The organism is Vibrio satsumensis (genome assembly GCF_050337435.1).
Lineage (GTDB): Bacteria > Pseudomonadota > Gammaproteobacteria > Enterobacterales > Vibrionaceae > Vibrio > Vibrio satsumensis.
Genome location: NZ_JAKJSX010000009.1, coordinates 230685 through 275957, shown reverse-complemented (window position 1 = coordinate 275957; position 45273 = coordinate 230685). Strand labels below are relative to the sequence as shown.

At 42.7% G+C, this 45273-nt stretch carries 38 protein-coding genes and 1 pseudogene (1 of these 39 cut by a window edge); 14 read left to right on the top strand and 25 right to left on the bottom strand.

What is annotated here, in order from left to right; genetic code table 11:
- From L4C44_RS13665 to L4C44_RS13650, 4 genes are all read left to right on the top strand, one after another.
- Positions 1-268 (top strand): IS3 family transposase (locus L4C44_RS13665; RefSeq protein WP_372271563.1); only part of this gene is annotated, 268 nt, incomplete at its 5' end.
- Positions 269-664: 396 nt separating this feature from the next.
- Complete coding sequence (locus L4C44_RS13660; protein ID WP_428805242.1) at positions 665-1471, top strand: winged helix-turn-helix domain-containing protein; 807 nt, start codon at positions 665-667, stop codon at positions 1469-1471.
- The gene (locus L4C44_RS13655; RefSeq protein ID WP_146489948.1) at positions 1468-1929 is read left to right on the top strand and encodes a hypothetical protein; all 462 of its coding nucleotides are present in this window, start codon (positions 1468-1470) and stop codon (positions 1927-1929) included. The genes L4C44_RS13660 and L4C44_RS13655 overlap by 4 nt, the downstream gene beginning before the upstream one ends.
- 549 nt (positions 1930-2478) lie before the next feature.
- On the top strand, positions 2479-3957 hold the full coding sequence (locus tag L4C44_RS13650) for an aerolysin family beta-barrel pore-forming toxin (protein ID WP_428805241.1): 1479 nt from the start codon (positions 2479-2481) through the stop codon (positions 3955-3957).
- A 115-nt stretch (positions 3958-4072) separates the two neighbouring features.
- Here L4C44_RS13650 and L4C44_RS13645 read toward each other — a convergent pair whose 3' ends face one another.
- On the bottom strand, positions 4073-4708 hold the full coding sequence (locus tag L4C44_RS13645) for a LysE family translocator (protein ID WP_048659471.1): 636 nt from the start codon (positions 4706-4708) through the stop codon (positions 4073-4075).
- Positions 4709-5013: 305 nt separating this feature from the next.
- Between L4C44_RS13645 and L4C44_RS13640 the strand changes: the two genes are divergently transcribed.
- Positions 5014-6492 carry a carboxypeptidase M32 gene (locus tag L4C44_RS13640; protein ID WP_428805240.1) on the top strand — a complete coding sequence of 493 codons (1479 nt, stop codon included), beginning with the start codon at positions 5014-5016 and terminating at the stop codon, positions 6490-6492.
- A 65-nt stretch (positions 6493-6557) separates the two neighbouring features.
- On the opposite strand, the gene L4C44_RS13635 is transcribed toward L4C44_RS13640, so the two are convergent.
- From L4C44_RS13635 to L4C44_RS13620, 4 genes are all read right to left on the bottom strand, one after another.
- The gene (locus tag L4C44_RS13635) at positions 6558-9695 is read right to left on the bottom strand and encodes an HD domain-containing phosphohydrolase (protein ID WP_428805239.1); all 3138 of its coding nucleotides are present in this window, start codon (positions 9693-9695) and stop codon (positions 6558-6560) included.
- A gap of 322 nt (positions 9696-10017) precedes the next feature.
- Entirely contained in the window at positions 10018-11022 is a 1005-nt protein-coding gene (locus L4C44_RS13630) for a metal-dependent hydrolase (protein WP_428805238.1), read from the bottom strand.
- 184 nt (positions 11023-11206) lie between these two features.
- Entirely contained in the window at positions 11207-11599 is a 393-nt protein-coding gene (locus L4C44_RS13625) for a hypothetical protein (protein WP_428805237.1), read from the bottom strand.
- Positions 11600-11793: 194 nt separating this feature from the next.
- A complete protein-coding gene (locus L4C44_RS13620; RefSeq protein ID WP_428805236.1) occupies positions 11794-12603 on the bottom strand; it encodes a sulfite exporter TauE/SafE family protein in 810 nt (269 codons plus the stop codon).
- 318 nt (positions 12604-12921) lie between these two features.
- Between L4C44_RS13620 and L4C44_RS13615 the strand changes: the two genes are divergently transcribed.
- Positions 12922-13899, top strand: a complete 978-nt coding sequence (locus L4C44_RS13615) for a DUF1852 domain-containing protein (RefSeq protein WP_428805235.1) — start codon at positions 12922-12924, stop codon at positions 13897-13899.
- A 69-nt stretch (positions 13900-13968) separates the two neighbouring features.
- Positions 13969-14997 carry a methionine synthase gene (locus L4C44_RS13610; RefSeq protein ID WP_428805234.1) on the top strand — a complete coding sequence of 343 codons (1029 nt, stop codon included), beginning with the start codon at positions 13969-13971 and terminating at the stop codon, positions 14995-14997.
- A gap of 132 nt (positions 14998-15129) precedes the next feature.
- On the opposite strand, the gene L4C44_RS13605 is transcribed toward L4C44_RS13610, so the two are convergent.
- Positions 15130-15567, bottom strand: a complete 438-nt coding sequence (locus L4C44_RS13605) for a MarR family winged helix-turn-helix transcriptional regulator (protein ID WP_048659476.1) — start codon at positions 15565-15567, stop codon at positions 15130-15132.
- A gap of 84 nt (positions 15568-15651) precedes the next feature.
- Here L4C44_RS13605 and L4C44_RS13600 point away from each other — a divergent pair, with 84 nt between their 5' ends.
- Entirely contained in the window at positions 15652-16098 is a 447-nt protein-coding gene (locus L4C44_RS13600; protein ID WP_428805233.1) for a hypothetical protein, read from the top strand.
- A 44-nt stretch (positions 16099-16142) separates the two neighbouring features.
- Here the strand turns inward: L4C44_RS13600 and L4C44_RS13595 are convergent, their stop codons facing one another.
- From L4C44_RS13595 to L4C44_RS13545, 11 genes and pseudogenes are all read right to left on the bottom strand, one after another.
- Complete coding sequence (locus tag L4C44_RS13595; protein ID WP_428805232.1) at positions 16143-16625, bottom strand: tetratricopeptide repeat protein; 483 nt, start codon at positions 16623-16625, stop codon at positions 16143-16145.
- A gap of 27 nt (positions 16626-16652) precedes the next feature.
- Positions 16653-17204 carry a class IV adenylate cyclase gene (gene cyaB / locus L4C44_RS13590; RefSeq protein ID WP_048659479.1) on the bottom strand — a complete coding sequence of 184 codons (552 nt, stop codon included), beginning with the start codon at positions 17202-17204 and terminating at the stop codon, positions 16653-16655.
- A gap of 116 nt (positions 17205-17320) precedes the next feature.
- Positions 17321-17620: a hypothetical protein gene (locus tag L4C44_RS13585; protein WP_230682266.1), complete on the bottom strand. Its 300-nt coding sequence runs from the start codon at positions 17618-17620 to the stop codon at positions 17321-17323.
- A gap of 109 nt (positions 17621-17729) precedes the next feature.
- On the bottom strand, positions 17730-18206 hold the full coding sequence (locus L4C44_RS13580; protein WP_053085782.1) for a DUF2059 domain-containing protein: 477 nt from the start codon (positions 18204-18206) through the stop codon (positions 17730-17732).
- Positions 18207-18786: 580 nt separating this feature from the next.
- Entirely contained in the window at positions 18787-19242 is a 456-nt protein-coding gene (locus L4C44_RS13575; RefSeq protein ID WP_428805231.1) for a hypothetical protein, read from the bottom strand.
- Between the two features lie 469 nt (positions 19243-19711).
- Positions 19712-20185 carry a response regulator gene (locus tag L4C44_RS13570; RefSeq protein ID WP_010438444.1) on the bottom strand — a complete coding sequence of 158 codons (474 nt, stop codon included), beginning with the start codon at positions 20183-20185 and terminating at the stop codon, positions 19712-19714.
- A complete protein-coding gene (locus tag L4C44_RS13565; RefSeq protein ID WP_428805230.1) occupies positions 20172-21527 on the bottom strand; it encodes an ATP-binding protein in 1356 nt (451 codons plus the stop codon). Before L4C44_RS13565 ends, L4C44_RS13570 begins: the two co-directional genes overlap by 14 nt.
- Positions 21528-21533: 6 nt before the next feature.
- Positions 21534-22952, bottom strand: coding sequence for an SLC13 family permease (locus L4C44_RS13560; protein WP_428805229.1), 1419 nt, complete (start codon positions 22950-22952; stop codon positions 21534-21536).
- Between the two features lie 238 nt (positions 22953-23190).
- A pseudogene (locus tag L4C44_RS13555) lies at positions 23191-23404 on the bottom strand (hypothetical protein); the annotation flags it as partial.
- 101 nt (positions 23405-23505) lie between these two features.
- Positions 23506-24189: a hypothetical protein gene (locus L4C44_RS13550; RefSeq protein ID WP_285954414.1), complete on the bottom strand. Its 684-nt coding sequence runs from the start codon at positions 24187-24189 to the stop codon at positions 23506-23508.
- A gap of 101 nt (positions 24190-24290) precedes the next feature.
- A complete protein-coding gene (locus tag L4C44_RS13545) occupies positions 24291-24935 on the bottom strand; it encodes a hypothetical protein (RefSeq protein WP_285954413.1) in 645 nt (214 codons plus the stop codon).
- 613 nt (positions 24936-25548) lie between these two features.
- Here L4C44_RS13545 and L4C44_RS13540 point away from each other — a divergent pair.
- Entirely contained in the window at positions 25549-27372 is a 1824-nt protein-coding gene (locus L4C44_RS13540; RefSeq protein ID WP_428805228.1) for a M4 family metallopeptidase, read from the top strand.
- A 123-nt stretch (positions 27373-27495) separates the two neighbouring features.
- Here the strand turns inward: L4C44_RS13540 and L4C44_RS13535 are convergent, their stop codons facing one another.
- Positions 27496-28395 carry a LysR family transcriptional regulator gene (locus tag L4C44_RS13535; protein ID WP_428805227.1) on the bottom strand — a complete coding sequence of 300 codons (900 nt, stop codon included), beginning with the start codon at positions 28393-28395 and terminating at the stop codon, positions 27496-27498.
- Positions 28396-28706: 311 nt separating this feature from the next.
- On the opposite strand from L4C44_RS13535, the gene L4C44_RS13530 reads away from it, so the two are divergent.
- Entirely contained in the window at positions 28707-29249 is a 543-nt protein-coding gene (locus L4C44_RS13530; RefSeq protein WP_428805226.1) for a DUF3332 family protein, read from the top strand.
- Positions 29250-29445: 196 nt separating this feature from the next.
- On the opposite strand, the gene L4C44_RS13525 is transcribed toward L4C44_RS13530, so the two are convergent.
- Positions 29446-30915 (bottom strand): MltF family protein, encoded by a 1470-nt coding sequence (locus L4C44_RS13525; protein WP_428805225.1) that lies wholly within the window; start codon positions 30913-30915, stop codon positions 29446-29448.
- Between the two features lie 598 nt (positions 30916-31513).
- Between L4C44_RS13525 and L4C44_RS13520 the strand changes: the two genes are divergently transcribed.
- Positions 31514-32722, top strand: a complete 1209-nt coding sequence (locus tag L4C44_RS13520; protein WP_428805224.1) for a DUF3103 domain-containing protein — start codon at positions 31514-31516, stop codon at positions 32720-32722.
- A gap of 94 nt (positions 32723-32816) precedes the next feature.
- On the opposite strand, the gene L4C44_RS13515 is transcribed toward L4C44_RS13520, so the two are convergent.
- Both L4C44_RS13515 and L4C44_RS13510 read right to left on the bottom strand, forming a co-directional pair.
- On the bottom strand, positions 32817-33134 hold the full coding sequence (locus L4C44_RS13515) for a Dabb family protein (protein ID WP_428805223.1): 318 nt from the start codon (positions 33132-33134) through the stop codon (positions 32817-32819).
- Positions 33135-33339: 205 nt separating this feature from the next.
- Positions 33340-33579, bottom strand: coding sequence for a VPA0252 family protein (locus tag L4C44_RS13510; protein ID WP_146489914.1), 240 nt, complete (start codon positions 33577-33579; stop codon positions 33340-33342).
- A gap of 282 nt (positions 33580-33861) precedes the next feature.
- On the opposite strand from L4C44_RS13510, the gene L4C44_RS13505 reads away from it, so the two are divergent.
- Entirely contained in the window at positions 33862-34740 is an 879-nt protein-coding gene (locus tag L4C44_RS13505) for a LysR family transcriptional regulator (protein ID WP_327783744.1), read from the top strand.
- Between the two features lie 97 nt (positions 34741-34837).
- Here L4C44_RS13505 and tnaA read toward each other — a convergent pair whose 3' ends face one another.
- The 3 genes from tnaA to L4C44_RS13490 form a co-directional block, all read right to left on the bottom strand.
- Positions 34838-36310, bottom strand: coding sequence for a tryptophanase (gene tnaA, locus L4C44_RS13500; RefSeq protein WP_146489912.1), 1473 nt, complete (start codon positions 36308-36310; stop codon positions 34838-34840).
- A 752-nt stretch (positions 36311-37062) separates the two neighbouring features.
- Entirely contained in the window at positions 37063-38736 is a 1674-nt protein-coding gene (locus L4C44_RS13495) for a GTPase family protein (protein WP_428805222.1), read from the bottom strand.
- Positions 38723-39835 carry a YcjF family protein gene (locus tag L4C44_RS13490; RefSeq protein WP_428805221.1) on the bottom strand — a complete coding sequence of 371 codons (1113 nt, stop codon included), beginning with the start codon at positions 39833-39835 and terminating at the stop codon, positions 38723-38725. Before L4C44_RS13490 ends, L4C44_RS13495 begins: the two co-directional genes overlap by 14 nt.
- A gap of 239 nt (positions 39836-40074) precedes the next feature.
- Here L4C44_RS13490 and L4C44_RS13485 point away from each other — a divergent pair, with 239 nt between their 5' ends.
- Positions 40075-40569 carry a peptide-methionine (S)-S-oxide reductase gene (locus tag L4C44_RS13485; RefSeq protein ID WP_428805220.1) on the top strand — a complete coding sequence of 165 codons (495 nt, stop codon included), beginning with the start codon at positions 40075-40077 and terminating at the stop codon, positions 40567-40569.
- Positions 40570-40751: 182 nt separating this feature from the next.
- Complete coding sequence (locus L4C44_RS13480; protein ID WP_061018270.1) at positions 40752-41360, top strand: toxin-antitoxin system YwqK family antitoxin; 609 nt, start codon at positions 40752-40754, stop codon at positions 41358-41360.
- A gap of 266 nt (positions 41361-41626) precedes the next feature.
- Here L4C44_RS13480 and L4C44_RS13475 read toward each other — a convergent pair whose 3' ends face one another.
- On the bottom strand, positions 41627-45273 hold the 3' end of the coding sequence (locus L4C44_RS13475) for a retention module-containing protein (protein ID WP_428805219.1). It continues 14296 nt past the right edge of the window; 3647 of the gene's 17943 nt are visible here — the last part of the coding sequence; the start codon falls outside the window, past its right edge; the stop codon is at positions 41627-41629.

The following is a 45273-nucleotide window of genomic DNA, read 5'->3' as shown; positions in this document are numbered from 1 at the left end:
CCATCGACAGTATCAAAAAAAGGTAGCGGAGAGTGGGTTAACACAAAGCATGTCGAGAAAAGGTAACTGCTTGGATAATGCGGTTGCTGAAAACTTTTTTGCTTTACTCAAAACAGAGATGTATCACAACCAAAGCTTTGAAGATGCAGATGCTCTGATAGAGCAAATTAAAGAATACATCGAGTACTACAATACCAAACGTATAAAAGTGAAACTAAAAGGCCTGACTCCGATAGAATATCGAACTCAGGCCTTGAAAGCCGCTTAACAGAAATGTCCAACTTTACGGGGTCACTTCAATTCAAGTGCGGGCTTTTTTCTATCCATTCAATACTTAAACTGACTAAATTATTACTACCGTATACCCACAAATAAAATAAGATTTTAATTAGAGCACTGTTCTAATTAAATTAGAGACAAAGATTAAGCCAATACTCTCTAATTAAAAGTTCCCTAATAAAATCAAAACTTAATTAGATATTACTTATATTTAACAGATTGTGACTAGATAGCAGAGTTTCTTTCATAAAAAATGAAAAATGCTTTTGTTTGAACCACGCAAAAACACACCAGAATAAAACATGTGACTTTAATTCATATAATAGTCAGTTTATAGTCATCTAAATTGTTGAGAGAATTATAATAAAAATAAAACGTTGGCTATATGATCAGATTTGACCCGATTAAAAACCGTATTTATAACGACGAACGTTCTATTAAAATAGGATATCGTGAAACTCGCGTTTTAGAGTTATTACTTAAAAACTCACCCGAGATTGTGAACAAACAAGATATTATTAGTTTCGCATGGGGAAGCGAGTTCATTGGGGATACGTCACTTGCGAAATGTATCAGTTTGCTTCGCCAAGGATTTGTTAAACTTGGCATCAGAGAAACACCCATCGTCACAGTGCCAAAGGTCGGTTACCGACTTATTGATGAATGCGTCTTTATTGACTCGCAACCACAAAGCGAAGTGACGACTCCCCTCACGCCTGTCAGCGAGCAAGTCCCGCTCGGTCAAAGTAATATTGCGGCCTCTATTGCGAGCAACGATACACCTGAATCCAAATCGACTTCACTTACTTACTCTCAGGTCAGCTTATACAAAAACAGGCTGTGTTATTTCATAACGGGTTGTTTATTGTTGTCCTCGGCATTATTGGCTTTTGCTAAGGTTCACGATAAAAGCCTTGGGGATATCACGCCCTTTAACCGGCTTAATGAACAATGGGTTGGGCAGGTCCAAGTTTTTCAGGAAACGGAGATGTCTTTGCGCCCTGAACTCGAGGCTATTCTCTACAAATACCAATGTGATTGCGTGGCATACATCAGCGATGAGCCCGGCTATTCAGAACTCTCCATACTCAACAAGACGACACGTCAGTCCATCAATATCTTTTACACGGCCACGCAATTAGACCGAGCGAGTGAAGAGATAGAATTATTCCTAAAGAGAGGCCAATTATGATGCCATTTGTAGCTCTGTTTTCCTCGTTAGCGTTATTGATTGGTATATGGAGTATTCCTTCTTCTCCACCCCAAGAAGAGCACCGTTATCAACATAGCGTGGTAGATCTTGTGTTAGATGGAAATGTATTACGAACCGATGGACTCACCAAAATAAGCGATAACGAGGTTCTACACCTAATGTCCGTCCAAGATGACAGCATGCCCGACCCGATTGTTCTACGGTTTAGAGGTGAGGCTGGCCCTTCTCAATCCCTATTCTTTTCAATAGCTGGCACTATCGACTTACTCTCCGTGCAAAAAATAAATAAAGCGATGAATGACAGCTTGTTGTCGCCCTACCTGCTTATCAACAATGACCCTTTAACACTTAAGGTTGATATATTAAGTTCAAATGATCTGTTTGCCATCATTCGGACATGTAATAATGGAAGAACACAACTGTTGGCTAAACGATAATTTGTCGCCGTTTGGCCACCAGTTAAATTCACTTTGTTTTAATTAACATCGTTCTGAATATTACACATAAAAAATGGATGGTTAAATTTATTACTGCATCAATAAACATCTCTTGTATTTTGAGCATTCAATTAATCGAGTGTTTAAAACACTGGATTAAATTTAAACATCCAAATCTGATTTATCGCTTTCCTGTTGATATTTACATCAAATAAAAACGATGTGAATAATATGTCTCCTCTCGTACTTAACCATTCATTTCACTCGCGATAGACCACGTCAAAAACTATTTGACGTTAATGTATCAATCATAACTTCTCATTTTTCTAAAAACGGTTTGAGCCTCATCAAACATTTTCTTTTTAGTTACACTCTCTTTCACCAAAAAACAAATCAAACAATACAAACCGTTGAATTTAAAAGGTAAATTAATTCAACCCTTTTCAGTATCTATCTATTTATCAACATGAAAAAGTGAACTTGTCTTGTTAACTGCATGGCACAAAAAACATTATCAAAATAGAAAAATTACAAATGAGGGAATTGTTAATGATCCGAATAAACAGAAGTCTCTTAGCAACCGCAGTGTTGTCTGTTCTATCTACTGGCGTAAACGCAAAAATTTACCCAGACCAAATAGTCCATGACCAACTTGGTGACGATGTATGTCGCTCTGGCTATCGCCCGTTAGACCGCTTTGAAGCCGAAGAGCAAAAGAGTGCTTTGCTGGCTAGAATGGGCACTTGGCAGATCACAGGCTTAAAAGGAAACTGGGTGATCATGGGCCCGGGATATAATGGCCTTATTAAACAAGATACAACCAACGGCAAAACGTTCTGTTATCCGAACAATGACCAGTCTGAGATTCCAAACTACTCTGCTAAATCAGTTCCAGAAGGTAGCGAGTTAGATGTTCAATATGAGTTGGTCAATAACCGTAACGATTTTGTTCGCCCACTAAGCTATCTAGCTCACAACCTTGGATACGCGTGGGTTGGCGGTAATAACAGTCAGTACGTTGGCGAAGACATGACAATAAAGCGCTCTGGCGACAGTTGGGTGATACAAGGAAACAATGGTGGTTCTTGTAGCGGTTATCGCTGTGGTGAAAAAACTAAAATCACCGTCGACAACTTTGCCTACACCGTTAACGACGATAACTTTTGGCATGGTGATGTTGTTGAATCAGATCGTGAACTGGTTAAGACCGTTTACGCAACAGCAAGAAACAACAGTAATATCGCGCAACAAGTGGTTGTCGACCTTAAAGTAGATGAGTCAACAAACTGGTCAAAAACGAACAGCTACGGGTTCTCACAAAGTGTTCAAACAGAGAATACGTTTAAGTGGCCTCTTGTTGGCGAAACTAAACTAACCGTTAAGTTCGAAGCCAACCAAAGCTTCTCTAAATCCAATGGGGGCTCCACTAGCGAGCAAGTAACACTTCAAGCGCGCCCAATGGTTCCAGCAAACTCAGAGCTTCCGATTCGAGTCGAGCTGTATCGTTCAAGCATCTCCTACCCGTATCGATTCAACGCCGACATTAGCTACGATGTTGAGTTTAACGGCTTCCTACGTTGGGGTGGCAACGCATGGCATACGCATCCAGACAATCGCCCTTACCGAGCTCACACCTTCACTATGGGTCGCGGCAGTGATAAATCTGCAGACATTCGCTACCAATGGGATCACCGATACATTCCAGGTGAAACAAAATGGTGGGATTGGGGCTGGGCTATTAAAGAAGCTGGCTTATCAAGCATGCAATACGCGACTGGCGGAAGCTTACGTCCATTCCACTCTTATGTATCGGGTGACTTCTACGCAGACTCTCAATTTGCAGGTACTATTGAGATTGGCCAAGCGACACCGATTACCAACAATCTACGTAGCAAAAGAAGTACAGATTCCGTTAACGAAACTACCGAACGTATTGGCGATATTGAAGTCACCACCAACTTCAATGCTGATGAGTTGAGTGACTTAGGTTTCGAAGGTGCTGAGATGAACATCAGCGTTATTGAATAACACAATGACTCACCTTTAACACTTAATTTGCCAAAACACTCGGTTCACCCTAAAGACAAAAGCCCACGACACGTCGTGGGCTTTCATATATTCATGTTCAGTAAAAAACAGTGAACTACACAGGCTCTTCCATTAGAAGCTTAACGCCTAGCCCCACTAGTACCATGCCAGTCACGCCTTCCATCCACTTCATAAAACTCGCATTCTTGAGCAAGTTTTTAGCCGAGTTCAATGCACCAGCTAAACCACATTGCCACACCATCGCAATCATAAAGTGGACTGAAGCCATCAACATAGATTGCAATAAAGGCGAGCCTTCAGGGTTTACAAATTGAGGCAGAAAAGCCAAATAGAAAACCGCCGTTTTTGGGTTAAGCACATTAGATAAGAAACCTTCACGCAAAGAACGTTTTGCACTGTAAGCTTGATGAGCTTGCTCGCCAACCTTCAACCCGCCACCATTTTTCATCAAAGCGCGTAAACTGCTTAAACCAAGCCAAATTAGGTAAACCGCACCCACCATTTTTACGGCTTGAAAGAGTTCAGCTGATTGAGCAAGAATCGCAGAGATACCCACCGCAGAGAAAAAAGCGTGCACATAAAGACCGCTACAGATACCAAAGCTGGTCATTACACCGTCAGATAAGCCAGATCGACTGGTATTACGAATTACCAATGCCGTATCTAAACCCGGCGTTAGCGTTAAAATAGTGATGGCAATTAGAAATGCCTCAAAGTTCAAAATATCCATATCATTGTCATTCTTGTTCAGCGATCTATCATCAATACCGTGTATCTGAACAATTCGCAAGCAACAATTGCCATCAGCTATACAACTCACTGATTTTGTGCACAATGGTACAGTTTAATTTGTTAACAAATAGTAAATTACTGGCATATCACTGCCCTACGTTGTTTAGGCTATATCTTCTACTGAGAAGAACAGCCTCAGAAACAAAGTGAAGTGACCAACTTCAAAGTACTTAACATCGAGATGCCCCTTAAACTGATGCAGCCTTATGGGTCATTTAAAGAAACCAAATTAAGAGTAGTCAAATGAGCGCATTCAAAAAACTAGTCGAACACTCTCAAAAATGTTCACGCTTTCAGCACCTAGCCTCTATTTGTGGTTGGGACCAAGCTTCCATGATGCCGGCTGGTGGCAATCAAGCACGTAGTGAAGCGATGGCCGAGCTTTCTGTTCATATTCACGGTCTAATGACTCAGCCACAACTCGGCGATTGGATTGCAGACGCTGAAAACGAAGCATTAAACAACGAGCAACAATCGTCCCTACGTGAAATCAAACGCCAATGGCAACAAGCTAACCTACTTCCAGAAAAACTGGTTGAAGCGAAATCTCTAGCGGGTTCAAAATGTGAACATGCGTGGCGTAGCCAACGTGGAGAAAACGACTGGGTTGGTTTTGAAAAGAACTGGCGTGAAGTGGTTGAGCTATCGCGCGAAGAAGCACAAATCCGCGCAGACGCCGCTAACTTAACCCCTTATGATGCGATGCTGGATATCTACGAACCGGGCACCAGCTCAGCTTCGCTTGATATCTTGTTTGCAGACGTTAAAACCTGGCTACCAAACCTGATTGACGAAGTCATCGAAAAACAGTCGAGCGAGCAATTTAACGCGCCATCTGGTATCTACTCGACAGAGAAACAAAAAGCACTTGGTCTAGAAGTGATGAAGCTTCTACAATTCGATTTTGAACACGGCCGACTAGATGAAAGTGTTCACCCGTTCTGTGGCGGCGTGCCTTCAGACGTGCGTATCACAACTCGCTACGATGAAGCTGAATTCGTTCAAAGCTTAATGGGCATCGTCCATGAAACGGGCCATGCACGTTACGAACAAGGTTTACCTAAACACCTAGCGGGCCAACCAGCAGGTGAGGCTCGCTCTATGGGTATCCATGAATCTCAGTCTCTGTTCTTCGAAATGCAAGTTGGTCGCAGCGATCCATTCATCGGACACTTAGCCAACCTAGCAGGACAACAGTTCTCAGGCTCAGAATTTGAGAAAGATAACTTCCAGAAGATCTACACTCGCGTGAAGAAAGACTTCATCCGTGTTGATGCCGATGAGCTGACCTACCCAGCGCACGTTATCTTACGTTACGAAATTGAACGTGACTTGATCAACGGCAAAATCAAACACACTGATGTCCCAGAACTTTGGAACACTAAGATGCAGTCTTACCTTGGTTTAAGCACTCAAGGCAACTTCACAAATGGCTGTATGCAAGATATCCACTGGACAGACGGCGCATTCGGTTACTTCCCATCTTACACACTAGGTGCGATGTACGCGGCTCAGTTCATGGCTTCAATGAAGAAAACGGTCGATGTGAACGCTGTGATTGAAAGTGGTGACCTATCGCCTATCTTCACTTGGTTAGAGTCGAACATTTGGAGTAAAGGTAGCCTGCTTAACACCGATGATTTGGTGAAAGGAGCAACGGGTGAAACACTCAATGCTGAGCACTTTAAACAGCATTTGATGAACCGTTATTTGAAAGGTTAAGCATAGCGGCCAGTAGACGTTAGAACGATGATCTACTGGCTCGTTTCTGGACAAACCTTTGGGGATTATGAAAGCTTGTCTATATATCCCTCGATATCAACATCATCAATTAGCCCGTCTGGTAAGTAGCGCTTAGCATAACTTAGGTAAGTTCCGCTAGTGAGCAATAATTTAAACACGTCTTTATCAATGTGCCCGCCTAATGCCATTTTAGACATGATGTGGATAGCCTCACTTAGCGATTTGGCTTTCTTATAAGGTCGGTCGGCAGCGGTTAGCGCCTCAAAAATATCGGCTACTGCAAGAATACGCTCAGGAATCGACAACTCTTTCCCAGTCAAGCCTCTCGGATAACCAAAGCCTTCCATCGCCTCATGGTGAGTCGTCGCATAGCGAGGAACGCGCTCAAGCTCGGGCGGGAATGGGATGCTCTCCAACATTTTGATTCCACTTATCATGTGTTCATTAATCTTAAAGCGCTCTTCTGCCGATAATGTGCCACGCTGTACAGCTAAGTTATATAACTCACCATGGTTATAGAGAATATCGGGCACCTTCATATTGATACCAAACTCAGGGTCGATATAAAACGGCTGTTCACGTTCAATCACATGTTCAGGGCGATCGGTCAGTAATTTCTCTACTGCTGGTGTCGCTTTAAACTGATAACGCGCTTCCTCTAATGGAGATAAACCCAATCCACGATCGAAGTATCGCACCCACTCTTTTTCAGCCAGTTCATGCAGACGTGCAATATCTTGATCAGACATGAATTCTGCCCCTACGTTAGCGTTGGCAATAAAATTAAACTCTTCGGTAAGTACTGCAAATTCTTGTTGTAATGCTTGTTCTGGCTGTCCATCAACGCCCAGTTCTTGCAATTTTTTGAGTAAGTATTGGATTTGTATATCTCGCCACAGCACCTCAAAGCGCATACGAACTTCGTGGATTCGGTTATAGTTGGTTTCTAATTTACTGCCTTTATCGACCACAAACTCTGGCGTCGCAATTTTGCCACAATCATGTAGCCAAGCGGCGATACGAAACTCACGTCGTTCTTCATCATTTTCAAAAGCAAACCCTTTAAACAAAGCTTGCTCGGATTTCTCGGCGGCTTCCGACAACATCAGAGCAATCTCTGGTACACGGTTACAATGGCCCGCTGTATAGTGAGATTTTTCATCGATCGCGCGCGCGATAAGTTGAATCACAGACTCAAAAAACTCATTTTGACGCTGCTCAAATTGCTGTAGCGAATGACTACCTCTCATCAGAGATAAACCAAGCTGATGAATTTCTTCAATACGGGAATGAACACGCTGCACTTTTTCGTACTCACGATCTTTAACGAACCTGACCTGTTTTCTTAATGCATTAATTGGCTCCGAAATAGGTTTTGCCATTGCCCACGCAATTGGGATTAAGAGAGTAAGCACAAGGAATGACGCACCAACTGCGTAAACTACCGTTTCATTTACGCCTGCCATTAAGTGGGCTTTAGGAATCACAACAGCAAAATAACGCCCCTCTTTATGTGTCAACTTAGCAACATAGACATATTTCTCGACACCATGGACTGATACCAAGCGCACTGAATTAACAAATGTTGGATCTTTTGCGAATTCAAGAAGTTCCTCGTATGGCACAAAAGTATAAGTTGACTGGGCTGTCCTACCCTTAAACCATTTTTCACGCAGCTCAGTTCTCTGCTCTGGCGTAATAGCGCTGACCGCAAGATTAATTATCTCAACTAAAGCTCTTTGATCTTCATTTATTAAGTAATAAAAGGCGTTCGGAATATTGGGCCCTTTAAGCAAATTAATTACCAAATTTTGGCGGAACGTTTCGCGTATCTTGTTTGTCAAAATTTTTTGAATATCAAGCACAGCAACAATATCGCCATTCAATACACCATCAATCGCGTCGTGCAATGAAGCGTAACTAATGATGGTCATTTGGGGATAAGCTTCTTCCAAATCATCTTGAATGCTCCACCCTTTCAGCAAACCAATCCGAGTTTGCTTTACTTGCTCTAGGGTATTGATGTGTTGGTTTTCCTTCTTCGTCAGAAAAGCAAACTTAGCGTGATATAAAGGTTTACCAACCACACCAATACTAGAAAGATCGTCTTGATCGGCAACAGAGTGAAGAATGTCAATATTTCCGCTATCAAAGTCTTTCACAAGCTCATTCCAGCTACGGCCGTTCACAAACCTAAATTTTAAGCCTGTCATTTCCGATATCATTTTGAATAAGTCTATTGCGAATCCATTCGGACGCCCACCCACGGCAAAGTCGACCGGGCCCCAGTTGTTTTGGTTTGACACTGTTAGTTCCGGAGCTTGATCGACTAACATTCGCTGCTCATCGGTCAAATCCACTGGAGAGACTGATGGTAACCGCCCTTCAACATCCACCACCTTATTCGTTGCAATCAACTGCCCATTTTCTTGATAGATAAAGGCTTCAGCCTCTGGGGCCTTCTTGTTTTTAACAAATCGATTAGTCAATTGCGCTTCTAAAGAGGAAAGGAGGATATCTACACCCACCACAGTTTTTGAACCCGGTACTTTGATTGAAAAAGTTTCACCTGAGACTTTTAGCGTATTAAACAAGTAAGGCGATGTGTTATAAGTTTCATCATATTCAGCATTTTCAAACCAACTACGCTGAGTGGGGATAAAATTACTCGACTCATTCGAGGTATGTCGTGAATTAAAATTCTCATCGTAATAGATACTCACCTTACTACGTTCTCGATTCACTCCGCGGTGAACTATAAGCAACCACTTATCACCGGGTTTCGCCTTCACACGCGAACGAACCTCCTTAGAAGAAAGATTAATCAGCTGGAAGAAATCGTTATTTTCTTTAGCCACAAAAATACTATGGATACTAGACTCTCTCACTAACAATTGAGACAAAGGGACAATGATACTCTCTTCCGGTGTATCCACGCCGATCAGAGATACTAGTTGAGCGCCCCTCCGCGTTATGTTGTCAGCTAAATTTTGAAGACTAGACAAATGGCTCGATACACCAGTTGCAATGGTTTGATATTGAGTAAGGGTGTGTTGCAGCTCTGTTTTTTTCGCAAAATGGTATTGCAAGAGAATAGCAACACTGGCCGTCACGAGAGTGCAAAAGACAAACATCCCCCCTAACACTGTCCTTAACGATATGCGTGTGTATTTTTTCTTCATTTTTATTGGCTCAGCTCAGTGCCTTAATATTTCAACTGACTACAGTATCGTTCAAGAACAACTTTGACGCCAATGATGAGTATTCCCATGCATCAACGAAAATTCGTTCGTAATGAGGCACCTATATCCTGACAACCAAGCAAAATTGCCAACAATGGAATCAAGTCTTTCTGCTTCTATTAATTTGAGTATCGTGAATATTGATATTCAAGAACTAATTTTAGGTCGTATTAAGTCTTAAACGCTCGGTAGCTTAGGAATAAACGAATAATAAAGGCTGAGAAGATTATCTGACTCAGCCTTTTTACTTTTTAGACCTAGATCATTTATCGCCAGTAAGCATATCTAAGAAGATCTGTCTCGACTCAGGTGTGTTGTCTCTATGAGTTTCGTATCTTACATGCGTGTTTGCATCAACTGCTTTTGATAGTTTGATGCTCCAAAGCGCTTTCATTTGGTTAGGTACAATTGAATATCGGACATCGATAATACGTAGATCGTCTGTTGGATCCTGAGTAATATAACCATTCGAGAACCAGCGGAAACGTTCAATGTCTTTGGCTTGTTGAGAGTCAGGGTCAAGCCAAGGCAAATCCCTGCCAACGTTCAGCTTAACGATCGACTCTCCGGGATACGTGCTTACCGATGTACCAACCCGCACTGCGTCTACATGATAATGAGCCTCTGTTTCGTACACTACTTTCCAAACCAAGATATTCGCAAAGCTCGGCTTAGCCTCTAAGCGAATAGGCGTATGTTGGCGTTCTTGTGCTAATTGCCATCCTACCGCTTCTGCTCTATCCCTTTGTATCATCCCCAATGTTGGATAAATCAGTGCCCAAGCAAATGCAGCGCGTGCTAGCCATGGAGTTCGCTTCCATGTCGCCAACACCAACAATATTAAGATAGGAATGGTATAGACAGGGTCGATAATCGAAATGGTATTCCAAGCATAACGTTCATTGGTGAGCGGCCAGAACAGTTGAGTGCCATACGTAGTACAAGAATCGAGTAAAGCATGTGTGCCATAACCTAACGCGCAATAGAGCCAACTCTGTTTAAACGAGAGTCCCCGCCTTTTCGCAATCAAAGGATACAAAACCAGAGCGCAAATCAAGCTGCCAATAGGAATAAACAAAAGTGAGTGGGTAAACTGTCGATGGAACTCCAATGCGAGTAAAGGATCACTCTCCGATCGAATAAATGCATCTAAATCTGGCGCCATTCCAGAGAGCAAACCTAGAACCCCAGCGACCACCAAATATTGTTTTTTACTCGCCGATTGTGACAAAGAAGCGCCTAGCACGCCCTGTGTTAACGGATCCATAAATCACCCACTTTTAGCATTCCCTTGAACTGAACAAGTACATTTAGCTATAGCAGTGAATCCGGTTAAACAACAAGATTTTGTCAACATACTCATAGACATAATCGTATAAATGTAGACAGGCAAACAAAAAAGAGCAGCCTGATGACTGCTCTTTATTCGGACCTCATTGACCCGTATCTAATCAGTGTGATTGTGTCGCCTTACTCAACAACAGATCCCAATCAGATAGCTCAACCTGCCCTTTGCGTATATTCACCTTGTGGTAACCTTTTTCGGTTAAGGATTTCACTTCAATAAAAGAATGACCAAACAAAGACTTTTTAACCACTAGATTCGCCTTAATACCATGCAAATACACGTTTCCATCGTCTAAAGACAAATGGCTTTTCGTGAGCCTTGAGGCAAACATGTAAACCAAAGTCATGAGGGTAATTGAGGTGATGAAAGGAAAAAGCTGCAATTCAGTTTGATAAAAGAAACTGATCATCAGAGATACGATCGTGTAGGTTATCGTCATTGATAGAACAACACTCCATTGTGGCCCATTACTTTTAAATGAGATTTCCCGTGCCATCATAAATTCCTTTGCGTAATTGTTTGACCACATTTGAAATATTTATAAAACGGAATAATTTTATTATGAATGGTGATACATCTTAAGGAGTAAATCACGCTATTGAATGACACAGATCGCAATTAGACATTTACGTGCTGTTTCACACCTAAATGTCTAATTAATCATCCGAATAGATCACGATCCGTCTGAAATTAACGAGCCACCATGCTTGCCGCGATAACAACCAACAGCACTGAGAATATCTTCTTGATGGTTGGAACGGGTAAATGGTTTGTCGCTTTGGCGCCTAACGGGGCCGTAAACCAAGACGTGCACACGATACCCAGAAGTGCTGGTAAATAAACAAAACCCGCAAAGCCATCAGTTAGAGCAAAGTGGCTACTACCCGAACTGATGTAACCAATCGAGCCAAATAGCGCGATAACAATGCCACAAGCCGACGCACATCCGATCGCCTTTTTCATATCGACAGAAAAGAACGTGAGCAATGGAACGAGCAATGCACCGCCACCAATCCCTATCATGGCAGACAAACCACCCGTAATGGTTGTCAGAACAGTTAGCACACCTTTGTTTGGCAGCTTTCGTTCTTTAGGCGCTTCGCTTTTGCTGCTTAAGAACATCTTAATCGCGATAAGAACCACACTCACAGCAAACACAATACGAACGACTTTTTCTGGCAACAGAGCCGCCATAAAGCCGCTAATCAGTGCACCCAGAGCAACACCCAGCATGATCCAAGGCGCAATGTTCCAAGGCACGTTTCCATTCTTGTGGTGAGCAAGTGCAGAAGACGTTGAGGTGAACAGTATCGATGCCAGTGAGGTCGCGATCGCAGCGACAACCACTTGATCAGACGGTAGAACGTCTAAATAAAGTAAAATGCTGCTTAGGACGGGAACAATGATCAGCCCTCCGCCAATACCTAACAAACCGGCGAGAAACCCAACACCACTGCCTAGTAAAGCACAGTAGAAAATCAACAACAGCAATTCACTCATTTCATCCATCTCTTATTCAATTAATTATCTTAAATAACACAGTATTAATGTGGTTATATTTCCATTAAGCTAATTAATATAACTGACACCGACTTGAATATTCAAACATATAGATCATGAAGATTCTTCATGATGAATGTGAAGTAATACCATTATTAATCCCACTCCCATCCACGTATAAAAACTTTAAGCAAATAAATTTATACGACACTTTTAGTGAAGACAGCCTCGATTCTTAATCCGGTCACACGCAAACATAAAGCATTTAAATATTAAAGACCGAGAGAATCAGACAACAAATTGGGATACTAGATCAACATGAATAATGAATTTAACTTTACGATTAAGAGCATTAGCCTCGACGAAAACTACCAGCCTGCAGACAGCACGCGTATCACAACTAACTTTGCTAACTTGGCTCGCGGCGACAGCCGTCAAGCGAACTTACGTAACGCACTACAGATGATAGACAACAGTTTCAATGCCTTAGCACACTGGGACAACCCAAAAGGCGACCGCTACTCTGTAGAGCTTGAAATCATTTCTGTTGATATGGACATTGAAAGCAACGGCGAAGCCTTCCCTTCAATTGAAGTGCTGAAAACAAACATTCTAGACCGTAAAACCAACGAGCGTATTGAAGGCATTATCGGAAATAACTTCTCTTCTTATGTTCGAGATTATGACTTTAGCGTACTTCTGTTGGATCATAATAAAGGCCAAGATAAATTCACTATTCCAGAAGGTTTTGGTGATTTACACGGCAAGTTGTTTAAATATTTCGTTAACTCTCAAGCGTACAAAGAAAACTTTAAGAAACCACCTGTTATTTGCTTGAGTGTTTCAGATAATAAAACCTATTACCGTACTGAAAACCAACACCCAGTATTAGGTTTTGAATACCAACCGAATGAGTCTTCTTTAACTGAGCAATATTTTAAGAAGATGGGCTTACAGGTTCGTTATTTCATGCCGCCAAACAGTGTTGCACCTTTGGCCTTTTATTTCTTTGGTGATCTGCTGAACGATTACTCTAACCTAGAGCTTATCAGCACCATCAGCACCATGGGTACGTTCCAGAAGATCTACCGCCCTGAAATCTACAACGCGAATGCTGTTGCAGGTAACTGCTACCAACCAAACTTGAAAAACTTGGATCACTCACTGACTCAAATCGTTTATGACCGAGAAGAGCGAAGCAAACTAGCTGTTGAACAAGGTAAGTTTGCAGAAGAAAACTTCATTAAGCCATACCAGTCGGTACTAGAAAACTGGTCTGCCAACTACGCGCTGTAATCGCTCTACTTTACGCGCATTAGGAAACGTACGATCCACTTTAGGAATCTAAGGACAGGCAGAATTATTATGAAAACACTATTACCGACTTCAACAGCAGGCAGCTTGCCGAAACCGTCTTGGCTAGCACAACCAGAAACACTTTGGTCTCCATGGAAACTGCAAGGCGCTGAACTCACAGACGGCAAACAAGATGCGCTGCGTGTCTCTCTGCACGAGCAACAGCAAGCAGGCATTGATATTGTAAGTGACGGCGAACAAACACGTCAGCACTTTGTAACGACTTTCATTGAACATCTGAATGGCGTTGATTTTGAAAAGCGTGAAACCGTTAAAATCCGCGACCGTTACGATGCAAGTGTACCTACAGTGGTTGGCCCAGTTTCTCGCCAGAAATCCGTTTTTGTCGAAGATGCTAAGTTCTTACGTCAGCAAACCGACCAACCTATCAAATGGGCTCTACCGGGGCCTATGACCATGATAGATACGCTTTACGATGCGCACTACCAAAGCCGTGAAAAACTGGCGTGGGAATTTGCAAAGATCCTCAACGAAGAAGCGAAAGAACTTGAAGCTGCAGGCGTTGATATCATTCAGTTCGATGAACCTGCATTTAACGTGTTCTTTGATGAAGTGAACGATTGGGGTATCGCTTGTTTGGAAAGAGCCATTGAAGGGCTTAAGTGTGAAACTGCAGTTCATATTTGTTATGGCTATGGCATCAAAGCAAATACGGATTGGAAAAAGACACTAGGTACCGAATGGCGCCAATACGAAGAGGTATTTCCTAAGCTCCAGCAATCCAATATCGACATCATCTCATTAGAGTGTCACAACTCTCATGTACCTCTTGAACTACTTGAACTGGTGCGAGGCAAGAAAGTAATGGTCGGTGCTATTGATGTTGCAACCAATGCAATTGAAACACCGGAAGAAGTGGCCAGCACTCTTAGAGAAACACTTAAGTACGTTGATGCAGACAAGCTCTACCCTTGCACTAACTGCGGCATGGCTCCCCTGCCTCGCGAGATCGCCTCAGCTAAGTTGAATGCACTCAGCGCTGGCGCAGAGATCGTTCGTAAAGAGCTTTCAGCGTAACGCTTCACGAGCGACACAAATATACCTGGAGCCTAAGTATCACATTGATGCTTAGGCTTCTGTATTCTTCTCAACTGCCACTCTCTATTTATCTAATCTCTTATCTATCTCACCTCTTATCGATCTAACCTCTTATCTATCTAAGAAGGTAGCCATCTTCTTCAGAGTAATTAGTGCCTTATCCAGCTCGTCTCTTTCAATGCCTTCAGCGCCACTTTCTGCCCATAATTCCTGTTTTTTATCTAATAGCGAATACGCTTCCTTGCCCTTTTCAGTCATGTTAACCAACTTTGCTTTTTTGTGATTCGGGTTATCAAGCCAAGTTAGCAGGCCATCTTTCACCATGATGTCGGTAACACGCTGTGTCGCTTGTCTGCTTTGCCCCATAATACGAGCAATTTGAGAAACGGTGACCAGATCATCAGACTTTTCGATCGCCCCCATCACCTTCCATCTGGCACTGCTTAGCCCTAACTCTTCAGTTAATTTGTCACCCTCAGCATTCAATAAACCACTGACCTTAAAGATCTCTAGTGCGATCTTTGTGAAAACTTCTCCATTCGTATCCATAACACCCACTTTGACAACATGCTGTCATTAAATTAGACTTAAACCAAATTGACAACATGTTACCAAATTAATGGAGAGAATGATATGAAACCAATAATCCACAGAACAGCGGCATTAACAGCAACACTGTGTGTCGCTACATTTTTTACTAGCACATTGCTTGTGGAGCTGTTTGGCACTTTGGAATCAGTGAAGCTAGTTAAGTCGATGATCGTTTTTCCAGGCTTGTTTATTCTTGTCCCAGCCATTGCTATTACTGGTGCGACCGGTGCAGCTATGGCAAAACAACGTAAAGGGAAAATAGTTGAGCGTAAAAGTAAACGCATGCCAATTATCGCGTTCAACGGGATCGTTATTTTGATTCCAGCCGCGTACTTTTTGAATCGGTGGGCAAGTTTAGGAGAGTTCGACTCTGTGTTTTATGGCGTTCAGATTTTAGAACTGATAGCAGGCGCAACCAACCTAACACTGATGTCTTTGAATATTATGGACGGCAGAAAGTTTCGTCCTAAGAAAGTAAAGCTAAGCTAAGCTCATCGTTTTTAAGCAAGCAGATGAGCTTTATAGTTGGCAGCTTACCAAGTTTTATCTAAATCTTGAGCGTATAAGGAGATCGCTCTTTGGTACTCTTTGATCGCTTCGCTATTAGTCGTAGAAACCAACAACTCAAGCAGCAGAGACGTTGCCTCTTTATGGCGACCCAAATTATACAAGCACATAGCGTAGAAAGGCTGAACTTCAAGGGAATCAGGATACTCAGCCATAGTCTGTTCGAAATAGCTTAAAGCCTCTGCATAAAGGCCTAGGCTTCGATAAGTGCTCGCCAAGCCGAAAAGCACATCAAAGCGTTCTGTAGAAGTAAGTTCGCCCAAAAGAGACAGCAAATAATGCTCGATAGCCTGCTGTTCTTTACCTTGGTTGTCGTAAGACCAAGCTATCTGCAAGTGCGCTTTCGCAGCATACTTTTCATCATCGAGCAGTGTCGCCAACAAATCTCGTGACTCTTGATACTTGGCTTCTTTTCGCAACTCGATGGCTTGTTTGATAATGGTGTCCATAACTCTCCCTGACGCTTAAGCGCTGTGCTATGCGTTCATTTCCTCAAACATCTGTTTATAAGATTGAGTTTGTAGTGCTGATTGAGTCAGCCCAAACCGACTGGCTAATAACTCCAATTCATCTTTATAAACCGATAACTTAGACTCATCATCCGTCATGATAGCGAACTCTGCAAAATCACCGATACCCGTTAGTGAGTCGACAGTAATATGAAATTCGCCCACAAAGTAAATACTGCGAGTTTTTTGCGCTTTAAGAATCACGTCATATCCCAAGTTCTCTAGCATGCTCTTGGCATTCGCCGCATCGGTGATATTTGTCGCTTCGCATCGATCAGGCTCAGGGCCTTTTACAATCCATAACTTGATACCCGACGGCTCCATAGTGCGAATACACAAGCTTTTGTTCTGAGCTTGTAAGCTTCTATCAGGGCTATCGAAATACCAATCACGTTCCTGATTGTCTTGCAGCATCACTTCATGGGGAATTAGGTTCAAAGTTTTTAAGAACTCAGACTTAGAGCTAAGTCGATACTTCAGCTCAACCTCATATTTACCTTTGAAATGATCGTTAGTCATAGATTAGCTCGATGCAAAAAAGGCGATACTAGCACACGAACCGCATCCGAAATACAAACTGGCGCACAACACAAACTAAAGCCGTGGAACTATATTCGACACGCTAACACACGCTTTCATTCTTCTTGGCTCATTGCACCTTTCGTGTATGAAAGTTTGATGAATGAGCCAATTTCAAACGGAAGCAAGCTGCGCTGTAAAGTCACATCACAAGCAACTCCATTTAAACGTACGTGACTGTTCGTGATTTCAAATGAGCTATCGCGAAGCTTCCACCACAACATTAGAATTTTTATTAGTGGAGGAACACAAATTATCAGCCCTATGGTTAGTAGCGATGAACGATCACCGTCTGATATCCAATAGACAAGACCTAGTGCAATAATAAACAGTAACTCTAAAAATAAGTATTTAATAAAATTTAATTAGATACGACTGTCCATGATTTCTCTCGGTAATACAGCATGATGAAGATGTGAACACCTTAGTTGTTCAACGAAAACTAACGTGATAGTAGATCACCAGTTACTTAGCACTATGCTCCTTTATGAAAGGAGTGATTCTTTCAAGTAATTGTTGTTGCTTATCTTGAGCTTCTGTCATGCCAATTTGCGCTCCAAGCTTTGCTAACTCTGGCGATTTTTGTATCAGCTTTTTCCCAATTGGCGTGTCGTAAAACTCTATTATTTGGTTCATTTCCGTAACGGTAAATTGATTAGAATAGAGCTTTGCAATTTCGACACGCATTTTTACTCTATCAATATCATTTTCAAACCAATCTTTATAAAGATCTTTTAGTTGGTCAGTTTCTTGAGAATTAAGCTCAAGCTTACCCGCTATCTGATTAACGATTGGCAACATTGCGTCGAAACCACCTAACATTTGTTTATCAACGTCCATCGCCGTCAACAATTTTTGTGCAGTTTCAAACTCAACGGAAGTATTAGCTTGTGCAAATGTACAAATGAAAACTGACAGGACTAGACTAAACCCTTTAAACATGCTGATTCCTTTTATTTGATAGAATGCTATGGCGTATAACGGTTATTAAGCAGACGGCGTCTGATTTCTCACCCTAAGCTTTCTGCTCCGCTCTTAAGTGACTAATCTTACCTGACTTACTTTATAAATAACAAGAGGTTATATAACTTTCACCTTAATTCACTGGAGGTATACAACATTACGCAAACTTTCGCAGGTTTATTAACAAACAACTCAGTTTCGTTTTGATTGATACATGCTAAAAATCCTGAAAACTGATAGAAATAACAATATTAAAAATCCAAAAATATCATTACTGATATATTTTTAATTAAATAAAATCAGTACATAAAATTCAAACAGCAATGAATTTAATAACGAATATACTCTCATGCGTTTACGATAAACAATAATATTTAATCTCTCAAAAACTTGTCATAACACATGATATTAGAGTGCTGCATATGTATCTTGTTCGGCTAACCCATCAACGTAGACCAACTTTAATTGAGAACGGTAAAAGGCAGAGTTCCCTAACGTAATAACCTTCTGCAAATGCGTATCGAAAGTGCCAAATGTTGGATGTCATGAAAATTGTCCTTTATTCGTCAACGCCAAGATTGTCACCCAGCTTTTCTATAAACCAAGTTCCTTTACACGGGCCATTGGTTAAGTGCCAACGACCATCAAATCGCTTGCCGCTACCAGTTGCTGAAAAGCGATAGTCCCACTGGCGATGTTTCGCATACAAACGTAAGCCGCCGCTTTCTGTCACCCAACCTTCTAATGGTGTTCCGTTGTAGGTAAGCCTTAGCGTGGCTTTACCCTTTCGAATGATTCCGGTGATGGTTGTCCGTTCACACATATTATTGCCAGTGGTGTTAATACGACGACCTAGCCACTCACCGTCAAAATCAGTAGATGGCACAAATTGGGGACTATTAGGAAGTTTAGGGTACGACTCGGAATTACTGGACCCGAACCATTGAAGTTCACGTCCAACGAGGAAGAACACAACAAAGCCGATTGATATCGCTATCACAAATCCCTTTTTCATGAGCCTCTTCCCTAATCAGCTGGCCTTAAGGAAAGAACCGTAACATAATGAAAAGTAATAACTTACTATCAATTAAATTAATTTTGATATATTCCACAAATTGCATTCAAATGTTGAATATAGAGAAAGCGGCATCGTACGAAGTTCTGCTGCATGTTCAGGGAATCGTTCGTGAAGAAAACACAAGGCATCCGCTGGCGTTACCTGGAGGCAGGCTCGGCACTAGTGGGATGTATAAAGATATGCATTAACTTAGTTCTCGTTGGCGTTGGCGTATGAGTTTTAGACTAAAACCAACAACCAGTGAGTTAATAACTGAGTACTAAAACCTGAACGACTAAAAGAGATAGGTAATATATGCACCGAAAGGTTACATCTTTCAAAGACAATATCCTTCAGAAAGCGTCCTTCGGTGCATACAATTTCAAGCGACTTACATTAGTGACTAATGTAACGCTAACATAAGAGACTAGCGTAAGCGTCTCAACACAACCTGCTGGTCGAGCTCATTCTGATAGTCCGTGTAATCAAGCCCTTGATCAAATATGTACTCAGTGACAAGAGTACGAATGCACTCAACTAATGTGCTTGCTTGCCAAGGCTTTTCAAAGTAACGGTCGATGCCTGCTGCATTAATCGCATTGATGGTATCGGTATGAGTGGCCTGCCCCGTAAGAAGAATTTTCTTTGTATTCGGAAAGCGGCTGTCATGGAACACGTCAGTGAGTAACTCCACACCCGTTTTCCCTGGCATCACATGATCAGACACGATGACGGTAATGTGTTCGCCTTCTGCGTCAAGTTCATCAATGAGATCAAGCACTTCTTGCGCTGATTCACAATCTTCAATATTCAGCCAACTCGCCAGCGGCTCTAAATCTTGTACCACTGCGCTCAGTACTTCTCTCTGGTCATCGACACAGATTAAATTAAGCTTCTCCATGTTCACCCTCTACTGGTAACTTGATTCTAAATACAGTTTTAGAAGCATCACTTTTCACAATGATACTTCCGCCATAACCCGCCACAATCCGCTTAACTATTGATAAACCCAAGCCCAATCCAAACGATAAACCACCTTTTTTAGTGGTGAAGTTGGGCTGAAATACCTTTCTACGAGTCGCCTCGTCTATCTCAGGGCCGTTATTCGCGATCGTAACTAATATTCTTTTCTTACTTAATCTGGTTTGAATCTCTATTGCAGCATCGTCTGAATTCGACATTGCATCACAAGCATTCTTTACAATGTTGACCCAAATCTGAACGAGCTCTGTTTTCGAGCCTTTAAAAGGCGGCAAATCTGCGGGGCTCAATCGCACAGATACTCTACGTAACTCACTTTGTAACAACGATAAGGCATGGTTAATGGAGTCGTTAATATCCACCGCTTCTTCGGTGTCAATATCAACTCTGCCAAGTTGTTTAACCGATTTTACGATGCCAACGGTGTGTCTAGATGCCAAACGTAAATCATGTAAATCACAACCCATCTGCCAAAAGCGAATCGCTTCTTCTGGGTTTTTCAGCCAATGTTTTGAAATAACGTCTGTTGCAGATAAAGCGTCAATTGGAATCGCCTTCGCAAGAGAGCGAGCAATGTTTTTGTCTAAACCATATTTTCTTTCAAATTGTCGCCCACGTGTTCGTGCTTCTGACGACGACGTTTTCTGACCATGCATTAACCCAAAATCGAAAAATTGACTGGCTTCTGGATGCACTTCTTCAAGCAGATCCATGATGACCGTTTCAAGTCGGCCAGATTTACTATTTACTACACCAATAGCGTTGTTAAGTTCATGAGCAATCCCTGCAGCTAATTGACCCAAGGTCGTCATTTGCTCAGCAGTATGTAACTTCTCTAGCGCTTTTTGTTTCGCTATAGCTTCTTGTGTTGCACGGCGTTGACGACGCGACAACTCATTGACAATCACAGGTGTAAACTGTGCGGTAAGAGGACCAAATTTACGTTCATCTTCTGCAGGCGTGTCTTTATCGATCCACGCTAACTCAACATCGGTTTTTGCAACAACCGTTGAAGATGCAGTCCAATTACCGGAAAAGAAGCTATGAACGCCTATAAAAGCCCCACTCCCCGCGCTAAATACTCGCACTTGCGGTGTATTCGCATCGGTATAAAAGCCTTCCAGTTCTCCACTAAACACATAATACAAACGAGTATTTAACGCTGATTGTTCAATAATGGTGTTACCGGCACGGCACGTCACCCGACGTTCTGTGTGGTTAAAATAGCGATCGATTAGTGCTTCTAACTTTTGTTGATACACGTATCGCTACCCTATGTGACCAATTGAATGTAGCAGCCACACCATAACAAAGCTCAACAGCACACCAACCACACCCAAAATAATACCGATTCTGGCCATTTGATTACTTTGCACATGACCAGTGGCATGAGCCAACGCATTCGGTGGCGTACTGATTGGCAGCGACATACCCAATGAAGCGGCAAAAGTCACAACCAGAATTAACGTTAACTCACCGCCGAGTGGCGTGAGTGAAGCCATAGACGAACCTAATGCAGCCATAATTGGCATTAACAAGTTAGCCGTTGCGGTATGAGACATAAAGTTTGCCATTACCAAACACAAGAACGCCGCTCCGAACAACACCACATAGGGTGAGTAAGTATCAAACGGAATACTGTGTACCACCAGCCTTGCTAAGCCAGTTTTATCGAGAGCTAAACCAAGCGCAATACCACCTGATACAAGCCACAATACGTCCCAAGAAATTTTCTTCAGGTCTTCTTTATTGATGATCCCGGACAGAGAGAACACAGCAACAGGAATCAGAGCGACGGTATAAGAGTTCATGCCATGGCTTGAGCCCATTAACCAAAGAATGATGGTGAGCGCAAAAGTGACGTACACCGCAATGGCTTTTGGTGTTTTAAGGAATTTACCTTTGATGCTTAGCTCGATTTTCTTTTGGTCAGCTTTGTACATAAAGCCTATTAAAAACCACGCTAACGCCATCATAATAACGACAAACGGCACACCAAATGCCATCCATTCACCGAACGTAATGAGGTTATCGCCAACTAAATATTTAAGTGCGATAGCGTTCGGCGGGGTACCGATTGGGGTACCAATGCCACCGATGTTAGCGGCAACAGGGATACAAAGCGCAAACGCTACACGACCGGGGTCTTTCGGGCCAAACACAGCCAGTACCGGCGTTAAAATAGAGAGCATCATTGCCGTTGTTGCTGTGTTAGACATAAACATCGAAAAGATACCAGTGATCAGCATTAAGCCGAGCATCACAAACTTTGGGTCTTGACCAAATGGCTTCAACAACACGCGAGCTAAGTTTACGTCTAATCGATATTTAGTGGCAGCCATCGCTAAGAAGAAACCACCTAAAAACAGCATGATGATTGGGCTAGCGAATGTCGCCATGATATCGCTGTATTTTAACAGCTCACCAAAATGTTCTTCCCCATGATCAAACCTTAAAAAGATCAGCCCTTTATCCGACAACATCAACAATTGCAGAACGATAATAACAACAGACGTCGCGTAGATCGGGATGGGCTCGAACACCCAGCACAATGCCGCTAATAAAAAGATCGCGATAACGCGTTGTTGAATAATCGTGAGGCCTTCAAATGGAAACGCTGATAGCGGCATTACGAGGATAATGAAAGGAATTAAAATAGGGATAATGTATTTAATATAGGGGCGCATAGCACAAAAACTCTTCCTGAGATAACAACTACTTAGAAATTAGATTTAAAGCTCTAATTTAGATCCGACAACGAATTATCGACCTCTTATCACTATCTCACTATCGGCTAGATCAATGATTACGTAATCGCGATATCCCCTTTTTCGTTTCTGTGCGCTACCTCTACGTTTGTATGTTATTTATTGTTGCAACTAAATTCCGAGAAACAAAAGGCAAACGTTCGCCTTTGCGTGGGAGATCCGTAAACTTCGGCGCTTGCACCGTTGCAGAGTACTCGCCTAAAACTTCAATCTCAGTTTGGTCTATCAGCTCACTCGTTTTAAGCCACACATTGTCGGTTGTTCTGAAATAGTTATTAAGGTGATTCGTTGCTAAGTAGGCTTTAAGCGAGCGAGGTTGTGGAAAAGGCGCTGCTATAAAGTGCCTTTTCCAATAGTTGGTCGCTTGTCATGTTTCCTACGTGAAACGTGACCCTTAACTCTATGCTGAGAGATGGCTTAATTTGGGATGAAAATACAGCCAAAAACTAATCATTGACGCCATAGTCGTTTGTTATGTGTAATTTTTTCCCTTGAGTACCAACCTTACAAGCTCACCGATAGAAGTGATGTACAGGCTTGCACCTCCACTCGTTTCATATTTATCACAGTCATCGTAGCAATCACTATCTTTAACTACCATAGGTTCAAAATATACATCGACTAATCCAGTGTTAATAAATGTATTTTCAGAATTAAAATCAATCGATTCTGACGGCTCATTAGCAAACTCTAAAAAATCACCAATAAACATACTATCGATAATTCGACTAATTTTTAAAAATTGATTGTATGTGATTTCTCCGACAAGAAACTCAGAGAAGAATATGGCAATAATTTTACTCGTATAGTGGTCTTCTGTTTTCTCTATGATATAGATAAGCTTCTCACCAACTTTTACTTTGTAGTCATCCGAGTTGTCAATTGAATCGATCATAGTTCGGCGCTGTTCTACCGGAATATCCGACAACTCAGAAAGAAATGAAATAAGCTTTTTCGTAAACAGAGCATCACGCACGCTACCAATCGCATTGATACCACCTACAATACTAGATAGCACTGGGATGTCTCTTAATACACCATTATCTAAAATTGCATCTATACCAACTTCGCCAAGATTTACCGCTAAATTGGTCAGATCATCTTTTTTAAGAGATTCTTCTAACGACTTTGAAAGCTTCATTTTATCTGTTTCCAATGATTACACATAAACGCCCGCTTAAGCGGATAAAAATTGTTGGTTATAATGTGGAGCGCAGCGAAACCTAACCAACTGTTTTTGTCCGTTTAAAGCGCTTGTTATGAGTAAATTTCTCTTATTGCGTCAATTAACCCGTATACAATTAATGGGTTATCTACTCGTGCTTCTGGGTGGCAATATGCAATGACATACTTCTTTGGTGCTCTTTCATACCACCAAACTCCACGATTAGTCCTCTTCCATTCATATTTATTAAGCCCCGCAGTATCCTTAAATAAGTCACCTGTCCCGCCACATATGGTTATATCAGGATTATATAGAGAAAACTGTTGCTCAATAAAGTTTCGATCTTCATTAGCTACTTTATTAAGAGAAGCTTTATCTGTTGTGTGAGTACCTGGCGATTTTTTTAAGTTCATTGCGCATATTGATTTTAAAGAAGACTGTCTGTCTGCTTCATTAATCTCATCAAACTCTTGCCACGGTATATCACGATTTATATTTCTGATTCCGTTTATCCAGCGGACAACATTATTCCATGTTTGAGATCTCGCACCTTCAGCTAGAAACTCTCTTAAATCCCAACCACCTCCGTCGGAATCATTAACTTCTTTTAATACAATGCATATTTTTGTGTCGGAATTTAAGTAATCCTGTTCAGAAACTAAACCATCTGAAACAAAACCTTTTCTATTTCCTTTCCATTCATCAAAAAGGCTATTTTCTGCATTAGTTATCGACATGCTAATCCTTTACTCATAACAGCTATCAGCCAGAACAAGTCCGTATCTAAATACCAATTTTCTGGCTGGATTCTTATGTAACCTATTTTAAACGACCGACTCCCTTTATAACAATGACTTATCGCTCATGATTTGTGATTGAACAACAAAATGTAGAGTTTTTCTGTCTAACGAGATTAAGTGTTAGAAAAGTGAAAATCTGTGCTTAGTGCTATTGTTAAAACAAGTTTACTATTGACAATAAAGACAATATTCCCACTTCAAAAAACCGTTTATTTACTAATTTGTAGTTAAGGTAAAAACAGATAAATACCGAAATTAACTTCGAGAAATTCATTCTATAAATTAAAACAAAGCGGTTTTTAATAATTCCCGACCCTTCATATGTTTACGATAAATAATAAAATTAGATTTTATAAAAACAATTTGTTCAATAAGTGTTTTTGTAAACTTTGAATTACATACTCTAAAATTTAATCTCTAATAAAAACTTGTCATAAGCCGAAATGCTCTTCCAATCTTGATTCGTAACACATGGCATTAGTGTGTTGCATATAGACTTCCTATAAAGCCGTTGGGAAGAAGGAGTTTATATTAAAATCAGGAACGAAAAATGAACCAACAACGTCAACTAAGCTGGAAAATAGCAGCCATTCTAGGTACGTCTCTCGGCTTTACTGCACACGCTGCAGAAATGGTCAGAATCGATAATGATACACTGCTACAACAAAGCCTCGTCGCGCAGTCGAAGAGTGTTGCCCCACTAGAATTAGGTTTTTCTGAAGCGAAACGGGTGGTATTGCCCAATGGGAAAACGAAAGTCCGTTACCAACAAACTCACTTAGGTTTACCCGTCTTTGATACCTCCGTTGTCGCCACCCTTTCTAAGAACCAGCCCACTCAGGTATTTGGCTCAATGGCACAAGGCATCAGTGGAGACTTATCCAGCATCGCGCCAAAGCTGAATCAGGAACAAGCGATTGAAGCTGCGATATCCTCTCACCGCACGTTTACTGTCGGCAAAAAGTCGATTGAAAATAAAAACGCGAAACTGATGGTGAGATTGGATGAGAACCAAGTCGCCCAAGTGGTGTATCTGGTCGATTTCTTTATCGCATCCTCTATGCCAGAGCGCCCTTTCTACTTTATTGATGCCTCGACTGGCGATGTGCTCCAAAAATGGAATGGACTAAACCACGCTAAAGCATTAGGTACTGGCCCAGGTGGCAACCTTAAAACCACTCGATATGAATATGGCAGTGACTTCCCTAGCTTTCCCATCGACAAAATAGGCACGACGTGTAAGTTAGAAAACGATTCGGTTAAGACAGTCGATTTGAGGAACGGAACGTCTGGCAGCGCAGCCTACAGCTACAACTGTGCCGACGGAACCAACTACACCGATCATAAATACATTAACGGGGCTTACTCGCCTCTTAACGATGCTCACTACTTCGGTAATGTCGTGTTTGATATGTACAAAGAGTGGATGAACACCTCGCCGTTAACTTTCCAGCTGACGATGCGAGTTCATTACAGCACGGATTATGAAAATGCCTTCTGGAATGGTACATCCATGACTTTTGGAGATGGCAAAAATACCTTTTACCCACTGGTCGATATCAACGTGAGTGCTCACGAAGTCAGCCACGGGTTCACAGAGCAAAACTCGGGGCTTGTGTACCGAAATATGTCGGGCGGTATGAATGAAGCCTTCTCAGACATTGCGGGCGAAGCGGCTGAATATTACTTGCGTGGCAATGTAGATTGGATTGTCGGTAGCGACATATTCAAATCGGAAGGCGGTTTGCGTTACTTTGATCAACCATCAAAAGATGGCCGCTCAATTGATCATGCCTCTGAATACTACGATGGTTTGAACGTTCATTTATCTAGTGGTGTTTATAACCGCGCCTTTTACCTTTTAGCGAACAAATCGGGTTGGAATGTACGTAAGGGCTTTGAAATATTCACAGTCGCAAACCAACTGTATTGGACGGCAAACAGTACCTTTGATGCCGGTGCTTGTGGCGTAGCGAAAGCCGCAGCCGACATGGGCTATGTGGTTGCCGATGTTGAAGATGTATTTAACACCGTAGGCGTGAACGCAAGCTGTGGTGTCACACCTCCAACTGGCAATGTGCTAACGAAAGGCACACCGATTGCGAACCTAAGCGGGAATCAATCTTCGGAGAGCTTCTACACGTTCACTGTTGATTCTGCATCAAGCGTGACGGTTTCAATGTCTGGCGGTTCAGGCGATGCCGACCTTTACGTGAAATCGGACAGCAAACCAACTACATCGAGTTACGACTGTCGCCCTTATCGTGCAGGAAACAATGAGCAGTGCAGTGTGAGCGCGCAACCGGGCGTGACCTATCATGTGTTACTGCGCGGATACTCGAACTACTCTGGGCTAACATTGCGTTTAGATTGAGTTAGTACTTATCGCTGAAGGTAGCAACAAATAACAAAGCCTACTCACGTGAGTAGGCTTCATTGTTTATCAAGCGATGGATTGTTCTAGAGACTGAGGCGACCTATTAAGGCGCCAAATTGATCACGCAGACAGTTTTAAGATCTCACTGGTAAACAATTCTCTTAGCCATTGGTTTACGATGTCGTCGTTACGGTTGCTGTGCCAATACACGCTCAGTGACGGTTTGGTGTACTCGAACGGCAACTCTAACATCTTTATTTTTTCTTCATTGAAGTACGCTTTCGCCACGCTTTTGGGGAAGGTGGCGATCCAATCACTGTTGTAGATGGTTTCAGAGAAGTCAGCGATCGAATTCAGCTTTCTTGCTACTTTCCGCTCAGAAAAGATTGGGCTGTGAAACTCGGAGAGTTGGTTTACTCGGTAGTTATCATGCGTGAGCGCCACATGCTTTTCTGAAAGGTATTGCTCTAAGCTGACTCGCTCGTCGATGGTAGAGTGGTTTTGACTACACACAATACACAACTCATCGCTCCATACCTCTTGGCTTAATAAGGTTGGATGTGCGCTGGTTAAGTCGACAACAAGGTCGATCTTTTTCTCACGAATGTCGGTCGCCATGTCTTCTTTGATGTTCACGATTTCAATCACGCAGTCTGGTGCTTCTTTCTGAATCCTATCCAGAACTTGCGGCAGCGTCACACTGCTTGAAATGCTCATAGCGGCAATTCGAAACGTGTAACTGCACTCTTTGGGTTCAAAGTCGCGTGTTTCAGGCAACGAATGAGAGACAAGTTTGTGCGCTTGCTTGAAGATTGGGTACAAGTCGTTAGCAACCGGAGTCGGTTCAAGCGTGTACGATTTTCTAACGAAGAGCAGATCGCGATACTCGTCTCGAAGCTGCTTCAAGTGAGCACTGAGGCTGGGTTGTGAGATGTGGAGCCGCTCTGCTGCGTACGTTAAGTTTCCTTCTTCATATATCGCAATAAAGTAATAGATGAGGTTGAGGTTAAATCGTTTCATTCGAGCTCTTCAGGCAGTCATGTATTTAAATAAGCGATATAAATAATATCGTTTAAATGACTGTGAATTATCGCTTTCCATTCCCATATTTTAGTTATGGTTATGACAGAACATTGTTAAAACGGCAAATAAAAATTAAGCAGACTAGTACGGTAGTATTTAAGGAGCAAGAACCAAAGAATATGTAACAGATTGGTTTTTATAAAGATATAGGTTTTCCTGATATCTAGTATAGGCGTGACGTTATATTAGAAGACGCTTGAGTTTGACATAATTCCCGGTTCCTAAATATACACATGTAGAAACAGAGAATGATGAACCGATTTGCAAAACCGATAATAATCTCAATGAGCCTTGTGACCTTATTTGGTTGTGTGGGCAGCAATGCCGTAACCGGAAAACTAATGGAATTTAACGTGAAAGCCGTTGATAACCGTTACGCTCGTGGTGGCCTAAACATGTTACTTGCCCCTGCTTACGGTATTACCGTTGCCGCCGATTACATCGTATTTAACTCGCTGGAATTTTGGACGGGTAAGAACCCAATCAACAAGAAACCACACATCTTTGATAGCAAAGTTGATACCTACATTGATGTTAATGACCAATTGGATGACAGCCTAACTGAAGCGCCGATCGACCCGCTGGCAAAGCATGTGATTGACCACAGCGAAATGAAAGTACTTAACCAAGACGAAATCGCAATTGAACTAACCTACAACGACGGTACTCGCGCGACTCTAACGGGTCAACGTTTCGGCGATGAAGTCCATTACTCTATTGATAGCCAAGTGATTGCAAAAACAAGCTTGGAAGAGATGCAGATGTACGTCGCATCAGCTGAGCAGTCTTAAGCAACTAAGTAAGTAAGCAAGTAAGCAAGTAAGCAAGTAAGCAAGTAAGCAACATAGCATTAACTGATACCCCCCAATCAATTCAGTTAGTCAGTACCAATAAAAAGAGAGGTTAGCCTAGTCGCTAACCTCTCTTTTTTGTTTATAGTTTTTGCTTTATGGCTTATTGTTTATTGTTTATAGCGAATAACCGCCACTAATAAGCGAAATAAGGAGAGAAACGTTTGATGTTGAGCTGACGAGTCATGTTACTCAGTTGCTCTTCTCGGGTGTCTTGAAATTCATCCAATCTCTGGTAAATAGTGAAGTATCGATTGATGTTGGCGACGTATTTTACAGGCTCTTGGCTAATATTTTTTCTTGCGACCACTTCAACATGATTAAACCATTTATTTGGGTTGTAGCCTTGCTTGGCAGCAAGCACGCGCATTCTTCTTATCTTAGCTGGCCCGGCATTATAAGCGGCTAAGCTAAAATGAATCTTGTCGGTATCCGAGATTTCAGGCAAATCGAAATATCGGTCATAGATAAAACGCAGATACTTGCTGCCCGCATGAATATTGCTTTCTAAGTCGTACACATTATCAATATCGACATACCAATCTTTGGCGGTTTTAGGCATCACTTGCATAATACCAACCGCACCACGATGCGATATTTTTGAGTGATCCAAACCGGACTCTTGAAAAGCCATGGCTAACAAAATGAACCAATCGATCTCGAACTTTTCCCCATAAACCATGAACAGCTTTTCTAGCTTATCCCGCTCTTTGTTTTGTATCGGGTTAGAGGCTCTATTCATCCATGATGTGCTTTCGAGATAACGATTGTCGATGACATTACCCAGCAATGTACCCTGCTTTGAATCTTGCAAATATTGGTCGATTTTGGCTTTCAATTGCGGGCTATTTTTGCGAATCGCCCAAGCAATATCAGCATTGTGTCTAAAGGCAAGATTACGATGGATTCTGATGTCTTGCTCTAAGTTTCCCCATAGTTCAAGCTTGTGGCTATCCACAATGGTTGCGGTAATTTGTCCACGTTTAATCAAATCTAGCAATTCGAGATCTTGGAGGTTGTCACTTAACAAATGGATATAGATGGGTGCTAAACCTTTCTTCTTTAACTGTTTATTCACGGCATGAACACTGCTGACGTAACTGGAATTCTGCTTTAACCAGACCTCTTTACCCTGTAACTGGGTGATGTCATTAATCAAAGGGGTAGAACGGCTTGTCACTAACAATTCATCAATGTCGCTACGAATGGGAATGCTGAAATCGACTAAGTGCTCACGCTGTTTGGTCACTGTTAAATTTGCGACTGCAATATCACCTTTCCCCTGATTCAAAGCATTGAGTAACTCGCTCCGCTCAACCGGAATCACCTTAACGCGCAGTAAAGGGTCACGCAGCTTTAGCTCTTGATCAAAGTAATAAATCTGCTCAGCAAGAATCCCTTTCGGCTTACCATTTTCAATATGATAGAACCCCATATCACCAGAAACTAAAACACGCACAACGCCTTTTTCACGCAACGCAGAGAAATCACCCACATAGGATTCGAGTGCGTTGTCGGGTATTTCAAAACCAAGAGTTGATTTGGAAATAAGAGAAAGAAAAACCAACATCTTCGATAAACGTGAAGCGCGCTTAAAATTCGTCATATTCAGTATTCCTAATGCGTTTAAGCCAAAACCCTCAATAGTTCTAGGTATTGCGTGGGAGCTATCGGGCTAGAAGCGATTCAACGTAAAGGAACATTTCTTAACGTTGTACGATTGCAATGTACGTTGATGCGAAAAGTGTGTTTGATGTCCAGAGCAATTTGGTGAGCGTTATGGATCGTTTAGGCGTTGCTTTGATTCGTTACTTTTTATCAAGGGAGGCGAATTATACCGAAAACCATCAAGTTCGAAATAACGCAGTGGCTATAGTAGATATAGGGTGTTCCTATAGATCTCATTCCCCTCTAAAAGCTCCATCAGAAGTCACTCTTCACGATCCCGAATCCCCCCCTAAATAGGCCATACACCACTAGGCTAGTTAATGATTTAATCAGTAAGCTATTGATTGGTTTATAAATTCGCATATATCAAGCCAACATCAGCTTGATATTTTATAAATTATTTAAATTGAGATCCTGTGCTGCACAACGAAATAAAAATAAGCTGTCTAACTTTTAAACACATTCACCTTACTGATAGGTTAATCCTTATAGGGCAAATGCTCTATTAATGATAAAAATTAAAATAAGGATTATTTATGAGACCATCTTTCTCTATCAGTATGGTGCTTGCAACAACAGTGGTTGGCTTCCAGTCCTATGCAAACAATATCGACACAACAAGCTCACTCTCTCTTTCGGAGAACGCCTCAGCACAAAAGCAGTCTTTGGCGTTGCAAATCAGTGCCCGCTACTCCGATCTTGAGCTTTCTTTAAAAGACCAAATAACAGAAAAGCAACTGTATACACCGATAGACAAGCTTAACTCAGCTAAGCCCTACTCCGCATTTTCAAGCAAGATGCAAAAAGCCGATCTTAGCTACCGCAAGATGAAAGGGGTCAACGACTTCAGTGACTCTTTGCTAGAGATTCGCATGGCTGATGAAGCGATGATTGAAGCTTGGAAGAATGGTGAAAGCCCGCTGTTTGCCTTCGAACCCTCTGGTGACGATTCAAATTGGCAATACATCGAAGCGTACGATGTGTATGGACAAGTTCATGAATTAGACGTGTACCAAATGCCCGACGTTCCTGTGTTTGTTATTGATAGTAACGGCGCAGAAGAACTCAAAGCAGGCCTAATGGCGATGCAGACCGAGATGAACAAGCTGGGTACTGCAACTCAAATCAATGCCAACAGTGATAAAAGCAACGTCCACAAGTCTCAAAAACAGCCTTTAATGAACAAAGTTCGTCGCTCTATTTCAGAATCTGAACCTGAAGAACTGAACACCACCCAATTATCGAAGATTCGTTTGGCCATTGATAGAGAACCGTGGATCTCTGGCAAAGCTGAAATCTACGCTATTGTCACTGGAGTTAATGCAACCCGTATAGAACCACAGATCGACTTGGTTGAGATGCCTTATCTGGACTACGACAAACAGACATACTACCCAAATCAAACGGTAATCTTCTGGCCTCGCTACCGTTGGGGCGCAGCAGATATGATTTTGATGGAGCACGATGACGGCACCGATTATAAAGCGTTAGCCAAACTGCTCGTTGAAGCCGCAGAAGAGATATTGAAGATGATTCCAGATCCTGAAGTTCAGGGTTATGCGATCATTCCTCAAATCACAAGTAAGATCATTGATGTGATTCCTGAAGGCGTATTAGTGAATGATGATGACTTCGTGGACGTGTATTACACCTTAATGCAAAACACGCCTTATGTTGATCGCCCGGGTGCTGGCGGTAATGCGGTTGCTTCGTTTACCCCTGTTACGATTTCACCGACAGAGTAAATCGTTCTTTATTGGTTAGGGCTTAGTCACACAAGCCCTAACTCTTCATTATCAAAGGTGACTCAAGATAGATAGCGACGTACTGAGAACCTGATTACAGGGAGTAATCAAACACGATAATGTTATCTAACAAAGGACGAAACATATCTTTCAGCGCATCATGCTCTGGGTGTGGAAGGTAGTTCTGACGGCCGTCTTCGTCAGCGAACGTCATTAGCACCGAATGGGTATAACCTTGGTTCTTGTTTTCAGGGCTGTCATTTCGCCCCCACTCGACTGAAGTCACGCCTTCAACCTTACTTGGCATCGCTTCAAACAGTCCTTTCAGCTTCTCAATTTCAGAAGCATCTGCATCTTCTTTAAACTTAATCAGTAAAATATGACGAATCATTCCCGTTTCTTTTCGATTCATTCCTAGTCCTTTTCGAGTCTTCGTTTGCTTGTGTGTCATTCTGAGCACACACCTAGCCATTAATAGAAAGACAAAATGCCACACGTTACACACCCTGCCAAGGCTAGATGACTGAATTTTATAAAAGATCCTCAAACCCAAAACGAAAAACGCTGCACCCGAGGGCACAGCATTTTTCATGACAATGGTAAGCACTGATTAAACGTTAGTCACGACGACCTGTTAACTGAATAGCTTGCTCTTGTGGCGTATTCGTTTCGAATTTCAAACCGCCAGTCGACGCTTCGTTTCTTCCTTCAAGAGTAAGATCAGACTCAACACGCTCTACGTTTACCTGATTGCCTTGGCTCATTGTCATATCGATAGTTCCTGTATAGGTTCCATCAGCAGCAAAAGCAGTATTCATTGAAATAGCCATTAAGCCTAGTGCGATTAGTTTTTTCATACATCACCTCTTATCATTTTAATACTTTGAGTACTGAGGAATTGCTTCAGTACTGTTATTCGTTCATTGCGTTTCGCTTTGTTGAGGTAACTTTAACAACCGAACACAAGGCATTCGAGGAAAAGCAAGATTTACAAAATGGAAAATCAAGGGATTAGCGAATTTCTGACGCGGTGCTGTCTTATAAGGTTTTCATTGGCACTATGATATTAGAGTCACATAATTTCTGTGCGCCTGCAGCACAGAGATTACTGCCCATAAAAGGATTCATTTGGAGAACCTGTGGACATCAATCTAGACATTCAAAATATCCTCGTCATCAAACGTATGTATGAACTTCGCAATGTTGGATTGGTTGCGGAGTCGCTCGGGAAGACATCAGGGGCGATCAGTAAGAACCTGTCGAAGTTAAAGTTACAACTCGACGACCCACTGTTCATTCAAACCAAACACGGCTTTGAGCCAACGACTTTTGTTGAAAACAATATCGACAATTTTGAACAGATACTGAGCAGTGTCGAAGCCATCAAACACCAAGTTTTCTTACCTGAATCTTATCAGGGCGATATCAAGATTTACGCCAATACCCTGTTTTGGGAACGCTACGGATCTAAGCTCTACCTTGCTCTCAGTAAAGAAGCGCCACATGCCCATTTCTCGTTAGTGAGATGGGGTACCAATGTTAAAAACAGAATCATCGATGGTGAAGAAGCGATAGCCGTTCACTATTTTGACGAAAGCCTGCCACAATCCATCTCACAGAAAGAACTTGGCAAAGGAAAAGTCGTGTTCTTCGTTCGAGAAGAGCATGAAGCGCAAACCTTTGAGTCTTTGGTCAACTATCCCATCATTCTTTTTAAAACCCCTGGGTGGAATGACAATAGATACCCAATTATCGATCGCCTCAAAAACGTCGGTTTCGATGTTACTCCGAAAGTCGAAGTCGACCACCCTGCAATGATCCACGATATTGTGTTGAAGTCAGACTATTTTGGTATCACCTTAGATGGCAGTGTGCCTGAAGGCTGTCGCAGTATTGATTTACCAGAAAAACTCATCATCGATGTTCGCTATGTAATGAGTTGTCGCCGTTCGCAAAAAGACGCACCGCTAAATCAATGGCTTTTCACTATTTTAAAGTCTGTTCTAAGTAGTAAGTAAACGTAGCTTCTTTCCAATACGTTTCTAATGCGTTTAATGAAAAAAAAGGCTCCAACAGGAGCCTTTGCGATTGTGACTATTCGCTTATGTTTTTATTTTAAAATGCTTCTTCGAGCGTTTGTTCATTCTTTTTTCCTGCTTGTTTCTCGCTTATTTCTACCTCTTTCAAGCGCGCCGTAAAGTGTCTTAACACTGGCGGTTCATAGGTAAAGTCGAGCCCTTTCACTTTGCTTGCGTTCTCTTTCACTTTCTCAAACGCTTCAATAATAAAATCCATGTGTGTTTGTGTGTAAGTCGCGCGTGGAATAGTTAAGCGTAATAACTCAGCAGGACATGGATGCTGCTCGCCCGTTGCTGGGTCGCGACCTTGCAGTAAGGACCCGATTTCAACCGCTCTGATACCTGCCACTTTATACAATTCACACGCCAAAGCATGTGCTGGGAACTGACCTGCTGGAATATGAGGAAGCAATTTACCCGCATCGACAAACGCAGCATGACCGCCCGCTTGCTGACACACGATACCCATCGCTTCTAAGCCATCAACAAGGTATTGAACCTGACCAATGCGATACTCCAACCAATCTTGACGCATGCCGTCATAAAGACCAACCGCAAGGCGCTCCATCGCACCACCCTCTAAGCCACCATAGGTTGGGAAACCTTCCTGCACGACACACAAGGTTCGACACTCTGTATACACATCCATGAAAGAGTCGTCTTTAAAGCATAACAAGCCGCCCATTTGTACCATCGCATCTTTCTTGGCAGACATGGCTAAACCATCCGCGTATTTGTATGACTCACGCGTGATTTGTTCGATAGTCCAATCTTGATAACCGGCTTCACGCTGCTGGATGAAGTAGGCATTTTCAGCGTAGCGAGCAGAGTCCATGATCACTGGAATATCGTACTTCTGAGCGATTTCGTATACGGCTTTGAGGTTAGCGATCGAAACAGGTTGTCCACCAGCCGAGTTACAAGTAATAGTGCTCACGATGTAAGGAACGTTGGCCGCGCCCGCTTCTAAGATAGCTTCTTCCAATTTGACGATATCGAAGTTGCCTTTGAAGTCGGCATTCACTGAGGTGTCGAACGCTTCTTTGGTATAAACGTTCTTCGCCACGCAGCAATTTACTTGAGTGTGGCCTTGCGTGGTATCAAAGAAGTAGTTCGACAAGGCGACCATTTTACTACGATCCAACCCCTTCTCCATTTCACGCTTCTTGATCAGAACCGGAATGTAAATCTGCTCTGCGCCACGCCCTTGGTGAGTAGGAATAGTCAGCTCATAGCCGAAGATATCTTTCACCGCATTCGACAGTGCATAGTAACTGCGACTGCCGCTGTAGGCTTCATCACCCATCAACATCGCTGCTTGCATACGTTGTGTGATTGAACCCGTACCGCTGTCGGTCAGCAAATCGATGAACACATCATCACTGTCGAGTAGAAACGGGTTCATGCCCGCTTCGACAATGGCTTGTTCACGATAGGCGCGAGTTGTTCTTTTTACTGGCTCTACGACGCGAATACGAAACGGTTCTGGTAGATGTTTGAAATTTTCCATAATAGTACCTTTCAAAAATTCAGCCTAAGGCGAAAAAGCCAAATTCATTATTTTTAGATGTCACGAGTCATCACCATTAATTTCATTTCACGCACGATCACACTCGTGATAATTACGATAAAAATTAATAGTTAGAAATAAATTATTTAATCAATGACGTATTGATTAGACTCCAATTAATAATATCTAAGAGACAAGATATCCATGCATAATAACAAATACTAAACGCATGAGTTACGAGATGTCTTAAAGACGAAATTAATAGGATTGGGCAAAGCTCATGGGCTCTGCTGGCGCGTGACGCCTAGAGGGTACTACTCTGAAGAAAGGTGGAACGAGAGCTGATGATCTAAAGTATACCAAGCTAACAAGGTTAGCCATGTTGTTGATTGCCATTTCAGATACATGTTCACAATATATCCCTACGTTGAAATCAAGGTGATCCGAAATTTAAATATAGTGCAATTGTTTTATAAATACAGCGAAAGGAAGTATAAATGTGATCAATATTTAGAATGAAAATTAAATACGATAGCGTGTTATATAAACTGTGAATATCGTCAGTTTATATACTATTAAACTAGTTCACGGAATTAACTAGTGCCGACAAATAACTGTAGTGATACGGAGTTGCGGTAATAGAGGATTAATTATAACTAATGGTAAATAAAACAAGCTCTGATAATCACTGAGTTTCGTTAACTTCTTCTTCAGCTTCATCAGAGCTTGGTTACCAGTTCTGTTAGATCGGGTTACTTCTTCTTAACCACTTGTTTAATCGCCATTTCAGCTAACTTCGGTGTTGCGGCTTTCAATGCACTTGGTGCCACCTTCTTACCGGCTTTTACCGCCTTGTTCAGCTGTCCTTTAACCGACGTCCCTCTTTTCATTGCTTCAAAACGTTGGCGATTTCTCTGCACGTTATTTGCGTCTGCGATGTGTTCTATCAGCATCTGTTTCAAAGAATCTAAACCAAACTGCGCCTTTTCAGGAGCAATCGCCAATGGTAATGCAATATCGGTTTGCAGCAGTGTTTGATTGTATTCGAGCGCTTGAGCAATGATCTTCGCTTTGGCCGATGTTGGGCTCTCTAAGTCATACGGCGGTTGCCAATCGTCTACAGGCTTTAATCGGTCTACCTGATTAACAACCGAGACAACTATCGGCTTCTTACGTGAGATGTTCTTAGAATCGTCATAGAAAGCATCAAACTTATCTTTCAACTGCTTATCTAAATCACGTGCAGATTGATTAGCTTTAAGTACCCATAACACCACATCGGCTTGAGTCATTTCTTTAAGCATCAAGGCTTCGGTTTTGGCGTTGCCATCAAGCCCTTGAAGATCAACCACCCGAACGTCATTGTCATCGACAAACGCGTTGTAAACGGTTGAAGTATCGGTTGATGGCAGAACATCGACCTCGGCAACCAACTCTTGCTTAAGGGCGTTAATCAGTGAGGATTTGCCCGAACTTGTTTGCCCCACCAACACAATTCGTACAGGCTCTAATTCAGGAGCAAAACGCTTTTCGTCGGCTTCTGACACATCAGACGCTCGCAGAGATTCATCTTCAATGCTGAATCGCCCGCTATAGAGATCAATTGCTACAGCGGCTACTTCATCGAGTAAGGCTTGTTTGGCAGCGTATTGCATGTCATCTACCACACCTTTGGTCATGGTAGATGTCGCTTGCTCTCGACCTAAATCAGAAATCACCTTAAGTGGATTCAAATATAGGTTTTTAAGGTGGTTACCCCAGATAGCCGCTTTGAAGATCTTCTGCCCTAGCTCACCGTATTTGTCGTAGGCTTCGTAGCCCGCTTTGATGTAAGAAACCTTGAGATACTCAATGCCCGGAATGTGTTCTTTCACCACTAATTTGTAACGGCGGCTGACCTCTTCGAAGAGTTTTAGGCCTTCAGGAATCGAAAAATCGAGTGATTTTTTATCAAACTTTTTGGCGACAAACTCAAGCACCTCTAAACCGGTTTGGTCGAGGTTCCCCCACTCTATCTCGCCACTTAATTGCTGACGCACGTAGTGTTTCGAGTCGTTCCAAATCAACAACTCAGCTTGGGACCATTCATCGGATGCTTTGACCATCGCATCATTGACTGACGCATCATTGATGTCAGCACTCTTAGGCGATGATTCAGTATCACTATCGCTTGCTGAGTTAGCAGACGCATTGCTATAAGTTGGTTGGCGAGAAGAACGACTAGAAATGTATAAAGGAATGGTGAACACCAAGGTACTTACCGCTATAGCAATCGACATTTCCAACAAATAACCGTATTTGACCGCCAAAAACAGACCAAAGCCCATCATAATGAGGCTTGGGAAGATCGCCGAAATCAGCGCAATGCCCCAACGCCCGCTCGATAAAACGGCCAGTAATCGAAATAGGTTTCTAATTTTCTTCATAGCCCGACGCCGCCTTACCTTTTTTCAGGGATTCTTTGTAGATCTTTTGCATCTCTTGTTCAGACACTTCTTCGCCTTTGTTCTTATGATAGAAGTAAAAACAAGCCGCTCGACCTAAACCATAGCTGGTGCCGAAACTCATGGCCGCAGCTGCAACCGCGCCGACCGTTTGACCATAAACCGGAATCAACTTTATCAGCTGTCGAGTTCCGAGCTTCATGCCATATTGCACTGCAAAGCTGCTTCCCAAAGTGCCTATTAGCTCACTGAAGACTCTCTTGTTCCACTCAACCCCATATTGATTGGCTAAGCTATGAAGCATTTTCGCTTGAATCGCAGGCACCGACACCAAGCCAACACCCGGAATCAGGTCACTCGCCGCGGCACTTCCTGCATACCAAAGCACTTCGTTTTCTACTTGGTCAAAGTTGGCCTCTTCTTGAGTAGAATGTTCTTTGTCGACCACCATCATGCCAATAACAGGAAGCATATTAGTCAGCTGTTCAATCAAGGCTTCATAATTGTAGATTGAGCCTCCATTGTTGCTCACGTCATCCGTTTCGAAATCCACCGCGACGGATTCAAAGCTCTTACCCCAAATTTTTTCTACTTGGTTGATGTTGAACTGAATCTGCCTCGCACGGTCTGTTTCATTGGAAGACAGCACCGCAGTATGAACAAGCAACAAGTGTTTGATCTTCTTCCGTTTCTTAATCTGTTTTAGAGCCGCAAGCACAGCGGATTGTTCAGGTTCGTCGGCTTTCATCACAACGACTAACGCATTACCTGCCTGACCAATCTCTTCCAGATCTTCTTTCGCATCGTAATTCGCTTCACTTAGGCCTCTGGTATCGAGAAAGCGCATCACCGGTTTGTCTTGTGGGAATTCATAAGACATTGCCGTCATGGTGCACGGAGCAAAACCATTTCCAACTTCAACCGAAGAGTCACCCGTGACCGCCTGAATAAACGATGACTTACCCGCCCCCGTCTTGCCTAACAGCCACAATGTAGGAAGATGCTTGCGCTGATATTCATGGGCCTGAGTAAGGTCTGGGTTCTTACTCGGATTGATGAAGTCTTTTATTTGATCAAACATGTTTAGAGTAACGCTCACTTGATGTTGAGATTCGGGTTGATGACAAAGCAATACTGACTTATATAATCACAAATCATATTAAACTTATGTTTGTTCAGTCGCACAGGTTTACAATGCCTAAACACTTGTTTTATTTACGCGCTCCTTTTTTATAGACGATTTTTTATACGTGCGGGTATCATCGTATTGATTCATGTACCTAACGAACATCAACAAACACAGAGAGCTCAAAGAGAAGTATGGAACAAATTTATTTAGCTGGTGGCTGCTTGTGGGGCGTACAAGAATTTATTAAGTACGTTCCTGGCGTTATCAGCACAGAAGCAGGCCGTGCTAATGGAAACGCCCAGTTAGCAGAAAACTGGACGGTACAAAGCGATTACGATGGCTACGCAGAGTGCGTACAAATTGAATTTGATCCAAGCATCGCGTCAGTAACGATTCTGATAGAACACTTGTTTGAGATTATTGACCCTTACAGCGTCAATAAACAAGGTGTCGATGTGGGAGAGAAATACCGCACAGGCGTATACAGCACTGATGCGAAACACTTAACAGAAGCTAAACACTATATTGCTTCAAGAGATGACGCCGACTGTATCGCTGTTGAGGTGTTGCCATTGACCAACTATGTTGCCAGCGACGACATCCACCAGCATCACCTAAGCCACTTCCCTGAAGATCACCACTTATGCCATATCCCTTGGGATCTGCTGCATAAGTACAAACCTTAGGTTCAAGTACTTATCGATGGCTCGATTTCACCATTAAATCAAAAATCAAATAAAGTTCCCCAATACGACACACCAATAATGAAAACTTGAAAACCAGTAATAAGTACTGACAGCCGTTCGGGAAAATGGAATGCTTTTAACACACCGATTACATTTTCCCCGTCCATTAAAAAGGTGTCATTATGAAGAAATACGTTCCAATCTTAATTGCTCTTAGTACGGTATCTTCTATGAGCTATGCGGCCACCAGCGAAGATGCTGTTGACTACTTACAGATGCGCAAAGGCGTGGCTTACCAAGTAAACCACTCAAAACCCTTTACCGGTCAATTTGAAGAGAAGTTCGATAATGGCCAAATCGCGACCCAGGCTCAGTTTGCCGATGGCCTAGAACTTGGCTTAGAAACCAACTGGTATCCAAATGGTCAAGTCGCTTCTAAAGTGAACTACGTCAAAGGTGAACTGCAAGGTAAAGCCGAAACCTGGTACCCCAATGGGCAGAAAAAAGCAGAGCTCAATTATAAAGACAATGAACTGTCGGGTGTTGCTTCTCGATGGTATCCAAATGGCGAACAAAGCCTAACGGCAGAATACAGTGACGGACAAAAAGATGGGCTGGTAACGGATTACTATCCAAATGGCAACAAAGCTAGCCAAGCGAAATTTGACGAAGGCGAAGTGGCAAACGGGAAACTCACTCGCTGGAATACTAACGGTGACAAGGTTGAAGAACTGACCTTCAAAGACCACAAAGTCATATCTAAACAAGTGTGGATGCCTACCCAAAGCTAGTTCTGTACATGCTAACTTTATATAACCAACCCTATATTAAATAGTTCATAGAGCTCATCTATATAGGGTTAATCATTATCAAAACGAGCATTCATGTAACTGTGCATGAATAGGTGTTGAAGAAGAGTTTCTGATCCACAACTCTTTGAAATAAATTGTTTTCGATTTATACCGTAACAAAAAATAGGCCAGCATTGCTGGCCTATTTCGTTTGGTTTTATGGTTCGCCTTTAGTTTAATCGTTAGATTCTAATACCTAGGGCGCGTTAACCGTGAGTGATGACATTCTGTTGCACTAACGCATCCAAAATATCTGACGGCATGGTGCCACTTAGCGTTAACTGAGGAGCAAGGTCTTCAACCACGATCACTTGCTCTGTGGTACCCAAACCATCAGGGTTGATGGTTAGCTCTACATCATTTCCATCCACTTTTGCATCGATATGTTGTAACAGCGTCGTCATGTTTACAGTGGCATCTTTCAGTTCCGGCAACACCTCTCGTAGGTCAATCTGATCGCCTTCAGATAGATTGAAATCGGTAATGGTGTCTTCAACGCCATCTTCAATATTGAGCCATACAAACGAATCCATACCATTGCCACCGGTTAGAATATCGGAACCGCCGCCACCAATGAGTGTGTCGTTACCATCACCGCCAACCAGCGTATCGTCACCCGCTCCACCTACAAGTCGGTCATTTCCAGTACCGCCAGTGAGGTTGGTATCAAAGTTACTCGCTAAAAGTTGCACATCGTCTGTTTCAGAAGACAGATCGAGATCTATTGGATTGGCAACAATATTGAGATTCAGATCGATGTTTTGAGATATCGCAATATCGTTGTTGTCCGCCTCTTCAGATACCGCCTCAACTTTCAAGGTGTAATTACCCGGGGTTAACGGTTTACCTAATGATGACTGCTCGACGAGTCTTAGACTATCAATCGCATCAGCGGTCGCTATCCAAGTATCACCCACCAGCGAAACCGTACCCACATCACTGGTTACATCAACACCATCCGGAACATCACTGATCTTCAGCGTTAACTCTTCAGTAATGTCCGTCAATGCAGCGACAATTCCAACTAAAGCGACTCCACTATTAGCGACCACAGATGAGCTGGTCGTAATATTTCTCACATAGTTGAATGCCGGATCAATAGACAAGGTTGGCGCATTCGCCACTGGTGTCACCGCGATGTTATAAACCACTGGCGCAGTTTCAATCGCGATACCAGAAGGGTTACCGCTGTCTTTGGCGATGACTTCCAATCCAATGCTATTGGTTGGAGACAAGCTCGCATCGAGGTAAACACCACTTGGACTGGTTGGCGTATCAATCAGAGCATTCAAATCGTTAAGAGTACCGACTAAGATGATCGAACCGGTGTTGTTGCCGTTAACCATCACAGTCGTCCCTGCTGGGAGTACTACATTCAATGTGCCGTAATCCACTGTCAGCGTGACTGTCATTAAGTCATTAGCATAGGAATCAACATAATCGGGGTCAGTGACATTAATGCCACTCAACAACTGACCGGCGTCTTCGTCAATTAAATTGGTGACGTTGTCACCATTAACAATAGGCGTATCGTTAACGCCTTGCACCACAACACTGATTTCTGCTGTATCCGTTAGGAAGTCATCAGCCCCGTTGGTTGTGCCATTGTCTTCCACGGTGTAAATGAATTTAACGTCGCCATTGTAATCATCGGCCGCTGTGAATACCCAATATGGGCCGTTGATCGAGTTGTCATCCACACCACCGACATTTTCGAACTTCTGAATCTGTCCCTGACCTTGGTCGATAACGACTCCAGTCACGGTAATGGCATCGCCCTCAGGATCAGTCGTCGCTGCAATCAGGTCTTCAGCTTTGATGATCAATTGGCCTTCTTCAAGCATGGTACCCAAGTCAACATTGGTTGCCACTGGCTGATCATTCACTTCTGTCACCACAACGCTGATTTCTGCAGTATCCGTTAAGAAGTCATCAGCACCGTTAGTCGTGCCATTGTCTTCTACGGTATAAGTGAACTTAACGTCCCCGTTATAATCATCTGCAGCCGTAAATACCCAGTATGGGCCATTAATCGAGTTGTCGTCCGCACCACCGATATTTTCGAACTTCTGAAGCTGCCCCTGACCTTGGTCGATAACGACTCCAGTCACGGTGATGGCATCGCCCTCAGGATCGGTCGTCGCTGCAATCAGGTCTTCAGCTTTGATGATCAACTGACCTTCTTCAAACATGGTACCCAAGTCAACATTGGTTGCTACCGGTTGGTCATTGACTTCTGTTACTACAAGGCTGATTTCCGCATTGTCTGTTCGGAAGTCATCCACACCGTTGGTGGTACCATCATCGATGATGCTGTAATCGAATTTAACGTCACCGTTGAAATCATCAGCAGCCGTAAATATCCAAAATGGGCCCGTAATCGCAGCGTTATCAGCACCACCAGCGTTTTCAAAGCGCTGTAATTGACCTTGGCCTTGAGTAAGGGTCACACCCGTTACGGTGAGGTTATGATTTTCAAGGTCAGAGCTTGCTGTAATTAAATCACCTTCAACGATAACAAGCTGGCCTTCCTCGGCAATCGAGCCCAGATCAACGTTGTTTGCCACCGGAGCATCATTCACTTCCGTCACCTTAATGGTGAAGGTAGTTTGATTGGTTTGAGCGGTATTCGGATCACCCGCGTCAATCAGACCGTTATTACCACCGTCATCGAGCGTTGCATTGATCGTCACTAACCCACCCTGACTAAGGTAATTCTGGTCTGGGTCTGGTTTGAAGGTCACCGCTCCATTGGTCAATGCCGTATTGATGTCGGCCTCTTTACCCGTAATCACCAGCGAGCCATCAGATTGCAATACAAACGTCACATCTGGAGAGCTTGTAAACTCAAATACGCCCTGTGCTCCCGGCAATGTTTGGTCAATTTCCAACGTCAGTACATACGGTGCATCCGGGTTATCAAAATTAGCGTCTACGTCGTAGATGCTAAAGTTGTCAATCGCCACACCACTTGAGTCTTCTTGCGTTTCAATGTTGGTGACATTCACAAACGTTGGTTGATCGTTAATAGGATCAATCACTAAATCAACATCGAAGCTCGTTGGAGTACCTAAGTATTCCGTGTTGTCAGCGTCTGTATCCACAGAGCGAACCGTAATTTGCAATGGCCCATTGATACCAAGCGCATTGCCTGTATCACTATTATGTTCCCCAGAATTGAATACGATCTTATCGAGTGACTGAGCAGGAACATCAAGTGTCCAAAGCTGCGTCGCCGGATCGTAGCTAGCCAATGTCGTGCCATCTGGATAGAAAATAGAAGCATCTTGAGGCACACCCGCCACTTCAACTCGAAGTGTTTCAGGAGCATTTTCAGTAAACGTCCCACTTCCTGTTGCAGACAGTTCTTTGTCCAAAATAGTCGCATTGATTTCGATATCAATGTTTTGACCTTCATTGCCTGTCACAGAATCGGTTGGGTTGGTATCTACATCATCGCCCACAGGTACCACATGCAGTTTGAAGCTTGGTAGATTTGCCGCCGCAGTAGGCACACCCAACAAAGATTCTTGAGTGAAGACCTCAACGCCAAACTCAGCGGTACCACTGAAATTTTTAGGAGGTAAAATCGACAACTCACTCAAGTCAAATGACAGCCCTGAGGCTTGCGGTAGTTGAACACTCCATTCACCTCCACCGTTGTTCTTTATCGTGTAAGCTGAACCCGAGTCTGCACTCATCAAGAAGCCGTCTGGCACACCTGTAAACTTAACCGAAACAAACTGCTCAGAGCCATCGAGGTCAGTCAATGCAATAGATACTGGCCCTGTTCCAGACAGTGAAATAGGCTGATCTTCATTACCCGTAATCTCAATCACATCAGGGTCACTGC

What these genes read in the sequence shown, in the direction of transcription:
- L4C44_RS13660 (WP_428805242.1), top strand. Translation starts at nt 665, where the DNA reads ATGATCAGATTTGACCCGATTAAAAACCGTATTTATAACGACGAACGT.
- L4C44_RS13655 (WP_146489948.1), top strand. Translation starts at nt 1,468, where the DNA reads ATGATGCCATTTGTAGCTCTGTTTTCCTCGTTAGCGTTATTGATTGGT.
- L4C44_RS13650 (WP_428805241.1), top strand. Translation starts at nt 2,479, where the DNA reads ATGATCCGAATAAACAGAAGTCTCTTAGCAACCGCAGTGTTGTCTGTT.
- L4C44_RS13645 (WP_048659471.1), bottom strand. Translation starts at nt 4,708, where the DNA reads ATGGATATTTTGAACTTTGAGGCATTTCTAATTGCCATCACTATTTTA.
- L4C44_RS13640 (WP_428805240.1), top strand. Translation starts at nt 5,014, where the DNA reads ATGAGCGCATTCAAAAAACTAGTCGAACACTCTCAAAAATGTTCACGC.
- L4C44_RS13635 (WP_428805239.1), bottom strand. Translation starts at nt 9,695, where the DNA reads ATGAAGAAAAAATACACACGCATATCGTTAAGGACAGTGTTAGGGGGG.
- L4C44_RS13630 (WP_428805238.1), bottom strand. Translation starts at nt 11,022, where the DNA reads ATGGATCCGTTAACACAGGGCGTGCTAGGCGCTTCTTTGTCACAATCG.
- L4C44_RS13625 (WP_428805237.1), bottom strand. Translation starts at nt 11,599, where the DNA reads ATGGCACGGGAAATCTCATTTAAAAGTAATGGGCCACAATGGAGTGTT.
- L4C44_RS13620 (WP_428805236.1), bottom strand. Translation starts at nt 12,603, where the DNA reads ATGAGTGAATTGCTGTTGTTGATTTTCTACTGTGCTTTACTAGGCAGT.
- L4C44_RS13615 (WP_428805235.1), top strand. Translation starts at nt 12,922, where the DNA reads ATGAATAATGAATTTAACTTTACGATTAAGAGCATTAGCCTCGACGAA.
- L4C44_RS13610 (WP_428805234.1), top strand. Translation starts at nt 13,969, where the DNA reads ATGAAAACACTATTACCGACTTCAACAGCAGGCAGCTTGCCGAAACCG.
- L4C44_RS13605 (WP_048659476.1), bottom strand. Translation starts at nt 15,567, where the DNA reads ATGGATACGAATGGAGAAGTTTTCACAAAGATCGCACTAGAGATCTTT.
- L4C44_RS13600 (WP_428805233.1), top strand. Translation starts at nt 15,652, where the DNA reads ATGAAACCAATAATCCACAGAACAGCGGCATTAACAGCAACACTGTGT.
- L4C44_RS13595 (WP_428805232.1), bottom strand. Translation starts at nt 16,625, where the DNA reads ATGGACACCATTATCAAACAAGCCATCGAGTTGCGAAAAGAAGCCAAG.
- cyaB (WP_048659479.1), bottom strand. Translation starts at nt 17,204, where the DNA reads ATGACTAACGATCATTTCAAAGGTAAATATGAGGTTGAGCTGAAGTAT.
- L4C44_RS13580 (WP_053085782.1), bottom strand. Translation starts at nt 18,206, where the DNA reads ATGTTTAAAGGGTTTAGTCTAGTCCTGTCAGTTTTCATTTGTACATTT.
- L4C44_RS13575 (WP_428805231.1), bottom strand. Translation starts at nt 19,242, where the DNA reads ATGAAAAAGGGATTTGTGATAGCGATATCAATCGGCTTTGTTGTGTTC.
- L4C44_RS13570 (WP_010438444.1), bottom strand. Translation starts at nt 20,185, where the DNA reads ATGGAGAAGCTTAATTTAATCTGTGTCGATGACCAGAGAGAAGTACTG.
- L4C44_RS13560 (WP_428805229.1), bottom strand. Translation starts at nt 22,952, where the DNA reads ATGCGCCCCTATATTAAATACATTATCCCTATTTTAATTCCTTTCATT.
- L4C44_RS13545 (WP_285954413.1), bottom strand. Translation starts at nt 24,935, where the DNA reads ATGTCGATAACTAATGCAGAAAATAGCCTTTTTGATGAATGGAAAGGA.
- L4C44_RS13540 (WP_428805228.1), top strand. Translation starts at nt 25,549, where the DNA reads ATGAACCAACAACGTCAACTAAGCTGGAAAATAGCAGCCATTCTAGGT.
- L4C44_RS13535 (WP_428805227.1), bottom strand. Translation starts at nt 28,395, where the DNA reads ATGAAACGATTTAACCTCAACCTCATCTATTACTTTATTGCGATATAT.
- L4C44_RS13530 (WP_428805226.1), top strand. Translation starts at nt 28,707, where the DNA reads ATGATGAACCGATTTGCAAAACCGATAATAATCTCAATGAGCCTTGTG.
- L4C44_RS13525 (WP_428805225.1), bottom strand. Translation starts at nt 30,915, where the DNA reads ATGACGAATTTTAAGCGCGCTTCACGTTTATCGAAGATGTTGGTTTTT.
- L4C44_RS13520 (WP_428805224.1), top strand. Translation starts at nt 31,514, where the DNA reads ATGAGACCATCTTTCTCTATCAGTATGGTGCTTGCAACAACAGTGGTT.
- L4C44_RS13515 (WP_428805223.1), bottom strand. Translation starts at nt 33,134, where the DNA reads ATGAATCGAAAAGAAACGGGAATGATTCGTCATATTTTACTGATTAAG.
- L4C44_RS13510 (WP_146489914.1), bottom strand. Translation starts at nt 33,579, where the DNA reads ATGAAAAAACTAATCGCACTAGGCTTAATGGCTATTTCAATGAATACT.
- tnaA (WP_146489912.1), bottom strand. Translation starts at nt 36,310, where the DNA reads ATGGAAAATTTCAAACATCTACCAGAACCGTTTCGTATTCGCGTCGTA.
- L4C44_RS13495 (WP_428805222.1), bottom strand. Translation starts at nt 38,736, where the DNA reads ATGAAGAAAATTAGAAACCTATTTCGATTACTGGCCGTTTTATCGAGC.
- L4C44_RS13490 (WP_428805221.1), bottom strand. Translation starts at nt 39,835, where the DNA reads ATGTTTGATCAAATAAAAGACTTCATCAATCCGAGTAAGAACCCAGAC.
- L4C44_RS13485 (WP_428805220.1), top strand. Translation starts at nt 40,075, where the DNA reads ATGGAACAAATTTATTTAGCTGGTGGCTGCTTGTGGGGCGTACAAGAA.
- L4C44_RS13480 (WP_061018270.1), top strand. Translation starts at nt 40,752, where the DNA reads ATGAAGAAATACGTTCCAATCTTAATTGCTCTTAGTACGGTATCTTCT.